General features: G+C 69.0%; 52 protein-coding genes and 1 pseudogene (2 of these 53 running past the window's edge). 33 read left to right on the top strand and 20 right to left on the bottom strand.

The window, feature by feature from the left end:
* The 11 genes from aspS to EVJ50_RS10840 form a co-directional block, all read left to right on the top strand.
* Window positions 1-1,326: the 3' portion of an aspartate--tRNA ligase gene (gene aspS, locus EVJ50_RS10890; RefSeq protein ID WP_150883973.1), read on the top strand. The gene continues 495 nt to the left of window position 1, outside the view; 1,326 of the gene's 1,821 nt are visible here — the last part of the coding sequence; the start codon falls outside the window, past its left edge; it ends in the stop codon at window positions 1,324-1,326.
* Between the two features lie 88 nt (window positions 1,327-1,414).
* Entirely contained in the window at window positions 1,415-1,900 is a 486-nt protein-coding gene (locus tag EVJ50_RS10885; RefSeq protein ID WP_150883971.1) for a Dps family protein, read from the top strand.
* 77 nt (window positions 1,901-1,977) lie between these two features.
* Window positions 1,978-3,657, top strand: coding sequence for a CTP synthase (locus tag EVJ50_RS10880; RefSeq protein WP_150883969.1), 1,680 nt, complete (start codon window positions 1,978-1,980; stop codon window positions 3,655-3,657).
* The gene (locus tag EVJ50_RS10875; RefSeq protein ID WP_150883967.1) at window positions 3,654-4,310 is read left to right on the top strand and encodes a 7-carboxy-7-deazaguanine synthase QueE; all 657 of its coding nucleotides are present in this window, start codon (window positions 3,654-3,656) and stop codon (window positions 4,308-4,310) included. The genes EVJ50_RS10880 and EVJ50_RS10875 overlap by 4 nt, the downstream gene beginning before the upstream one ends.
* A complete protein-coding gene (locus EVJ50_RS10870) occupies window positions 4,310-5,959 on the top strand; it encodes a diguanylate cyclase (RefSeq protein ID WP_150883965.1) in 1,650 nt (549 codons plus the stop codon). The genes EVJ50_RS10875 and EVJ50_RS10870 overlap by 1 nt, the downstream gene beginning before the upstream one ends.
* The gene (queC, locus tag EVJ50_RS10865; RefSeq protein ID WP_150883963.1) at window positions 5,956-6,681 is read left to right on the top strand and encodes a 7-cyano-7-deazaguanine synthase QueC; all 726 of its coding nucleotides are present in this window, start codon (window positions 5,956-5,958) and stop codon (window positions 6,679-6,681) included. Before EVJ50_RS10870 ends, queC begins: the two co-directional genes overlap by 4 nt.
* Window positions 6,678-7,997 carry an anthranilate synthase component I family protein gene (locus tag EVJ50_RS10860; protein WP_225322904.1) on the top strand — a complete coding sequence of 440 codons (1,320 nt, stop codon included), beginning with the start codon at window positions 6,678-6,680 and terminating at the stop codon, window positions 7,995-7,997. The genes queC and EVJ50_RS10860 overlap by 4 nt, the downstream gene beginning before the upstream one ends.
* Entirely contained in the window at window positions 7,994-8,887 is an 894-nt protein-coding gene (locus EVJ50_RS10855; RefSeq protein ID WP_225322903.1) for an aminotransferase class IV, read from the top strand. The genes EVJ50_RS10860 and EVJ50_RS10855 overlap by 4 nt, the downstream gene beginning before the upstream one ends.
* 81 nt (window positions 8,888-8,968) lie before the next feature.
* A complete protein-coding gene (locus tag EVJ50_RS10850; protein ID WP_150883961.1) occupies window positions 8,969-9,376 on the top strand; it encodes a hypothetical protein in 408 nt (135 codons plus the stop codon).
* A 230-nt stretch (window positions 9,377-9,606) separates the two neighbouring features.
* Window positions 9,607-10,812, top strand: a complete 1,206-nt coding sequence (gene fmdA, locus EVJ50_RS10845) for a formamidase (protein WP_150883960.1) — start codon at window positions 9,607-9,609, stop codon at window positions 10,810-10,812.
* 88 nt (window positions 10,813-10,900) lie between these two features.
* Entirely contained in the window at window positions 10,901-11,179 is a 279-nt protein-coding gene (locus EVJ50_RS10840) for an FmdB family zinc ribbon protein (RefSeq protein WP_150883959.1), read from the top strand.
* 20 nt (window positions 11,180-11,199) lie between these two features.
* On the opposite strand, the gene urtE is transcribed toward EVJ50_RS10840, so the two are convergent.
* The 8 genes from urtE to ureE form a co-directional block, all read right to left on the bottom strand.
* Window positions 11,200-11,940, bottom strand: coding sequence for an urea ABC transporter ATP-binding subunit UrtE (gene urtE, locus EVJ50_RS10835; RefSeq protein ID WP_150883958.1), 741 nt, complete (start codon window positions 11,938-11,940; stop codon window positions 11,200-11,202).
* A 32-nt stretch (window positions 11,941-11,972) separates the two neighbouring features.
* Window positions 11,973-12,722, bottom strand: a complete 750-nt coding sequence (gene urtD / locus EVJ50_RS10830) for an urea ABC transporter ATP-binding protein UrtD (protein ID WP_150883957.1) — start codon at window positions 12,720-12,722, stop codon at window positions 11,973-11,975.
* A gap of 51 nt (window positions 12,723-12,773) precedes the next feature.
* Entirely contained in the window at window positions 12,774-13,913 is a 1,140-nt protein-coding gene (urtC, locus tag EVJ50_RS10825; RefSeq protein ID WP_150883956.1) for an urea ABC transporter permease subunit UrtC, read from the bottom strand.
* Window positions 13,914-13,934: 21 nt separating this feature from the next.
* A complete protein-coding gene (gene urtB / locus EVJ50_RS10820) occupies window positions 13,935-15,092 on the bottom strand; it encodes an urea ABC transporter permease subunit UrtB (RefSeq protein WP_150883955.1) in 1,158 nt (385 codons plus the stop codon).
* A 71-nt stretch (window positions 15,093-15,163) separates the two neighbouring features.
* A complete protein-coding gene (gene urtA, locus EVJ50_RS10815) occupies window positions 15,164-16,468 on the bottom strand; it encodes an urea ABC transporter substrate-binding protein (protein WP_150883954.1) in 1,305 nt (434 codons plus the stop codon).
* A 102-nt stretch (window positions 16,469-16,570) separates the two neighbouring features.
* On the bottom strand, window positions 16,571-17,185 hold the full coding sequence (ureG, locus tag EVJ50_RS10810) for an urease accessory protein UreG (RefSeq protein WP_150883953.1): 615 nt from the start codon (window positions 17,183-17,185) through the stop codon (window positions 16,571-16,573).
* Between the two features lie 65 nt (window positions 17,186-17,250).
* Window positions 17,251-17,943, bottom strand: coding sequence for an urease accessory protein UreF (locus tag EVJ50_RS10805; RefSeq protein WP_150883952.1), 693 nt, complete (start codon window positions 17,941-17,943; stop codon window positions 17,251-17,253).
* A complete protein-coding gene (ureE, locus tag EVJ50_RS10800; RefSeq protein WP_150883951.1) occupies window positions 17,940-18,479 on the bottom strand; it encodes an urease accessory protein UreE in 540 nt (179 codons plus the stop codon). The genes EVJ50_RS10805 and ureE overlap by 4 nt, the downstream gene beginning before the upstream one ends.
* Window positions 18,480-18,508: 29 nt before the next feature.
* Between ureE and EVJ50_RS10795 the strand changes: the two genes are divergently transcribed.
* From EVJ50_RS10795 to ureC, 4 genes are all read left to right on the top strand, one after another.
* Window positions 18,509-19,558, top strand: coding sequence for an urease accessory protein UreD (locus EVJ50_RS10795; protein WP_150883950.1), 1,050 nt, complete (start codon window positions 18,509-18,511; stop codon window positions 19,556-19,558).
* A 49-nt stretch (window positions 19,559-19,607) separates the two neighbouring features.
* Window positions 19,608-19,910, top strand: coding sequence for an urease subunit gamma (locus tag EVJ50_RS10790; RefSeq protein WP_150883949.1), 303 nt, complete (start codon window positions 19,608-19,610; stop codon window positions 19,908-19,910).
* On the top strand, window positions 19,907-20,215 hold the full coding sequence (locus EVJ50_RS10785) for an urease subunit beta (RefSeq protein WP_150883948.1): 309 nt from the start codon (window positions 19,907-19,909) through the stop codon (window positions 20,213-20,215). Before EVJ50_RS10790 ends, EVJ50_RS10785 begins: the two co-directional genes overlap by 4 nt.
* A gap of 62 nt (window positions 20,216-20,277) precedes the next feature.
* The gene (ureC, locus tag EVJ50_RS10780; protein WP_150883947.1) at window positions 20,278-22,002 is read left to right on the top strand and encodes an urease subunit alpha; all 1,725 of its coding nucleotides are present in this window, start codon (window positions 20,278-20,280) and stop codon (window positions 22,000-22,002) included.
* A 5-nt stretch (window positions 22,003-22,007) separates the two neighbouring features.
* On the opposite strand, the gene EVJ50_RS10775 is transcribed toward ureC, so the two are convergent.
* A complete protein-coding gene (locus EVJ50_RS10775) occupies window positions 22,008-22,523 on the bottom strand; it encodes a PilZ domain-containing protein (RefSeq protein ID WP_150883946.1) in 516 nt (171 codons plus the stop codon).
* A gap of 171 nt (window positions 22,524-22,694) precedes the next feature.
* On the opposite strand from EVJ50_RS10775, the gene EVJ50_RS10770 reads away from it, so the two are divergent.
* The 6 genes from EVJ50_RS10770 to EVJ50_RS10745 all read left to right on the top strand — a co-directional run bounded on the left by EVJ50_RS10770 (window position 22,695) and on the right by EVJ50_RS10745 (window position 32,816).
* Window positions 22,695-24,128, top strand: coding sequence for a circularly permuted type 2 ATP-grasp protein (locus EVJ50_RS10770; protein WP_150883945.1), 1,434 nt, complete (start codon window positions 22,695-22,697; stop codon window positions 24,126-24,128).
* Window positions 24,128-25,111 (top strand): alpha-E domain-containing protein, encoded by a 984-nt coding sequence (locus EVJ50_RS10765; RefSeq protein WP_150883944.1) that lies wholly within the window; start codon window positions 24,128-24,130, stop codon window positions 25,109-25,111. Before EVJ50_RS10770 ends, EVJ50_RS10765 begins: the two co-directional genes overlap by 1 nt.
* Window positions 25,096-25,986 (top strand): transglutaminase family protein, encoded by an 891-nt coding sequence (locus tag EVJ50_RS10760; RefSeq protein ID WP_150883943.1) that lies wholly within the window; start codon window positions 25,096-25,098, stop codon window positions 25,984-25,986. The genes EVJ50_RS10765 and EVJ50_RS10760 overlap by 16 nt, the downstream gene beginning before the upstream one ends.
* A complete protein-coding gene (locus EVJ50_RS10755; protein WP_150883942.1) occupies window positions 25,983-28,073 on the top strand; it encodes a transglutaminase family protein in 2,091 nt (696 codons plus the stop codon). Before EVJ50_RS10760 ends, EVJ50_RS10755 begins: the two co-directional genes overlap by 4 nt.
* 233 nt (window positions 28,074-28,306) lie before the next feature.
* On the top strand, window positions 28,307-30,766 hold the full coding sequence (locus EVJ50_RS10750; protein WP_150883941.1) for a glycogen/starch/alpha-glucan phosphorylase: 2,460 nt from the start codon (window positions 28,307-28,309) through the stop codon (window positions 30,764-30,766).
* Between the two features lie 130 nt (window positions 30,767-30,896).
* Window positions 30,897-32,816, top strand: coding sequence for a GGDEF domain-containing phosphodiesterase (locus tag EVJ50_RS10745; RefSeq protein WP_191964746.1), 1,920 nt, complete (start codon window positions 30,897-30,899; stop codon window positions 32,814-32,816).
* Window positions 32,817-32,874: 58 nt separating this feature from the next.
* On the opposite strand, the pseudogene cobA reads toward EVJ50_RS10745, so the two are convergent.
* Both cobA and EVJ50_RS10735 read right to left on the bottom strand, forming a co-directional pair.
* A pseudogene (cobA, locus tag EVJ50_RS10740) lies at window positions 32,875-33,671 on the bottom strand (uroporphyrinogen-III C-methyltransferase).
* Window positions 33,668-34,396, bottom strand: coding sequence for a CbiX/SirB N-terminal domain-containing protein (locus EVJ50_RS10735; RefSeq protein WP_225322902.1), 729 nt, complete (start codon window positions 34,394-34,396; stop codon window positions 33,668-33,670). Before EVJ50_RS10735 ends, cobA begins: the two are co-directional and overlap by 4 nt.
* Window positions 34,397-34,903: 507 nt before the next feature.
* Here EVJ50_RS10735 and EVJ50_RS10725 point away from each other — a divergent pair.
* The 3 genes from EVJ50_RS10725 to EVJ50_RS10715 all read left to right on the top strand — a co-directional run bounded on the left by EVJ50_RS10725 (window position 34,904) and on the right by EVJ50_RS10715 (window position 38,380).
* Window positions 34,904-36,457, top strand: coding sequence for a ferredoxin--nitrite reductase (locus EVJ50_RS10725; protein ID WP_150883938.1), 1,554 nt, complete (start codon window positions 34,904-34,906; stop codon window positions 36,455-36,457).
* A 75-nt stretch (window positions 36,458-36,532) separates the two neighbouring features.
* Complete coding sequence (locus EVJ50_RS10720) at window positions 36,533-37,414, top strand: formate/nitrite transporter family protein (RefSeq protein WP_150883937.1); 882 nt, start codon at window positions 36,533-36,535, stop codon at window positions 37,412-37,414.
* A 111-nt stretch (window positions 37,415-37,525) separates the two neighbouring features.
* Entirely contained in the window at window positions 37,526-38,380 is an 855-nt protein-coding gene (locus EVJ50_RS10715; protein ID WP_150883936.1) for a hypothetical protein, read from the top strand.
* A gap of 36 nt (window positions 38,381-38,416) precedes the next feature.
* On the opposite strand, the gene cynS is transcribed toward EVJ50_RS10715, so the two are convergent.
* A complete protein-coding gene (gene cynS, locus EVJ50_RS10710) occupies window positions 38,417-38,869 on the bottom strand; it encodes a cyanase (protein ID WP_150883935.1) in 453 nt (150 codons plus the stop codon).
* A 135-nt stretch (window positions 38,870-39,004) separates the two neighbouring features.
* Between cynS and EVJ50_RS10705 the strand changes: the two genes are divergently transcribed.
* Both EVJ50_RS10705 and EVJ50_RS10700 read left to right on the top strand, forming a co-directional pair.
* Window positions 39,005-40,141 (top strand): anthranilate phosphoribosyltransferase family protein, encoded by a 1,137-nt coding sequence (locus EVJ50_RS10705; RefSeq protein ID WP_150883934.1) that lies wholly within the window; start codon window positions 39,005-39,007, stop codon window positions 40,139-40,141.
* Window positions 40,141-40,623 (top strand): nitrate reductase associated protein, encoded by a 483-nt coding sequence (locus tag EVJ50_RS10700; RefSeq protein WP_150883933.1) that lies wholly within the window; start codon window positions 40,141-40,143, stop codon window positions 40,621-40,623. The genes EVJ50_RS10705 and EVJ50_RS10700 overlap by 1 nt, the downstream gene beginning before the upstream one ends.
* On the opposite strand, the gene EVJ50_RS10695 is transcribed toward EVJ50_RS10700, so the two are convergent.
* Window positions 40,577-42,742: a molybdopterin oxidoreductase family protein gene (locus tag EVJ50_RS10695; RefSeq protein WP_150883932.1), complete on the bottom strand. Its 2,166-nt coding sequence runs from the start codon at window positions 42,740-42,742 to the stop codon at window positions 40,577-40,579. The two genes, EVJ50_RS10700 and EVJ50_RS10695, sit on opposite strands and share 47 nt — an antisense overlap.
* 9 nt (window positions 42,743-42,751) lie before the next feature.
* On the bottom strand, window positions 42,752-44,311 hold the full coding sequence (locus EVJ50_RS10690; RefSeq protein ID WP_150883931.1) for a NarK family nitrate/nitrite MFS transporter: 1,560 nt from the start codon (window positions 44,309-44,311) through the stop codon (window positions 42,752-42,754).
* A 166-nt stretch (window positions 44,312-44,477) separates the two neighbouring features.
* Here EVJ50_RS10690 and EVJ50_RS10685 point away from each other — a divergent pair, with 166 nt between their 5' ends.
* Together EVJ50_RS10685 and EVJ50_RS10680 are read left to right on the top strand one after the other, a co-directional pair.
* Window positions 44,478-45,059: a molybdenum cofactor guanylyltransferase gene (locus EVJ50_RS10685; RefSeq protein WP_150883930.1), complete on the top strand. Its 582-nt coding sequence runs from the start codon at window positions 44,478-44,480 to the stop codon at window positions 45,057-45,059.
* Window positions 45,040-46,089 carry a GTP 3',8-cyclase MoaA gene (locus EVJ50_RS10680; protein ID WP_150883929.1) on the top strand — a complete coding sequence of 350 codons (1,050 nt, stop codon included), beginning with the start codon at window positions 45,040-45,042 and terminating at the stop codon, window positions 46,087-46,089. Before EVJ50_RS10685 ends, EVJ50_RS10680 begins: the two co-directional genes overlap by 20 nt.
* On the opposite strand, the gene moaB is transcribed toward EVJ50_RS10680, so the two are convergent.
* A complete protein-coding gene (moaB, locus tag EVJ50_RS10675) occupies window positions 46,074-46,631 on the bottom strand; it encodes a molybdenum cofactor biosynthesis protein B (protein ID WP_150883928.1) in 558 nt (185 codons plus the stop codon). The genes EVJ50_RS10680 and moaB overlap by 16 nt on opposite strands.
* 76 nt (window positions 46,632-46,707) lie before the next feature.
* Here moaB and EVJ50_RS10670 point away from each other — a divergent pair, with 76 nt between their 5' ends.
* On the top strand, window positions 46,708-46,944 hold the full coding sequence (locus tag EVJ50_RS10670; protein WP_150883927.1) for a MoaD/ThiS family protein: 237 nt from the start codon (window positions 46,708-46,710) through the stop codon (window positions 46,942-46,944).
* Window positions 46,944-47,375 (top strand): molybdenum cofactor biosynthesis protein MoaE, encoded by a 432-nt coding sequence (locus EVJ50_RS10665; protein ID WP_150883926.1) that lies wholly within the window; start codon window positions 46,944-46,946, stop codon window positions 47,373-47,375. Before EVJ50_RS10670 ends, EVJ50_RS10665 begins: the two co-directional genes overlap by 1 nt.
* 17 nt (window positions 47,376-47,392) lie before the next feature.
* On the opposite strand, the gene EVJ50_RS10660 is transcribed toward EVJ50_RS10665, so the two are convergent.
* From EVJ50_RS10660 to moaC, 3 genes are read right to left on the bottom strand one after another with little or no spacing between them, the layout of a single operon-like run.
* Window positions 47,393-47,842 (bottom strand): GNAT family N-acetyltransferase, encoded by a 450-nt coding sequence (locus EVJ50_RS10660; RefSeq protein WP_225322901.1) that lies wholly within the window; start codon window positions 47,840-47,842, stop codon window positions 47,393-47,395.
* Window positions 47,843-47,884: 42 nt separating this feature from the next.
* Complete coding sequence (gene glp, locus EVJ50_RS10655; RefSeq protein WP_150883925.1) at window positions 47,885-49,123, bottom strand: gephyrin-like molybdotransferase Glp; 1,239 nt, start codon at window positions 49,121-49,123, stop codon at window positions 47,885-47,887.
* A complete protein-coding gene (gene moaC / locus EVJ50_RS10650; protein WP_150883924.1) occupies window positions 49,116-49,703 on the bottom strand; it encodes a cyclic pyranopterin monophosphate synthase MoaC in 588 nt (195 codons plus the stop codon). Before moaC ends, glp begins: the two co-directional genes overlap by 8 nt.
* Before the next feature lie 88 nt (window positions 49,704-49,791).
* Here moaC and ppk1 point away from each other — a divergent pair, with 88 nt between their 5' ends.
* The 3 genes from ppk1 to EVJ50_RS10635 all read left to right on the top strand — a co-directional run bounded on the left by ppk1 (window position 49,792) and on the right by EVJ50_RS10635 (window position 53,851).
* Window positions 49,792-51,933: a polyphosphate kinase 1 gene (gene ppk1, locus EVJ50_RS10645; RefSeq protein ID WP_150883923.1), complete on the top strand. Its 2,142-nt coding sequence runs from the start codon at window positions 49,792-49,794 to the stop codon at window positions 51,931-51,933.
* Between the two features lie 182 nt (window positions 51,934-52,115).
* Window positions 52,116-53,153, top strand: a complete 1,038-nt coding sequence (locus EVJ50_RS10640) for an RpoD/SigA family RNA polymerase sigma factor (RefSeq protein ID WP_150883922.1) — start codon at window positions 52,116-52,118, stop codon at window positions 53,151-53,153.
* A gap of 92 nt (window positions 53,154-53,245) precedes the next feature.
* Window positions 53,246-53,851 (top strand): diacylglycerol/polyprenol kinase family protein, encoded by a 606-nt coding sequence (locus tag EVJ50_RS10635; RefSeq protein ID WP_225322900.1) that lies wholly within the window; start codon window positions 53,246-53,248, stop codon window positions 53,849-53,851.
* Window positions 53,852-53,891: 40 nt separating this feature from the next.
* Here the strand turns inward: EVJ50_RS10635 and EVJ50_RS10630 are convergent, their stop codons facing one another.
* Entirely contained in the window at window positions 53,892-54,215 is a 324-nt protein-coding gene (locus EVJ50_RS10630; RefSeq protein WP_150883920.1) for a hypothetical protein, read from the bottom strand.
* A 169-nt stretch (window positions 54,216-54,384) separates the two neighbouring features.
* Window positions 54,385-55,399 carry the 3' portion of a 3-deoxy-7-phosphoheptulonate synthase gene (locus tag EVJ50_RS10625; RefSeq protein WP_150884985.1) on the bottom strand. Its footprint extends 59 nt past the window's final position, so 1,015 of the gene's 1,074 nt are visible here — the last part of the coding sequence; its start codon lies beyond the right edge, outside the window — the gene reads right to left on this strand; its stop codon occupies window positions 54,385-54,387.

Raw genomic sequence — 55,399 nt, 5'->3', positions numbered from 1 at the left:
GTGGAGACCCCGGTGCTCACCCGCTCCACGCCGGAGGGAGCCCGCGACTACATCGTTCCCTCGCGCGTCTGCGGTGGTGAGTGGTTCGCCCTGCCCCAGTCCCCCCAGCTGTTCAAGCAGCTGCTGATGGTGGGCGGGGTGGAGCGCTACTACCAGGTGGCCCGCTGCTTCCGCGACGAGGACCTGCGGGCCGACCGGCAGCCGGAGTTCACCCAGCTGGACATGGAGATGAGCTTCATGGACCAGGAGGAGATCCTCGCCCTGAACGAGGGCCTGATCCGTGCCGTGTGGAGGGCCGTGAAGGGGGTTGAGCTGCCCGATCCCTTCCCGAGGCTGACCTGGCAGGAGGCGATGGACCGCTACGGCACCGACCGGCCCGACACCCGCTACGGCATGGAGCTCACCGACGTGAGCGATCTCGTGCGCGACATCGGCTTCAAGGTGTTCAGCGGCGCCGTGGCCGCCGGTGGCGCGGTGAAGTGCATCGCCGTGCCCGGCGGCAACGACGCCATCAGCAACGTGCGGATCAAGCCCGGCGGCGATGTGTTCGCCGAGGCCCAGGCCGCCGGCGCCGGTGGCCTGGCCTTCATCCGCGTGCGCGAAGGCGGTGAGATCGACACGATCGGCGCCATCCGCGACTCCCTCACCGGCGAGCGCCGCGCCGAGCTGCTGGAGCGCAGCGGCGCCGAGCCCGGCACCCTGCTGCTGTTCGGGGCGGGCGACACCGCCACGGTGAACAAGGCGCTCGACCGGGTGCGTCAGTTCCTGGCGCGCCAGCTGGGGCTGGTCCCGGCCGACCGGGACAACGACCTCTGGCACTTCCTCTGGGTGGTGGACTTCCCGATGTTCGAGCTCAACAGCGACGAGAACCGCCTCGAGGCCCTGCACCACCCCTTCTGCGCCCCCAACCCGGAGGATCTCGGCAGCGACCCGCAGCGCTGGTCCGAGACCCTTCCCACCGCCCGGGCCCAGGCCTACGACCTGGTGCTCAACGGCCTCGAGCTGGGCGGCGGCTCGCTGCGCATCCACGACAGCGCCCTGCAGCAGCAGGTGCTGGAGACCGTGGGCCTCTCGGCGGAGGAGGCCCGCAGCCAGTTCGGCTTCCTGATCGACGCCCTGGCCACCGGCGCCCCGCCCCACGGAGGCCTGGCCTTCGGGCTCGACCGTCTGGTCATGCTGCTGGCGGGAGAGGAGTCGATCCGCGACACGATCGCCTTCCCCAAGACCCAGCAGGCCCGCTGCCTGATGACCCAGGCGCCCGCCGCCGTCAGCGACGGCCAGCTCGAGGAGCTGCATGTGGCCAGCACCTGGACGCCGCCGGAATGACCCTCAGCCGCCGCCGGCCGGGCAGCTGACCGTGGCCGCCGGCGGCCCTAGACCGGAGGGGAGCATGCCTCGCCGGGCAGGACCCTTCATGAGCATCAGCGCCCCCGCCATCAACATCGGCATCCCCGAAGCCCAGCGGCAGGAGATCGCCGACGGCCTCAGCCGTCTGCTGGCGGATACCTACGTACTCTACGGCAACACCCACGGTTTCCACTGGAACGTGACCGGGCCGATGTTCAACACGCTGCACCTGATGTTCATGGAGCAGTACACCGAGCTCTGGAACGCCCTCGATGTGATCGCCGAGCGGATCCGCGCCCTCGGCTGCCCGGCGCCCTTCGGCGGTCGCATCCTCTCCGCTCTGGCCAGCGTGGAGGAGGCCGACACCCACCCGGCGGCCCTGGCCATGGTGCGGCAGCTGGTGGAGGGGCATGAGGCGGTGGCCCGCACCGCCCGGCAGGTGTTCGCGGTGGCCGAGGCTGCCAACGATCAGCCCACGGCCGACCTGCTCACCCAGCGGCTGCAGATCCACGAGAAGACGGCCTGGATGCTGCGCAGCCTGCTGGAGGGCTGAGCCGGCCATGCCGAAGCTGTTCCTACAGTCGAGCCGGGTGCGATGAGCAACGCGCCGGCCGCCGTGAGCAACGCGCCATGAGCAAATTCGTCTTCGTCACCGGCGGGGTGGTCTCCAGCATCGGCAAGGGGATCGTGGCGGCCAGCCTGGGACGGCTGCTCAAGTCGCGCGGGTACAGCGTTTCGATCCTCAAGCTGGACCCGTACCTGAACGTGGACCCCGGCACCATGAGCCCCTTCCAGCACGGGGAGGTGTTCGTCACCGAGGACGGCGCCGAGACCGACCTGGACCTGGGCCACTACGAGCGCTTCACCGACACGGCCATGTCGCGCCTCAACAGCGTGACCACCGGCTCGGTGTATCAGGCGGTGATCAACAAGGAGCGACGCGGCGACTACAACGGCGGCACCGTGCAGGTGATCCCCCACATCACCGCCGAGATCCGCGAGCGCATCCACCGGGTCGCCGCCAACAGCAACGCCGACGTGGTGATCACCGAGATCGGCGGCACGGTGGGCGACATCGAATCCCTGCCCTTCCTCGAGGCGATCCGGGAATTCCGCGACGACGTGGCCCGCCGCGATCTGGCCTACATCCACGTCACGCTGCTGCCCTACATCGGCACCTCGGGCGAGATCAAGACCAAACCGACCCAGCACTCGGTGAAGGAGCTGCGCTCGATCGGCATCCAGCCGGATCTGCTGGTCTGCCGCAGCGACCGCGACATCAGCGATGAGCTGCGCCGCAAGATCGGCGGCTTCTGCGGCGTGTCCACCCGGGCTGTGATCCCGGCCCTCGATGCCGACAGCATCTACGCCGTGCCCCTCACCCTCGAGGAGCGGGGCCTCTGCCGGGAGGTGCTGCAGGTGATCGACCTGCCCGATCACGAGAGCGAGATGGGGGCCTGGGCCCAGCTGGTGCACAAGCTGCGCCATCCCGGCCCGCCGGTGACCGTGGCCCTGGTGGGCAAGTACGTGCAGCTCAACGACGCTTACCTCTCGGTGGTGGAGGCCCTGCGCCATGCCTGCCTGGCGCAGGACGCCTCCCTCGACCTGCACTGGGTCTGTGCCGAGCAGATCGAGAGCGACGGCCCCGAGGCTCTGCTGCAGGGCATGGATGCGGTGGTGGTGCCCGGCGGCTTCGGCAACCGGGGTGTGGACGGCAAGGTGGAGGCGATCCGCTGGGCGCGGGAGCAGCGGGTGCCCTTTCTCGGGCTCTGCCTCGGCATGCAGTGCGCCGTGATCGAGTGGGCCCGCAACGTGGCCGGCCTGGTGGGGGCCAGCAGCGCCGAGCTCGAGCCGGGCACACCCCATCCGGTGATCCACCTGCTGCCGGAGCAGCAGGACGTGGTGGACCTGGGCGGCACCATGCGCCTGGGGGTCTACCCCTGCCGGATCGGGGCCGGCACCCTGGCCGAGCGGCTCTACGGGCGCGAGGTGATCTACGAGCGGCACCGGCACCGCTACGAGTTCAACAACGCCTACCGCAACCTGTTCCTGCAGTCGGGCTACGCCATCAGCGGCACCTCACCGGATGGCCGCCTGGCGGAACTGGTGGAGCTGCGCGATCACCCCTACTTCACGGCCTGCCAGTTCCATCCGGAGTTCCTCTCCCGCCCCGGCAGCCCCCACCCCCTGTTCCTGGGCCTGATCGCCGCGGCCCAGCAGCGCCACAGCGCTCTGGCGGCGGGAACGGACCCCGCGGCACAGGCCGCGGCGGCGCACGCGACGGCCGACCTCGCCCCCTCCACCCCATGAGAACCGGCCTTCCCCTGACGGGGGCGGCCTGCCTCCCGGTGGTGGAGACCTTCCACTCGATTCAGGGCGAGGGGCTGCACGGCGGCCGCAGCGCCTTCTTCATCCGCCTGGCGGGCTGCCGCGTCGGCTGCCCCTGGTGCGACACCAAGCACTCCTGGCCCCAGGAGGCCCACGACCGCCGGCCGCTGCCGGAGCTGGGGCGGGACGCCCGGAAGGCCGCACGCGACGGCGCGGCCTTCGTGGTGATCACCGGCGGCGAACCGCTGCACCACGATCTCGGGCCCCTCTGCCGTGAGCTGGAGCAGGCCACCCATCTGCCGCTGCACCTGGAGACCAGCGGCGTGGATCCCCTCAGCGGCCGCTTCGCCTGGATCACCCTCTCCCCCAAGCGGCACCGCCCGCCCCTGGACGGCCTGCTGGCGGCCTGCCAGGAGCTCAAGGTGGTGGTGCACGATCCGGAGGATCTGAGCTTCGCCGAGGCCATGGCGGCGCGGGCGCTGGCCCTCAGGGCCGCTGAAGCTGATCCGCCGGCCCTGCTGCTGCAGCCGGGCTGGCAGAGCGAGGCCGGCACCGCCCTGGCCCTGGGCCATGTGCGCAGCCATCCGGCCTGGCGCCTGAGCCTGCAGCAGCACAAGAGCCTGGGGGTGCGCTGATGGGGCAGGGGCGCTGGCGGCGGTTTCTGGCCCTCGACCTGCTGCTGGGGGGCGTGTTCGCGGGGCTGGCCGTGGCCACCCATGTGCTGGAGCAGAACCACATCCGCACCACCACCATCGCCCGGCTCGATGGCGAAGCCACCGAACTGGCCTCAGCGATCGAGCGCTCGGTGCGGGATGCGGTGCTGAGCAAGGGAGGGTTGATCTCCATGCTCGCCCACCATCCCTTGATGTCCTTCAGCGCCTTCCAGGAGCTGGCCGGGCAGGCGTCCCTCAATCCAGGGATGATCTTCATTGAGTGGCAGCCGCTGGTGCCCGCCGCCGAGCGGGCCGCCTTCGAGCAGCGGGTGCGCCGGCAGGGCGGCGTCCTGAGCGACTTCCGCCTCTGGGAGGAGAGCGAGGCCGGGCCGATCCCCGCCCGCCCACGCGATCCGCACGTGCCGGTGCTCTACGTGATCGCCAACTTCGAGGGCGACACCACCCTCGGGCTCGATCTGGCCTTCTCACCCGAACGGATGGAGTCGAAGTGGCAGGCCCGGGATACGGGTCAGCCGGTGGCCTCCGGCCTGTTCCCCGTGATCCGCTGGCCCGATGACCCCACTTCTCCGATCGGCTTCGCCATCACCGCGCCTGCCTTCGACGATGGCATCGTGCCGACGGGGCTGGAGCAGCGGCGCCAGAACCTGGAGGGTTTCCTCGCTCTGGTGTTCGATCTCGCGGTGCTGTTGGAGGCGGAGCTTCTCGCGATGCGCGCCAAGGGCCTGAACGTGCGCATCAGCGAGGAGGGCTGCCCCGATGCCCCCTGCCTCGACGAGCGCGTCGGCGAGCCGGTGGGCGAGCCGGCCCTGGCGCGAGCGATGGTCTACGGCACGCCCTGGAGCGTGGAGCTCTCCGCCACCGAGGCGTTCCTGAGCGCCACGATGAATCGCTTCGCCCGCCACCTGGCCTGGATGGTGGCGGGGGTGGGGGCGGTGGTGATGGTGTTCACGGTGCTGCAGCAGCGCTCCATGCTCCAACTGAGCGCGGCCCGCCAGGCCCTCAGCCGCACCAACCGCGAGCTGGAGGCCTCCGAGGAGCAGCTGCGGGAGCTCTCGCGCCACGACCCCCTCACCAACCTGTTCAACCGGCGCGCCTTCATGGAGCGGCTGAACACGGAGCTCACCCGCAGCCGCCGCTACGGCCTGCCCCTCGCTCTGCTCATGGTCGATCTCGACCACTTCAAGCGCGTCAACGACAGCTGGGGCCACCTCACCGGCGATGCCGTTCTGGTGCGGCTCTCCCGTCTGCTTCGGGAGACCATGCGCGGCAGCGATGTGGTGGCCCGCCTCGGTGGGGAGGAGTTCGTGATCCTGCTCAATCACACCGACACCGCCGAAGCCCTGGCGATCGCGCAGCGCCTGCTTGAGGACGCCCGCGGCCTGGTGCACCGTCCCGCCTGCCAGCCGGTGCCGGTGGGCGGAGGCCCGGCCGGCGGCGAGGAGGAGTTCCGGGTCACCCTCAGCATCGGCATCGTCATGGCCCTCCCGGATGCCGACGCACTGGCTCTGATCGATCTGGCCGACCGGGCCCTCTATGCCGCCAAGGACGGCGGACGCGACCGGGTGGTGCTGCACCGCGAGGGCTCTGAGCCACCAGGATCCCCGGCATGACCGCAGCTGCCACTTCCGCCCCGGGTCCGGCCGGCACCGCCGTGGCCCTTCTCTCGGGCGGCCTGGATTCCGCCACCGCCGCCGCCCTGGCCCTGGAGGACGGGCAACGGGTGATCGGCCTCTCCTTCGACTACGGCCAGCGCCACCGGCGCGAACTGGAGGCCGCCGCCGTGGTGGCCGGGAGCCTCGGGCTGGCCGAGCACCACACCATCCGGGTGGATCTGGCCCGCTGGGGCGGCTCCTCCCTCACCGATGCCGCCATGGCCCTGCCCCAGCAGGGCGTGGAGGCCGGGCGCATCCCCAGCACCTACGTGCCGGGCCGCAACACCGTGTTCATCGCCATCGCCCTGAGCCTGGCGGAGGCGCGCGGCGCCGGCCGCCTCGTGCTGGGGGTGAACGCCATCGACTACTCAGGCTATCCCGACTGCCGTCCCGACTACCTGGAAGCCTTCCAGCACCTGGCGAACCTCAGCAGCAAGGCCGGCCGGGAGGGACACGCGCCGCGCCTCTGGGCGCCCCTGGTGCAGTGGAGCAAGACCCGCATCGTGCAGGAGGCCCTGCGCCTGAATGTGCCGATCGCCAGCACCTGGAGCTGCTACAGCGGCGGCAGCGAACCCTGCGGTCTCTGCGACAGCTGCCGCATCCGCGATGCGGCCCTGATCGAGGCCGGACGCCCGGATCTGGCCAGCCCGCGGGCCCGGCGGGCCCTCGAGGCCGGGTGAGCGGCGACCTGAGCCGCGAGGCCCTGCCCTGGCGCCCGCCGGAGGAGCTGGTGCCACAGCTGGCGCAGGCCTTCGGCCGCGACGGGCTCAGCTGGCTCGATGGCGACGGCAGCCCCCTGGGCCGCCGGGCCGTGGTGGGCCTCCGGCCCGAGGAGACTCTGCTGTGCGAGGGCCTGCCCGGCAGCCCCGGCGCCCGCAATCCCTTCGCCCTGCTGGCCGAGCTGGTCGGCAGTGGCGAGCGCTGGCTGGCCTGGCTGGCCTACGAGGCCGGCGCCTGGGTGGAGCCGGCCGAGCACTGGCAGAGCCCCCGGCTGCCGGTGCTGCGGGCCTGCCGGCATGACGCACTGCTCCACTTCGACCTGGCCGAACGCACGCTGCAGCTGGAAGGCCGGCCGCAGGCCCTGCGCCGCTGGCGGGAGCCGGTCCGGGAGCTGCTGGAGACCCGGCCGGTCCCGCCGCCCGCCGAGCCGGCCATCCCGCAGGAGGCCTGGCAGTGGCTCACCCCGCCCGAGCGCTTCCGGGAGCAGGTGGGCCAGCTGCGACAACTGATCGCCGCCGGGGATCTGTTCCAGGCCAATCTCACCGCCTGCCGGCGCGCCGAACGGGCGCGGCCTCCCGACCCGCTGGCCCTCTATCTGCGGCTGCGGCGGCGCTGCCCCGCCCCCTTCTCCGGCCTGATGGTGAGCGGCGAGCACGCCGTGCTCTCCACCTCGATGGAGCGGTTTCTGCAGGTGAGCGCCACGGGGCAGGTGGAGACCCGGCCGATCAAGGGCACGCGGCCCCGGGCCGCCGACCCGATCGCCGATGCCGATGCGGCCGCCGAGCTGGTCTGCAGCCCGAAGGACCGGGCCGAGAACGTGATGATCGTGGATCTGATGCGGCACGACCTCGGCCGGCTCTGCCGGCCCGGCAGCATCCGCGTCCCCCAGCTGGTGGGGCTGGAGAGCTACGCCCGCGTGCATCACCTCACCTCGGTGGTGCGGGGCGAGCTCGCCGCTGGCCACGCCGCCGCCGCGCTGCTGCGGGCCTGCTGGCCGCCCGGTTCCATCAGCGGGGCTCCGAAGATCCGGGCCTGCCAGCGGCTCAACGAGCTGGAGCCGATCGCCCGGGGCCCCTACTGCGGCAGCTTCCTGCTCTGCAACGGCGACGGCAGCCTCGACAGCAACGTGCTGATCCGCAGCGTGATGGTGCAGGGCCGCCACCTGCAGGCCCATGCCGGCTGCGGCATCGTGGCCGACTCCGATCCGTCCGCCGAAGCCCGCGAGCTGGAGTGGAAACTCCAGCCCCTGCTGGACGCGCTGGCCGCTGACGCGTGAGCGCTGCACCGCCGGCCCCCATCGCCTGCCTCCTGCAGGAGGACGGCTCCGAGCTCTGGGGACCACCGCACCAGCTGACCCTGCCGCTGGATGAGCGGGGCCTGCTCCTGGCGGACGGCGTGTTCGAAACGGTGCTCGTGCTGGAGGCAAGGCCCCAGCTGCTGGAGGCCCACCTGCGGCGCTGGCGGGCCGGTGCCACCTTTCTGAGGCTGCCCCAGCCCCCGGGAGCCTCCGTCATCGGGGCGCTGCTGGCGGAGGCGGTGCGCCGCAGCGGCATCCGCAACGGTGCCCTGCGGCTGAACTGGAGCCGGGGCGGCGGCGGCCGCGGGCTGCTGCCGGCCGAGGCCGGATCGGGGCGGTCCCGCTTCTGGCTGCAGCTCAGCCCCGCGCGTCCCAGCCACGATCCGGTGCGGCTGGTGCTCAGCCGGCTGCACTGCCGCAACGGCCACAGCCCACTGAGCCGTCACAAGTGCTTCGCCTACACGGGCAGCGTGCTGGCTCGCCTCGAAGCGCGCAACGCCGGAGCGGACGACGCCCTGCTGGCCAGCAGCCGTGGTGGCATCGCCTGTGCCACGGCGGCGAACGTGCTGGTGGCGGATCCCGGGCGGCGGGGCAGCGAGGCCGGCTGGCTGACGCCGCCCCTCAGCAGCGGCTGCCTGCCGGGTGTGATGCGGGGCCGGGCCCTGCAGCTGGGTCTGGCCCGGGAAGCGGCGCTCACGGCCGCGCAGGTGCTGCGGGGACCCACCCTGCTGCTCAACAGCCTGGGCTGCCGGCCGCTGGGGTGCAGCCCGGCGCTGGCTCACCGGCTGTTCGGGCTCCTGCTGCGGGACGAGGGAGCCGCTTTGCCAGGATCCGCCGAAGACGCCGGGGACAGCCGGGATGGGGAATGACACACGGTTGCCGCGCCTCGGCGCCAGCCTCACGGGCCTGGCGGTGCTGCTGGTCGCCTGCGGCGGTGCCCCCCCACGGAGGTGGCCCTGCACGAGGCCGAACCGGGCGATCTGCTGGTGAGCGTCGCTGGCGAGCGGGTCTATCTCGCCGGGAGCTTCGAGCCGGGGGTGCCCAACGGCCTCTACGACGGTGAGGTGCGGGTGGTGGGACCCGAGGGCGACGAGCGCCACGCGGAGGTGAACGCCGTCTGCAGCATGCCCGACCTGCCGGGCTGGCCGGCCTACGACAACATCTACGGCCGCTGGCTGGAGACGCCCGGCAGCGCGGGAGAGGAGGGGGGCGACACCCACTGGCAGACGTTGCTGCCCTTCGAGGGCGAACCCAGCGAGAGCGGACCGGAGCCCAGCCCCGCCTGGGCCCAGCGGCTGGCGCGCAACCTCTGCCGCAAGGGAAGCTTCAGCGACACACCGCCCCAGGACCCCATCTGAGGGGCCGCCTCACCCGGCCGCCCCACAGCATCCACGGGAGGGCATGACTCTCATCAATCGGCGCAATCAGGGCAGCGTTGGCATAAAGAATGAGAACCATTATCGCCTCAATCGCTGCATCTGAGGCGCGGGAGAGTTCCGATGGGCTGATCTGCAATCGCTTTCGTAGTGATCGTCACCCTTCCGGTGCAGGCGCAGGGGTTTGATCGGGAATGCATGTCTGATCGCTGATGCCGAAGACCCTTTTCAAGGTGGATCTCACCAAGCCCATGGATCAGCAGGAGCTGCCGGGGCACAACCGCTGGCATCCCGACATCCCCGCCGTCGCATCGGTCAATCCGGGCGAGGTGTTCCGGATCGAATGCAAGGACTGGACCGACGGTCAGATCAAGAACAACGACAGCCCCCAGGACGTCGCGGACGTGAACCTGGAAGTGGTGCACGTGCTGAGCGGCCCCATCTGGGTCAACGGCGCCCAGCCCGGCGACATCCTCGTGGTGGACATTCTCGAGGTGGGCGCCCTCCAAGGTGACGAATGGGGCTTCAACGGCATCTTCGCCAGGGAGAACGGCGGCGGCTTCCTCACCGACCACTTCCCCAAGGCGGGCAAATCGATCTGGGATCTGGAGGGCATCTACACCAGCTCCCGCCACATCCCCGGCGTGCGCTTCGCCGGCATCACCCACCCGGGCCTGATCGGCTGCGCCCCCTCCCACGAACTGCTCAAGGAGTGGAACCGGCGTGAGACCGAACTCGTCAACACCGCCCCCGACCGCCGCACCTACGGTGCCGGCCTCTCCGGCAGTGAGCCGGTTCTGGCGGCTCTGCCCAACCCCAACAGCGCCATCCTCGGCACCACCGCCGCATCGGACTTCGAGCGCATCGCCAACGAGGCGGCCCGCACCGTGCCCCCACGGGAGCATGGCGGCAACTGCGACATCAAGAACCTGACCAAGGGAACGCGCATCTACTTCCCTGTCTACGTGGAGGGCGGCAAGCTCTCGATGGGCGACATCCACTTCTCCCAGGGAGACGGCGAGATCTCCTTCTGCGGAGCGATCGAGATGTCCGGCTACCTCGATCTGCATGTGGATGTGATCAAGGGTGGCATGGCCAAGTACAGCATGGTCAACCCGATGTTCAAGACCAGCCCGGTGGAGCCCCACTACAGCGATTACCTGGTGTTCGAGGGGATTTCGGTCGACGAATCCAGTGGCAAGCAGTACTACATGGATGTGCACATCGCCTACAGGCGTGCCTGCCTCAATGCCATCGAGTACCTGAAAAAGTTCGGCTACACCGGCGAGCAGGCCTACATGCTGCTCAGCTGTGCGCCGGTGGAGGGTCGGGTCAGCGGCATCGTCGACATCCCCAACGCCTGCTGCACGCTGGCGATCCCCACCAGCATCTTCGAGAAGGACATCCTCCCCTGCTGACGACCCCCGGTCGCCCCTGCGGGCCCGGCAGCGCTCCTGCAGCGCCGCCGGGCCCTTCGCTCTGCCACGCAACAGCCCATTCCAGCCAATGCCCGTCTACGAATTCCGATGCACCAGCGGCGACTGCCCCACCTACGAGGTGTGGCGTGAGATCGACCGCCGCGACGTCGACACCGACTGCCCGGTCTGCTCCGCCCCGGGCCAGCGGATCTTTCAACCGCCCATGACCCTCTCCAGCGGACTGCGCCTGAAGCAGGAACGGCGCGAACCGGAGCTGGTGAGCCGCAAAAATCTGGAACCGCGGGCCGAGAAGCCGCGGCTCAAGGAGAGCACGGCCCGACCCTGGATGGTCACACGGGGCTGCTGAGCCCCGTGCGGGGGAGAGGGTCAGACGGTGAGGAACTCCTCGATCACCGCGTCCGACAGCTGTGAGGTGGGGCCGCTCGAGACGATGCCGCCCCGCTGCATGGCGTAATAGAAATCCGACTGGCGCACGAAGTGGAGGTGCTGCTCCACCAGCAGAATGCTGATGCCGGTCTCCTTGATGATGCGCTGCACCGCGCGCTCGATGTCGAGAATGATCGACGGCTGAATGCCTTCGGTGGGCTCATCCAGAAGCAGCAGCTTGGGCTTGCCCAGCAGTGCCCGGGCAATCGCCAGTTGCTGCTGCTGACCACCGCTGAGATCACCGCCGCGACGGTTCAGGAACTGCTCGAGGATCGGAAACAGCTCATAGACGATCGGGTCGATGCGGCGGTTGCGCCCCATGCCACCGGGCAGGGCCTCCATGCCCAGCATCAGGTTCTCCCGCACGGTGAGCCGGGGAATGATGTCGCGCCCCTGGGACACGTAGCCGATGCCATGGCGCGCCCGCTGGTGAGGCGGCTGACGCAGCAGCTCCTGGCCCTGGTACTCGATCACGCCGGAGCGCTGGGAGAGGAGCCCGATGATCGTCTTCAGAAAGGTGGTCTTGCCCACCCCGTTGCGACCGATCAGGCAGATCATCTCGCCTTCGGGAATGTGCAGATCCACATCGCGCAGGATGTGGCTCTCGCCGTAATACACATTCAGGCCACTCGCCCTGAGGATGGTCTTGGTGGCGGTGGGGTGGACGGTCGTCTGGGTCATGGCGGGGAGCAGGCAGATGGATCAGCGGGGGGTCAGTCGTCGTCGGATTGGCCGAGATACACCTCGATTACGCGCGGATCGGCCTTCACGTCATCCAGGCTGCCTTCGGTGAGCAGTTTGCCCTGGTGCAGCACGGTCACAGGAGCCGCGAGGGAGCGAATGAACTCCATGTCGTGCTCGATCACGACAACGGTGTGCTCTCCGGCCAGCGACTTGATCAGCTCAGCCGTGCGATCGGTTTCCTCATCGGTGAGGCCGGCCACGGGCTCATCAAGCAGGATGATGTCCGGCGACTGGGCCACCAGCATCGAGATCGCCAGCCACTGCTTCTGGCCGTGCGAGAGGGAGCCGGCTTCCACCTTCGCGTAGGGCGCCAGGCCCACATACTCCATGATCCGGTGCACCTCATCCTTCACCGCAGGCTCCAGGGTTTCGGCAAACAGGTGATAGGCCGTCTTGCGGGGTGACGCCGCCAGTTCCAGGTTGCGGATCACGGTGAGGTTCTCGAACACGCGCGGGGTCTGGAACTTCCGGCCCACACCCATGCGTGAGATACGCTGCTCAGACTTGCCGCTGAGGCTGCCGCCCCGCAGCAGCACCGAACCCTTGGTGGGCTTGACCTTGCCGGTGATCACATCGAGGAAGGTGGTCTTGCCGGCGCCGTTCGGGCCGATGATCGAACGCAGCTCTCCTGGCTGCAGGCTGATCGAGAGGTCGGTGAGGGCGAAGAAGCCGTCGAAGTCGACGCTCACGTCCTTCAGTTCAAGGATGGGAGTGGCCATGGCGGGTGGTGACGCGGAAGTGGATGAAAGGATCAGCTCCGGGAAGAGGGGCTAGACCTTCTTCTCGATGGTTTCGGCTTCCATCTGGATCGATTCGTCGAGATCGATGCGCGGGTAGGTGTCGGTCTTGGGCGCGATGCCGAAGGCGGCGAGCATGGAAGTGAAGCCGCCCTTGGTGAACCAGCCATAAATGCCATCCGGCATCAACACCACCACGAAGATGAACAGGCCGCCCTGAACGAACAGCCAGACCTCGGGCAGCGCCTCACTCACAAGGCTGCGGAGGTAGTTGACCACCACGGCGCCGATGATCGGTCCGATCAGGGTGCCGCGGCCTCCCACGGCAACCCAGATGACCATCTCGATCGACATCGAGATCGACATGAACTGCGGCGAGACGATGCCGGATTGCACCGTATAGAGCGCGCCGGAGATACCGGCGAGGGCACCGGCCACCACGAACACCACCACCTTGAAGGGAACGGGGTTGAAGCCTGCGAAGCGAAGCCGCTGCTCGTCATCACGAATGGCGATCAGCGCATCACCGAAGCGGCGTGTGGTGAGGGCTTTGCAGATCAGATAGGCAATGGGGAGCAGAATCAGGGTCAGGCGGTAGAAGATCAGCTGCGAACCATCGGAACCCACCAGCTGGCCGAAGAGTTCGGTGGTGCTGGTCTTGAGGCCGTTGGTGCCATTGACAAGCTTCTGCTGGCCGTTGAAGAAGTGAAAGAACACCATCAACGACGCCTGGGTGATGATCGAGAAATAGACGCCCTTGATGCGGTTGCGAAAGATGAGATAGCCCACCAGCCCCGCCACCACAGCCGGAATCACCCAGATGGCCACAAGGGTGACCGGGAACGACCAGAACGGCTGCCAGAAGAAGGGCAGCTGGTCGACGCCGTAGTTCTCAAAGAACTTGGGCAGGCCGTTGGAGCCGGTGGTGAAGTCGTTCTGGGTGACCAGCAGCAGGTGCATGGCGATGGCATAGCCACCCAGGGTGAAGAAGATGCCCTGGCCCAGGCTCAGCAGACCGGTGTAGCCCCAGATGAGGTCGATTCCAAGAGCAACGATGGCGAGCGAGAAGTAGCGACCGAAGAGATTGAGCCGGAACTCACTCAGGATCGATGGGAGCACGAAGAAGGCGAAGGCCAGAAGGATCCAGGGGATCAGCTTGCGGAAGAGGGTCATGGCAGGGCAGCGATGGCAGGATCAGGCCTCAACGGAGCGTCCCTTCTGCGGGAACATGCCGCTGGGACGGAACTGGAGGAAGGCGATGATGAAGATGAAGATCAGCACCAGCGACATGCTGGTGGTCGCGAAGAACTCCACCACGGCCCTGGCGGCGCCGGGCATGTCCGGGAAGGCGATGAGCAGCGAACCGGAACCGATGATCGATTGAATGATCCCCAGCAGCATCGAGGCAATCACGGTTCCCACCAGATTGCCCACACCACCGAGCACGATCACCATGAAGCAGGACACGATGTAGGACGCGCCGAGGTTGGGACCAACGGACCCGAGCAGCGCGATCGCACAGCCGGCCACTCCGGCCAGGCCGGAGCCGAGTCCGAAGGTGATGCTGTCGACGCTGTCGGTGGGAATGCCGAGGCAGTTGCTCATCTCCCGGTTCTGGGTCACCGAGCGGATGCGCAGCCCCCAGACACTCTTGCTCAGGAACCAGGCGACAGCGGCCAGCAGCACCGCCGAGAGAATGATGATGAAAATCCGGATGCCCGGCAGCTCGATGCCACCGATGTTGCCCCAGCTTCCCGACAGCCACTTGGGCGCCGTCACATCAATGTTGCGAGGACCGAACCAGGGGGAGGAGAGAAAACGGACGCCGGACACACCGTTGATCAGGGCCAGGCCGGCCGCGGAAGCCGCGATCCAGATCACGCCGCGCAGGTAGGGGAAAAAGGCCTTGCGCTTGATGCCGGCGGGAATGAAGCGCGGCACCAGCAGACCCACGACCACCGTGAGGGCCACACCCAGCGTCATCGCCAGTGAGACACTGCGAACCAGCTGAATCAGGATCAGGCTCACACCCCAGGTGGCCAGCAGGGTTTCCAGGGGGCGACCGTACAGCTGGCGGATCAGGGTCTTCTCCAGAACCACCCCCACCACCGCGGTGACGAGAAAAGCAGCAACCAGCGCCACGGGGTAATACAGCTGGAACAGGCCTTCTCCAAGGGGGCGGAAGAGGTTCTGAACAACAAAGGTCACATAGGCGCCGATCATCATCAGCTCGCCATGGGCGAGGTTGATGACGCCCATCAGGCCGAAGACGATGGCGAGACCTGTGGCCGCAAGCAATAGCACCGAGCCGATGCTGACGCCATCAAGAAGTTGTGAAAGTACGAGGTCCATCGGCGGCGGAGGGTAAAAAAAAGGGTGGATCCGAGATCCACCCGTCGTCCATCAAGTCCCTGAGCCAGGGATCACATCTTGAACTTGCCCGCGTCAGGACGATCCTGAGTCCAGTCGCAGGTGTAGCCCTTGGTCTCGGGCACGAACTGGTTCCAGGTGATCGGGGGAACCGGCTCGCCGCTGTCCCAGAGAATCTCGAACTGACCGTTCTCCTGAACCTTGCCGATCCGGACGGTCTGGGAGATGTGGTGGTTGGGGTACATCTCGATCGGGCCCTGGGGCGCATCGAGCTGAATGCCGATCATCGCCGTACGAACGGCATCGAGATCCTCGAAGGTACCGGCCTTCTCAACAGCGGCCTTCCAGAGGTAGACCATGTTGTAGGCCGACTCCATCGGGTCGTTGGTGACCCGGTCCTCGCCATACATGGAGAGGAAGGCTTCGTTGAAGTTGTTGGCGGCCTCGGTGCCGAGCGACATGAAGTAGTTCCAGGCCGCGTAGGTGCCGGTCACATACTCAGGACCGATCTGGCGGATCTCCTCCTCGGCGATGGAGAAGGACATGATCGGATACTTGTCCGGATCGATGCCGGCGGCCTTGAACTGCTTGAACAGAGCGACGTTGGAGTCGCCGTTCAGAGTGTTGATGATGATGCCGCCATCAGGGAATTCCTCCTTGATCTTGGCGATGATCGGAGCCACCTCCGTGTTGCCCAGAGGGATGTAGTCCTCACCAACGGTTTCACCACCCAGGCTCTTGACCTGTTCCTTGATGATGGTATTGGCGGTACGGGGGTAGACGTAGTCGGAACCGACCAGATACACCTTCTTGCCGTAGGTGTCGCCGTAGGTCTCAAACAGCCAGTCAACAGCCGGTTCAGCCTGCTGGTTGGGAACAGCGCCGGTATAGAAGATGTTGCGGGAGCACTCCTGCCCTTCGTACTGAATCGGGTAGAAGAGCATGTGGTTCTTCGCTTCATAGACCGGAAGCATGGCCTTGCGGCTGGCCGAGGTCCAGCCACCGAAGACGACGGCCACGCCATCGGCATCGATCAGCTTCTGGGATTTTTCAGCGAAGGTGGGCCAGTCGGAGGCGCCGTCTTCGGAGGTGGCGACAATCTTGTAGCTCTTGCCGTCCACTTCGACGCCACCGGCGTCGTTGATCTCCTTGATCGCCATCTCCTCCACCTCCTTGAGGGTGGTCTCGGAGATGGCCATCGTTCCACTCAGGGAGTGGAGGATGCCCACTTTCACTTCGCCGTCGAAGTCACCACCGGCGGTGTCACCACCACCGCCACCGCCGCAGGCCGTGATGGTGACGCCCAGGGCTGTTGCTGCGAAGCCGGCAGCAACACGCTTGGCAAGGGAAATGTTCATAAAAAGGTCACACGTTGGATGTGTACGCCAACCTGGCGGCGACTGGAACGTAAAGAAGGGGGTAACCCCAACCTGTAACCGTTGAGACAGATCCTCGAACCCTCACCGCGAGGCGGGGGCATTCGGTAGCTGTTGCAACAGGAACGCCAGCACGGTCTCGACACCCTCACCGCTGCGCAGGTTGGTGAAGCACCAGGGCCGCTCGCCCCGCATCCGCCGCGTGTCCCGCTCCATGACGCCCAGGTCGGCCCCCACCCGCTCCGCCAGATCGGTCTTGTTGATCACCAGCAGGTCGGAGCGGGTGATGCCCGGGCCGCCCTTGCGGGGGATCTTGTCGCCGGCGGCCACGTCGATCACATAGATGCAGCAGTCGACCAGCTCCGGGCTGAAGCTCGCCGCCAGGTTGTCGCCGCCGCTCTCCACCAGCACCAGGGCCAGATCCGGGAAGCAGCCCTCCAGCTCCTCCACGGCCGCCCGGTTGATCGAGCAGTCCTCCCGGATGGCGGTGTGGGGGCAGCCGCCGGTCTCGACCCCCCGGATCCGCTCCGGCGCCAGGGCGCCGGCCCGCGTCAGGAACTGGGCGTCCTCCTGCGTGTAGATGTCGTTGGTGACCACCGCCATCTCGAGCCGGTCCCGCAGCCGGCGGCAGAGGGTCTCCACCAGGGCCGTCTTGCCCGATCCCACCGGTCCGGCCACGCCCACCCGAAGCTGACTCATGCTCGCCGCCTCCCGGAGAGGCCAGATCCGCTCAGGCGCATTGTGATGAGCGGCGCCGGCTTCCGTCAGCTGCGGAACAGGCGGGAATAGAGCTCTCCGTGCTGCAGCTGACTGATGGAAGCCCCCACCCCGCCGGTCCAGAGCGACCCGGGGTCCTCCTGCAGGCTGCGTGAGGCCTGCTCGAGGATGCGTCCATCCAGGGCCTGCAGCACCGCCTGGGCCTCCGTCGGCCCGAGGGGCACCAGGCGCACCGCCGCGCTGAGCTGGCTGGCGCACCAGCTGTGCAGGTAGCCGATCACCAGATCGGGGGCGGGGATGTCCCAGGCCGTGCCGGCCCAGGCCCAGGCCGCCGTCCAGCCCGGGCCGCTCGACGCCGCGGCGGTCCAGTCGCCGGGGGCGGCACAGCCCAGCCCCTCGAGCACCTGCAGCAGCGAACGGCCCATCTGCCGCTGCTGGGCCCGCACCGGAGCCGCCTCACGCATGGCCAGCAGGCGGCCATCGCGATCGCGCAGCCGCTCCCCGGCCGCCGCATCGCCCTCACTCCAGCTCTGCCAGTCACTGAGGAAGGGGGGCAGGCTCGCTGCTTCGATCCGCACACAGCCCCGCTCCAGCTCCGCGGCGAGCCAGCCCTCCACGGTCGCTGCATCGATGACGCGGTTCTGCTGCACCAGGCTCTCGAGACCCTCGGAGTAGCTGAAGGCCCCCACCGGCAGAGCCGGGCTCACCAGCTGCATCAGCCGCAGCAGCGCCGGGCTCATGGCTGCGGCTCCGGCGGCACCGGGGCATGACTGTGGCTGTGGGGATGTCTGTAGCTGTGCAATCCAGCGCTGCCGTAGGCGCCGGGTTCCGGCGCGAAGGGGCCCTGGCTGCGTTCCACCTGCACGCCCAGCCCCTGCAGCATCGCCTCGAGCACGCCATCGGCCAGCAGGGTCAGCTGGGTGTCGGTCACCTCCAGCGCCACGTGGCGATTGCCCAGGTGGTAAGCCGCCCGCATCAACGCAAGGGGAGCACCCCGCACCCGCAGCAGCGGCTCGATCGCCGCCTGCACCTGCACCCAGAGGAGGCCGTCGCCGGTGCCGAGCCATTCGCCGGGCCGCAGCGGCACGGTTCGCTCCAGCTGCAGCAGCACCTCGGTGCCCTCCACACACCGCCGCCGGCCCCGCAGGCGGGTGCGCTCATCGGCGGCCAGAGCCAGTCGAAGGTCCGTCCGACCGGACGGCGGCGGATCGGGGCGGGCACAGCGCCGGGTGAGCACAGGCACCGCGGCGGACGAGCCGGGAGAGGGATGCGGCATGGGAGGGCAGCGGCGCGGGCAGCCGGGCGATGGCGCGGGTCGTCGTGCTGACAGCCAGCTGGCAGCATGCGGATCCCGGCACCCTGCATCCTGCCGGCCGACCCCGAGCTGCGGTGCCCGCTCCCGACTTCTGCAGCCGGCCCGATGGGGCAGCGCCGGATGTGCCCGCGGCGGATGGCTGGCAGGCCGCGGCGGAGCTGCGCTTCAGCCGCCGGAGAGCAGCGTCGGCGCCCACCCTGCATCAGGCGCGCTGCACGGCGCCACTGAAGGTGATGCGGGCGCGGCAGGAACCGGACGGGCGCTGCACCCTGCCCCTGCTTCACACCGCAGGCGGCCTGGTGGGGGGCGATCAGCTGGGCGTGGACATCACGCTGGAGGCGGGCAGCCGCGCCCTGATCACCAGCACCGCGGCCCAGAAGGTCTACGGCAGCATCGGCCTGCGGCTGGGCACGCCCGATGGGCGCTGGGCCCGGCAGCGGGTGCGCTGCCGGCTGGAGCCCGGCAGCGACCTGGAATGGCTGCCCCAGGAGCTGGTGCTCTACCGCAACAGCCTGTTCGAGCAGCGGCTCGAGCTGGACCTGGCCGAGGGGGCCTCCTTCCTGGCCTGCGACGTGGTGCGCCTGGGCCGCACGGCGGCGGGGGAGGGGCTGGGAGAGGGCCAGTGGCGCTCCGCCCTCGAGGCGCAGCGGCGCAGCGAGTCCGGCCGGCGCTGGGAGCTGGTGGACCGGCTGGCGCTCGATGCGGAGGCCGCGGCCGGACTGCACGGCCTCGACGGTCAGAGCGTGGTGGGCACCCTGGTGTGGCTGGCACCGCAGCCACTGAGCGGCGGCGATCTCGCCGGCCTGCTGGAGCGGAGCCGACGGGATCGCGGCGACCTGGTGGGGGAGATGGCCTGCGGCGCCCTGGACCAGGGCCTGATCGCCCGCTACCGGGGACCCTCCTGCCGCGATGCCCGCTTCTGGTTCACCCGTCTGTGGCGGGGCATCCGTGCCGTCCGTGGGCTGAGCGAGCCGGAGGTGCCGCGGGAGTGGCCGTTTCAGGAGGCGCCTCTGGAGCCGGCGGAGGCTGACGGCGGCTGAGGCAACTGCAAGAGTGGAGCGATCCGCCTGCGGGCCAGCCCTCGCTGCCATGCACCTCAACCCACAGGAGAAGGACAAGCTGCTGATCGTCACCGCGGCGCTCCTGGCGGAGCGCCGGCTGGCGCGGGGCCTGAAGCTCAACCACCCCGAATCGGTGGCCTGGCTCAGCTTTCAGGTGCTCGAAGGCGCCCGCGACGGCCGCAGCGTCGCCGACCTGATGGCCGAGGGCAGCACCTGGCTGAGCCGCGATCAGGTCATGGAGGGGGTGCCGGAGCTGGTGCACGAGGTGCAGATCGAAGCCACCTTCCCCGATGGCACCAAGCTCGTGACCCTGCACGATCCGATCCGATGATCCCCGGAGAACTGCTGCCGGAACCCGGCACGCTCGATCTCAATCGCGGCCGCCCGACCCTGCTGCTGGAGGTGGCCAACCGCGGCGACCGGCCGGTGCAGGTGGGCTCCCACTTCCACTTTCACGAGGCCAACGACGCCCTGGCCTTCGACCGGGATGCCGCCCTGGGCATGCGGCTCGACATCCCGGCCGGCACCGCGGTGCGCTTCGAGCCCGGCGACAGCCGCGAGGTGCGGCTGATCCCCCTGGCCGGCCGGCGCCACGTGGTGGGCTTCAACGGCCTGGTCAACGGTCCGCTCGACTGAACCGCCGGCCCCCGCCGCACCGCCTCACCCCTCGTTCACGTCCTCTCACCCGACGCGCAGCCATGGCCTACCGGATGGATCGCCGGGCCTATGCCGAAACCTACGGGCCCACCACCGGTGATCGGCTCCGACTGGCCGACACGGACCTGATCCTGGAGGTGGAGCGCGATGCCACCACCTACGGCGAGGAGGTGAAGTTCGGCGGCGGCAAGGTGATCCGCGACGGCATGGGCCAGAGCCAGGCCAGCCGCGCCCAGGGGGCGGTGGACACCGTGATCACCAATGCCCTGATCCTCGACTGGTGGGGCATCGTCAAGGCCGATGTTGGCCTGCGGGACGGCCGCATCTGCGCCATCGGCAAGGCCGGCAACCCGGATGTTCAGCCCGGCGTCGACATCGTGATCGGCCCCGGCACCGAGGCCATCGCCGGCGAGGGGCACGTCCTCACCGCCGGTGCGATCGACACCCACATCCACTTCATCTGTCCCCAGCAGGTGGAGACGGCCCTGGCCTCCGGCGTCACCACCCTGCTGGGGGGCGGGACGGGTCCGGCCACCGGCACCAACGCCACCACATGCACCCCCGGGGCCTTCCACCTGGCCCGCATGCTCCAGGCCGCCGAGGGGCTGCCGGTGAACCTGGGCTTCTACGGCAAGGGCAACGCCAGCACCGCCGAGGCGATCGAGGAGCAGGTGCGGGCCGGGGCCTGCGGCCTCAAGCTGCACGAGGACTGGGGCACCACCCCGGCGGCGATCGACTGCTGCCTGAGCGTGGCCGACCGCTTCGACGTGCAGGTCTGCATCCACACCGACACCCTCAACGAGGCCGGCTTCGTGGAGGACACGATCCGGGCCATCGGGGACCGGACCATCCACACCTTCCACACCGAGGGGGCCGGCGGCGGCCACGCGCCGGACATCATCCGCATCTGCGGGGAAGCCAACGTGCTGCCCAGCTCGACCAACCCCACCCGGCCCTACACCCGCAACACGCTCGAGGAGCACCTCGACATGCTGATGGTGTGCCACCACCTTGATCCCTCGATCCCGGAGGACGTGGCCTTCGCCGAATCGCGCATCCGGCGCGAGACGATCGCCGCCGAGGACATCCTGCACGACCTGGGCGCCTTCAGCATCATCGCCAGCGACTCCCAGGCGATGGGCCGGGTCGGTGAGGTGATCACCCGCACCTTCCAGACGGCCCACAAGATGAAGGTGCAGCGCGGCCCGCTCAGCGAGGACAGCGCCGATCCGAGCGGTGTGCGCAACGACAACGCCCGCCTCAAGCGGTACATCGCCAAGGTCACGATCAACCCGGCCATCGCCCACGGCATCGACAGCCAGGTGGGCTCGGTGGAGGTGGGCAAGCTCGCCGACCTGGTGCTCTGGAAGCCGGGCTTCTTCGCCGTCAAACCCGAGCTGGTGATCAAGGGCGGATCGATCGTCTGGGCCCAGATGGGCGACCCCAACGCCTCGATTCCCACCCCCGGCCCCGTGCACGGCCGGCCGATGTTCGCCGCCTTCGGCGGCGCCACCGCCCCCTCCTGCCTCACCTTCCTCTCCCAGGCGGCCATGGATGCGGACCTGCCCCGCCAGCTGGGCCTGCGCACCCCGTGCGTGCCCGTGATCCGCACCCGTGGCATCGGCAAACGGGCGATGCGCAACAACGACGCCCTGCCGGCGATCGCGGTCAACCCCCAGACCTATGAGGTGACCGCCGACGGCGAGCTGCTCACCTGCGAGCCGGCCGAGGTGCTGCCGATGGCCCAGCGCTACAACCTCTTCTGAGCCGGCTACTCGAGCGGGTCGCGCACCCCCGAGCGACGGCAGGGCAGCAGGGAGGGAATGCGGTCGAGGGGCTCCTGAAACAGCAGCCCGACGGTGTGGACAAAATCGGAGTGCACAAACCAGCGCAGATGGGAGCGCAGTGCACCCAGACCGAAGTCGGGATGGGCGCGCACGTCAATCTCCACCGTCTGGCCTACGGGATAGGACTCCCCGTCCATCACCAGCAGGCAGCAGCCCGTGGTACTGAGATCGAGGATGTCGGCCACGATCCAGGCCCCCGGCTGGTCCTCCGGGCCGTTGAGCGCGCGAATGGCGATCGGGCGACAGGCGCCCACGGCGAAGCGCTCGGCATCGCGCCGATTGGCTGCGGCATCGTCCTCGCTGAGGGGCACCAGTTCCACCGGGGTGAGCTCCGTGCCCACCGCAAGCCCGGACGGGTTGTCGCAGCCGGCGAGGTCATCGCTGGCCGCCCCCGGCTGCTCATCGGGGGTGGAGGGCATCACAGCCTTGCTGCCGGACATCGGACCGTGGCGGAATCGCCTCTGCCCGCACCATAGAGGTGTTGGCCGGATGCACCTCACGCCGCCGGTGCTGAGCCGTCAACAATGGTGTCGCCATGCCGGCATTCCGTAGCCATGGTCACGGGGTGAGGCGCCGCCCGCCCGGCAGCCTCCTCCTCATTCACGGGCGACATGTTCAACGACTACACCCCCAGCAGGGGCTACGACGAATACTTCGCCAGCGTTGACGAGCCCCGGCAGACCCTCACCCCGCTGCTCTCCTCGCTCACGGCGATCGGCCTGGAGCGTTTGGTCGACAACCACGCCGCCGCGAGCCGGCTGCTGCGGCGCCTGGGAGCCACCTTCCGCCTCAACAACTCCGGCGAACGGGGCGGCGAGCGGATTCTTCCCTTCGATCCCCTGCCCCGGCTGATCGGGCGGACAGACTGGCATCGGTTGGAGAAGGGTCTGCTGCAGCGGCTGGAGGCCATCGACCGGTTTCTGGCCGACGTGTACGGACCGCAGCGGATCCTCAACGACGGCGTGATCCCCCGCCAGGAGGTGGAGACCTCCCAGGGCTGGCGGCCCGCGATGCAGGGCTTCAAGCCACCGCTGGGGGTCTGGTGCCACATCTCGGGCCTCGACCTGGTGCGGGACGGGGAGGGCACCTGGCGGGTTCTGGAGGACAACCTGCGCTGCCCCTCGGGCGTGGCCTATTTCCTCGAGAACCGGCGGGTGATGAAGAGGATCTTCCCCAGCCTGTTCGAGGGCCGCAGGGTGCAGCCCATCGACGATTACCCCTCCCATCTGCTGCAGACCCTGCAGGAGCTGTGCGACTGGAGCGACGCACCGCGCGTGGCCGTGCTGACACCGGGGGTGTTCAACAGCGCCTACTTCGAGCACAGCTATCTGGCCCAGCAGATGGGCGTGCCCCTCGTGGAGGGGCGGGATCTGTTCTGCGAGAACGACCGGGTCTGGATGCGCAGCACCGATGGCCCGGTGGCGGTGGATGTGCTCTACCGCCGCATCGATGACGATTTCCTCGACCCGAAGGTGTTCCGATCCGATTCGATGCTTGGTATTCCCGGCCTGATGGAGGTCTATGCCCGCGGCCGGGTGGCGATCGCCAACGCCCCGGGCACCGGCATCGCGGACGACAAGCTCATCTATGCCTTCGTTCCGAAGATGATCCGCTACTACCTCGACGAGGAGCCGATTCTGGAGAACGTGCCCACCTATCTCTGCGACGACGAGAAGGACCGCCTGCACGTGCTGGCCCATCTCCCCGAACTGGTGGTGAAATCCGTGGCCGAGGCCGGTGGATACGGCATGCTCATCGGGCCCCACGCCACGGAGGCCGAGATCGCCCTGTTCGCCGATCGCATCAAGGCCAACCCACGCAATTACATCGCCCAGCCCACGCTGGAACTCTCCACGGTTCCCTCCCTGTGTGAAGGGGAGATCTATCCCTGCCACGTGGATCTGCGCCCCTATGTGCTGCGGGGCCGCAGCGGCTGGGTCAGCCCCGGCGGCCTGACCCGGGTGGCCCTGCGGCGGGGCTCACTGGTGGTGAATTCCTCCCAGGGCGGCGGCTGCAAGGACACCTGGGTGGTGGAGGACCACTGATGCTCAGCCGGGTCGCCGATTCGCTCTACTGGATCAACCGCTACGTGGAGCGCGCCGAGAACCTCTCCCGCTTCGTGGAGGTGAGTGAGGCGCTGGCGCTGGACTGTCCCCCGGGTTCGGCTGAACCCTGGCTGCCCCTGGTGGAGGCCAGCGGCAACCGGGAGGACTTCGACCGGCTCTACCCCGAGGGACGGGCCGAGGATGTGGTGCGCTTCATCGTCGAGGACCGGCGCAACGGCAACAGCATCGTCAGCTGCCTGGCGGCGGCGCGGGAGAACGCCCGCCAGATCCGTGATGTGATCACCACGGAGATGTGGGAGCACATTAATGACCTGCACTGGAGCCTCGAGGACAGCACCAGCCTGCGCAACTCCCACGAACTGGAGTGGCTGCAGGAGATCCGACGCGGCTGCCAGCTCTTCTTCGGCATCACCGATGCCACCCTGAGCCGTGATCTCTCCTGGCGCTTCAGCCAGCTGGGTCGGCTGATCGAACGGGCCGACCAGACCTCGCGCATCCTCGATGTGAAGTACTACCTGCTGCTGCCCTCGGTGGAGGAGGTGGGCGGGGTGCTCGATGAACTGCAGTGGATCGCCCTGCTGCGCTCGGCAGGCGCGTATCACATGTTCCGCAAGGCCGAACAGCAGGCGATCACCCCCCGGGCGGTGGCCCGCTTCCTGCTGCTGGATCCGATCTTCCCCCGGGCGGTGCGCTACTGCCTCGAGGGCATCAGCGAAACCCTGCGGGCCATCCAGCGCCGACCGGTGCCCGGTCCGCCGGACGATCTCGAGTGCCTGCGCGGCCAGACCCTGGCCAAGTGGAGCTACGTGCGCATCGACGAACTGATCCACCAGGGGCTGCACGAGGCCATCGATCAGCTGCAGTCGGATCTCAACCGGCTGCACGGCCTGATCCACGAGCGCTACTTCATCACCAGTTCGCCGGGCTCCACCACCACCGACCCGGCATGCATGCTCAAGTAAGCCATACCCTCCGCTACCGCTACAGCGCCCCGGTTCAGCTGGGCCGGCATCGCCTCTGCCTGCAGCCGCGCGGTCATGGCTTTCAGCGCCTGCTGAGCTTCGATCTGCGCCTCTGGCCGGAGCCGAGCCAGTCCCACAGCCTGGTGGCGGCCAGCGGCGATGAGATCCTGCGGGCCCGCTTCTGCGGCAGCACCGATCTGCTGGAGATCCGCGCCCTGAGCCACGTGCTGACCAGCACACCGCCGCCGCTCGCGGACTGCCTGAGCGACAACGAGCCGGAACTGCCCTACCCGGTGGGCCACCTGAACGGAGACCTGATGGGCGCCCTGGAGGGGTGGCTGCCCAATGGCCAGCACGAACCGGCCGCCGTGGAACTGGCGCAGGAGGCCCTGATGGGCAGCAGCAACCGGTCGCTGCTGTTCCTCGAGCAGCTGGTCGGCATGATTCAGGACCGGGTCAAGTACACCGAGCGCCACCTGGGCCCGGCCTGGCCCGCCGGCCGAACCCTGCGCGAGCGGGTGGGCTCCTGCCGGGATCTGGCGCTGCTGATGATCGCCTCCTGCCGCTGCGTGGGGCTGCCCGCCCGCTTCGTGAGCGGCTACCACCTGCTGGAGCCGGCACCGGAGCGCTATGACCTGCATGCCTGGGCCGAGGTGTACGTGCCCGGGGCCGGCTGGCGCGGCTTCGACCCCAGCGGCCGCGGCCCGGTGGACGACCGCTACATCACGCTGGCGACCTCCTCCAAGCCCCACCTCACGGCCGCCGTGTCCGGCAGCTTCTCCGGGCCGCCCGCTGTGGAGAGCAGCCTGAACTGGTCGATCGAGGCCACAGCCAGCGTCATGCACCCACCCGAAAGCCAGGCGACCCCCCGATGACAGGCTCCACTCCACCGGCTCTGCACCCCGAACCGGGCGACTGGGCCGATGGCTGGATGGACGCGGTGGCCGCCAGGGCCGAGGCGCGCCTGGCCGCCGCCGGCGTGGAGCTCACCCTGGGCGGTGAGCCCACCTACATCCCCCTGAAGCCGGAGGGCCCCGAATGGAGTGTGGCCGCCGACGGCCCCACCAAGCTCACCATGGCGCGCGCCCTGGCGGACGCCATCGAGGAGCGGGCCTGGCAGGGTGCCACCCAGCTGCTCTGTCCCGGCAAGGTCTACGAAGGCGAAACCAACCCGCGCTGGGCCCTGCGGTTGCTGCGGCAGGCCGATGGCTCGGCCCTCACCCGCTGGCCGGAGGTGGTGCCCGGCGCGGCGGCACCCGGCACCGAAGAGGGTCCGCGGCTGCTGGAGGCTCTCGCCGCCGCCCTCGGCTGCCGGCTGCAGCCGCTGCGGTTCCGCGATCCGCTGGAGCCGGCGCGCAGCGCCTGGGCCATTCTGCTCACCCATCCGCACCCCGAACCCGGCGGCTGGTCCGCCGCTCCCTGGGACCTGCCGGAGCCGGACCGGCTGCTGCTGCCAGCTCCGGGACCGGCCGGACTGCGCCTACCCCTGCAACGCGTGCCCGAGGGGGTGCCCCGGCAGGTGCTCACCCTGGAGATCGGCCCCGACGGCTGGCAGTTCTTCCTGCCGCCCCTGGCGATGGCCCCCTGGCTGGACCTGCTGGACGCCATCGCCGGACTGGCCGGCGGCTGGAGCCGGCCGCGGCTGGGCGGGGTGATGCCCTTCGATGTGGGCGGGCGCTGGCAGGTGCTGGGGCTCACCGCCGATCCCGGCGTGCTGGAGGTCAACCTGCCGGTCTGCGCCCGCTGGCGGGACTACGCCGGCTGGCTGCAGCTGCTGGAGGAGGCGGGCGCAGCGGTGGGGCTGCGGTCCTGGCGGGCCGGCCAGCCCTGGGCCTCGGGCACCGGTGGCGGCAATCACCTGCTCTGGGGTGGACCGAGCCTGGAGCGCAACCCGTTCTTCCGGCGGCCGCACTGGCTGGCGGCGATCCTGCGCTTCTGGCAGCGGCATCCGGCCCTCTCCTACGGATTCGGGAGCGCGAGTGTGGGACCGTCCTCCCAGTGCCCGCGCGCCGATGAGGGCAGCGCCCGCTGGGAGGACCTGGAACTGGCCCAGCAGGCACTCCTGACCCTGCCGGAGGGGGATCAGCGGGTGATGATCGGTGAGACCCTGCGCCATCTGCAGGCCGATCGCTCTGGCAACACCCACCGCAGCGAGATCAGCCTCGACAAGTTCTGGAACCCCGCCTGGACCGCCGGCTGCCAGGGGCTGATCGAGTTCCGGGCGATCGAGACCACCCCCCAGGCCCGCTGGAGCGCGGCCATCGCCCTGCTCTGGACCGCCCTGGCGGCCCACCTTCTGGACAGCGAGCGGGCGCCGGCCCTGGAGGCCTGGGGCGAGGCCCTGCACGACCGGATGCTGCTGCCCAGCGTGCTGCGTCAGGACCTCGGCGATGTGCTGGAGCGGCTGCGGGCCGATGGACTGGCCCTGGAGCCGGGACCCTTCGATGAGCTGTGGGACTGGCGCTGTCCGGTGCTGCTGAACTGGCGCAATGAGGCTCTGGGGGCGGAGCTGGAGATCCGCGCCGCCCTCGAACCCTGGCCCCTGATCTGCGACACGCCGGTGGAGGGCGGCCTCACCAGCCGGTTCGTGGACAGCTCGATCCGCCGGATCGAGATCCGGGCGAACGCCGCCGGCCGGCAGCATCTGCAGCTGCAGCTCAACGGGCATCCGATCCCCCTCGATCAGCCGCCTCTGGCCGTCCGCTACCGGGCCGAACGGCTCTACCCCTGCCTGCATCCCCTGCTGCCGGTGCATCTGCCGCTCGACCTGGAGCTGCGCTGGCCCATGGCCGGAGGGGAGGCCACTCGGGGACGGCGCTACCGGATGGAGCGGCCCAACGGGCCCTTCCTGGATCAGGGCGCCCTCGAGGATCCGGCCCCTGCGCTCCGCAAGCCCCTGCGTCCGCGCCCCGGCAGCTGCTGCATCGACCTGCGCCGGGCCGCCGGCGTCAGCAGCTCCTGACAGCCGGGCGCCTCCGGGCCCAGGGAGCGAGGGGCACGTCCACAGGCCCGCAACGCCAGTGCTGGCCGGGCCGGTGGCGGGCAGAGCGGCGTGTGGCAATCCCTTGCCAATCCTTAAAAGCCTTCTCTTGGTAACAAGGCGCTCCACCGGGGCCGCCCCCACCAACGATGAAGGAGAGGCAGGACCCTTCAGTGCGCCTGCCCTCATCCCGCGTCCGCCGACCCAGCCAGGCCATGACCTACGAGAGCCCGTCCGACGCCGGTGGAAGCGACGCTTCCCATCCCGCCTCGGCCACCGGCAGAAGCCTGGCCGACGCCATGCGCCGGCATCTCTTCTACAGCCAGGCCAAGTCGCCCTCGCTGGCCACCCCGCACGACCTGTACCGCAGCCTGGCGTTGGCGGTGCGGGACCACCTCCTGCAGACCTGGACCGACACGGCCGAGGCCTACACCCGATCGGCGGTGCGCACCGTCTCCTACCTCTCGGCGGAATTCCTGCTCGGCCCGCATCTGGAGAACAACCTCGTGATGCTGGGCCTGCGCGAGGCCGCGGTGGACGCCTGCCGTGAGCTCGACACCAGCCTGGAGGAGCTGCTGCAGGAGGAGCCGGAACCGGGCCTGGGCAACGGCGGCCTCGGCCGCCTGGCCGCCTGCTTCCAGGAATCGATGGCCAGCCTACAGCTGCCGGCCATCGGCTACGGCATCCGCTACGAATTCGGCATCTTCCGCCAGAGCATCGAGGGCGGCTTCCAGGTGGAGACCACCGACGCCTGGCTGGCCAAGGGCAATCCCTGGGAGGTGGTGCGGCCGGAATGGTCCTATCCGGTGCAGATCGGCGGCCAGACGGTGATCGGCGTCGCCTACGACACGCCGATCCTCGGCTACGGCATCCACACCGCGAACACCCTGCGGCTGTGGTCGGCCCAGGCACCGGAAGCCTTCGATTTCGCCAGCTTCAACGCCGGCGACTATCCCCGTGCCGTGCTGCAGAAGATGCGCTCGGAGACCATCTCCAAGGTGCTCTACCCCAACGATGAGATGGTGCAGGGCAAGCGCCTGCGCCTGAGCCAGCAGATCTTCTTCGTGTCCTGCTCCCTGCAGGACATGTTCCGCATCCTCAAGGGCCAGGGTCTCTCGCCGCGGGAGTTCCACCGCAAGTTCACCGTCCAGCTCAACGACACCCACCCGGCCATCGCCGTGGCCGAGCTGATGCGGCTGCTGATCGATGAGCACGGACTCGACTGGGACACGGCCTGGTCGGTGACCACGGCCACGATCAACTTCACCAACCACACCCTGCTGCCGGAGGCACTCGAGACCTGGGATCTCGACCTGTTCGAGGACCTGCTGCCCCGGCATCTGCAGATCATCTACGACATCAACGCCCGCTTCCTGCGCATGGTGCGCATCCGCTTCCCGGGCGACACCGAACTGCTGGAGCGCGTCTCCCTGATCCAGGAGCATCCCTCGCGCAAAGTGCGCATGGCCCATCTGGCCGTGGTCGGCTCCCAGCACGTGAACGGCGTGGCCGAGCTGCACAGCTCCCTGCTGCGCTCCCACCTGTTCGCCGATTTCCACCGGCTCTGGCCGGAGCGCTTCACCAACGTCACCAACGGCGTCACACCACGGCGCTGGATGCTGGTCTCCAACCCGCCCCTGAGCCGGCTGCTGGACCGCCGCATCGGCAGCGGCTGGCGCCGGGATCTCGAACAGCTGATCCGGCTGGAGGATCAGCTCGGCGATGAGAGTCTGCTGCAGGAATGGCGCGAATGCCGGGAGCAGGCGAAGCAGAAGCTTTCACGCCGCATCCATGCCGATCAGGGCCTGCTAGTGGATCCCTCCACCCTGTTCGATGTGCAGGTGAAGCGGATCCACGAATACAAGCGCCAGCATCTGGCGGCCCTGCACATCGTGGAGCGCTACCTGCGCATCCGCAGCGGCGAGGATCTGCCGGCCCGCACCTTCCTCTTCGCCGGCAAGGCCGCCCCCGGTTACGCCATGGCGAAGCTGATCGTGCGGCTGATCAACGGCATCGCCGAGATCGTCAATCTCGATCCACGCATGGAGGGCCGCCTGCGGGTGGTGTTCCTGCCCAATTTCAATGTGAACCTGGCCCAGGTGATCTACCCGGCGGTGGATCTCTCCGAGCAGATCTCCACCGCCGGCAAGGAGGCCTCCGGCACCGGCAACATGAAGATGGCGCTCAACGGGGCGCTCACCATCGGCACCCTCGACGGCGCCAATGTGGAGATCCGCGACCGGGTGGGTGAGGACAACTTCTTCCTCTTCGGCCACACCACCGACCAGGTGCTGGCCCTCGACCGCAACGGCTACTCACCGATGGCCGTCCTGCACGAGGACGGCATGGCCAGGGCCGCCATCGACCTGATCGACTCGGGCCACTTCAGCGAGGGCAACCGCGATCTGTTCCGGCCCCTGCTCGATGACCTCTGCAACCGCGACCCCTTCAAGGTGATCGCCGATCTGGCGGCCTACCGCGAGGCCCAGCAGCGCGTCGACGACGCCTGGCACGACCGGGACCGCTGGACGCGGATGTCGATCCTCAATGCCGCCCGCTGCGGCTTCTTCAGCAGCGACCGCTCGATCAGCGAGTACGCCTCCCGCATCTGGAAGGTGTCCGCCGCTCCGGTGGATGCCTGTCAGGTGCCGGAGCTGGGCAGCGGCCATCCGTGAGCGGCCAGCGGCCCCACGGCCGCAGCGGCCGGACTGGTCAGGCCGGGAGGATCTATCTACGCTTGACAGACGCCCCCCGGCCCGGTTCGCTCCGCCGGTGCCCACCCCTGTCCCTCGCGGCCCCCACTCCATGACGGTCGATCCGGGCCGGAGCGACCTTCCCCGGCGTCCCGGTGTGATGGACCCGGCCGCCAACGGAGCGGCCAGACGCCGATCGCCGCAGCCCGAGGCCGGCCTCTCGCTTGATCAGCTGGATGCGGACCAGCGCCGTGCCCTCGACAACCTCTGCGAGATGGCGCGCGAGATCGGCGGCGTGGCCGCCGCCCTGCTCTGGAGCGCGGACAGCCACAGTCAGCCGATGCTGCTGGCCAGCGCCGGACCGATCGATCGGGTCGAGAGCGCCATCGCCAGGCTGGGCACTCCCGGCTCGACACGGCCGGACAGTTTTCCCCTCACCGAGCCCGGTGCGAGCGAACCCTCCGCCCACCTGACCCTGCTGCCGGACAAGGCGGCTGCGGAAGGCCCGATCCGACTGTCTCCCGAGCAGGACACCCTGCTGCGGCGCCTGCTGCTGCAACTGGAACGGGAGCTGGGCCAGGCCAAACCAGCCCGCCGCGAAGCCGTCCCGGGGACCGGTGAGGACCCCGGCCCGGTGGTGGCCCAGTCGGTGCCGGGGCGCTGGTACGAGCGCCAGCAACTGATCGATCTGCTGGAGCAGCTGCTGCTGCAGCGTGGTGGTGTGAGCTTCACCCTGCTGCGGCTGGAACTGCGCGAGCTGCCCGAGATCACCCTGGCCCTGGGCCAGGCCATGAGCGAGCAGGTGATCAAGCTGGCCGCCGAGCGACTGCTCAACTCCCTGCCCGGATCGGCCCGGGCCTGCCAGTACGGCGAGTCGGAGCTGCTGGTGCTCCTGCCCGGCCGCTCCGAGCGAGAGCCGCTGACACAACTGGGGAGCCAGCTCACGGCCCTCTTCGATGAGGCCATGCAGTTCGAGGGGCGGCTGATCGGCACCACCGCCGCCATCGGCATCGCCCCCTGCACCGGCGATTACGACAGCAGCGACACCCTGCTGGCCGATGCGGCCATCGCCCTGCAGGAAGCCCGCAGAAGCAACACCCGGGGCAGCCACTTCCGCTTTGTCGACCGGGGCGAGGTCCTGCGCAAGAAGGGGGAATACGACCTGGAGACGAGCCTGCGCAAGACCCTGCAGCACAGCGGCTTTCTGCCCTTCTTCCAGCCGATCATCAACCTGCGCACCGGCCGGGTGGTGGGCTTCGAATGCCTCGTGCGCTGGCGCGACGAGAACAACCAACTGCGCACCCCCGGTGCGTTCCTGGCCACCGCCGGCCGCATCGGCCTCACCGGCGAAATGGATCTGCAGGTGATCGAGAAGGCGATCCAGGCCACCCACCATTTCGCCTGCGGCAGCGTCAAGGAGCGGCTGCTACTGAGTGTCAACCTCTCCGGCGATCTGCTCACCACGCCGAGGCTGCGGCAGCGCCTGCTCGATCTGCTCAACACCACACCCCTGCACCCGCACTGGATCCTGCAGGTGGAGCTGATCGAGGACAACTTCAAGCAACTCGAGGAGGACTTCGAGGAGTTCATGCACCACCTCAAGCAACTGGGGGTGAAGATCGCCATCGATGACTTCGGCACCGGCTATTCCTCCCTCAGCCGTCTGCATCACTTCCCCTTCAGCACGATCAAGATCGACGGCAGCTTCGTGCAGCGGATCAACGAGGAGGAGCGGCCCAGCAACCGCCTGCTCGATGCGATGTTCGCCATCGGCTCCACCATGCGTCTGCATGCCACTGCCGAGGGTGTGGAAACCGAGAGTCAGCGCACCTGGCTGATCCGGCACGGATTCCGCACCGGCCAGGGCTACCTGTTCGCACGGCCGATCCCGATCACCGAGGCCGTGGCCTTCACCCGGGCCAATCACAAACGGCAGCGTTCCTTCCGGATGGAGCGTGATGGCCGCGTCTTCTCCCTGCTGGTGGCCCTTCGGCGCCGGCTGACGAGCCTGCGGAAGCGCTTCTTCGACTGACAAACGCGTGGGCGACTGAGCAGAGCCGAGGGGGGCCGGCCTGTCTGGTGCGGAGGCCTCAGAGCGGCAGCGGGATCGGAATCGGCATGGTCACCGCCGCCGGCTGCGGCGCGCAGTGTTCCACCCGCCGGGCCACCACCTCGCCGATCACCACGATCGCCGGCGACTGAAAGTGCTGCCGGCGGGCCTCCTCCGCCAGGGCGCCGAGAGCCGCGATCAGGTGACGCTGGCCCGCCACCGTGCCCTGCTGGATCACGGCGGCCGGAGTGGCAGGTGCCAGGCCACCGGCCATCAGCTCCTCGCAGATGCGGGCCAGGTTGTGGAGGCCCATGTAGATCACCAGGCCGTCGCTGGCCCGGGCCAGTCCGCGCCAGTCGACTCCGGGCCGGGCCTTGTCGACCTCCTCGTGTCCGGTCACGAAGGTGATCGATGAGCCGGCATGGCGATGGGTGACCGGGATGCCGATGTAGGCCGGAGCGGCGATGCCGGCGGTGACGCCGGGCACCACCTCCACCGCGATGCCATGGGCCTGGAGGTGGGCCGCCTCCTCCCCACCACGACCGAAGAGGAAGGGATCCCCCCCTTGAGCCGCACCACGCAGCGGTGGCGTCCGGCCAGATCCACCAGCACCGAATTGGTGGAGGGCTGGGGAACGGAATGGTGACCGCGCCGCTTGCCCACGAAATGGCGCTCGCAGTGGGCCGGCGTGAGCTGGAGCAGGGCCTCGGGCACCAGCGCGTCGTGCACCAGGGCATCGCAGCGGCTGAGCAGTTGATGGGCCCTGAGGGTGAGCAGATCCGGATCCCCTGGACCGGCGCCCACGAGATACACGGTGCCGGTGCCGCGTCCGTTCAGGGGAGGGCGCTCAGCAGACGGAGAAGCAGGGTCCGGCAACGGGGGTCGTCGAGAAGGGGCGGGAAGACGTGCTCGAAATCCGTGGTGCAGCCTGTCGGCGGATGGGGCCTGAGCCGGTGCTGCAGCGAGTCGCTCATGCGGTTGGCCGCCAGGGCCAGGGGCAGGGCTGCCGAGCGATGGGCCGGAGTGTAGTGGCGAAGCTGATCCGCCGGCAGCAGCTCCGCCCCCAGCCGGCGCTGCAGGGTGGTGAGGTGTCGCCGGGCCAGCCCGGGCCGCAGCGGATGGTGCACCAGCACCGTGCGGCGGCCGTTGGCCCGTTCCCGCTCCACCCACTCGCGCATCATCCGAAGCAGCTCCGGCCAGGCGCCGAGGAAGGGGAGCCGGCGCACGCCGTGGCCATCGCGCTGCAGGCGGCGGGCGATGGCGGGGATGTCGCTGCGCACATGGCTGCCGGGCAGCAGCAGCAGGGGAGCCAGCCAGAGGCAGGGGTGACGGGCGCCGTCCTCCACGACATCGGCCGTGAGGGCCTGCACGCGCACCGGGGCCCGGCGCCGGCCGGCCAGATCGGAGGCGAAGCGCTCGATGCCCTCCGGCACATGACCGCCTTCCCTGCCGTGCACCACCAGCAGCAGCGGATGGCCCGGCGCGAGCCGGGGACCATCCTGTAACAACAGCCACGGATGCCCGGGCGGACGGCCTGATGAACTCAGCAGCCGCTCGTCCATTCGCGGGGTCGCGTCCGCTGTCGTTCCCACCAGGTGCATGCCACGTTCTCCTCGCCAGCTTCCACGGTCCAGTCGCAGGCCCCGCTCAGAGGGAACGGGCCGGGCCGGCGTCAGGGCCGGCCAGCGGCGACCGGAGGCCGCCGAGCTCCGTCAGACCACGGATCTGCAGCGTGATTTCTCGGCCATGACGGTCGTGTGGCAGATGTTACGGACCGGCGCCGTCCGCTGGATCGGCGAGATCGGCAGAGGCCACTGAGCGATAGCCAAAGCCGCTGCGTAGCGACGGCTACTCCGGCTGATCCGGAAACAAGAGTTAATACCTCCGTCATCGACGCGCTTTCTTTGAACCGCGATGACCCCGTACGACCCATGGCGCGCTGACGGTTTCGCCGCGCTCGGGAATGGCTCCAGGGCTCTTGCCCCTCCTGCATGGCTTGCCATGCCGCTGCAGTGATCACGTCCCGGCGCCTCCAGGTGAGGCGTTTCATCCCCGCATCCAGCGCCTTCATGACCACCACCGCCGGCAATCGACCTCTGGCTCCCTACCTCGAGGGCAAGACCCTCAACAAGGTGGAGCAGAACAAGGCCGCCCGCGACGGACTCGATCTGGCCGGCGACCTCGAGCGCTTCGCCCAGGCGGGCTGGCAGGCCATCGATGAGACCGATTTGCAGCTGCGCCTCAAGTGGTTCGGCCTGTTCTGGCGACCGGTCACACCCGGCCAGTTCATGCTGCGCCTGCGGGTGCCCAACGGGATCATCAGCTCCGAGCAGCTGCGGGCCGTGGCCTCGATCGTGGCCCGCTATGGCAGCGACGGCAGCTGCGACATCACCACGCGCCAGAACCTGCAGCTGAGGGGTGTGCTTCTCGAGGACTTCCCCGAAATCCTGGAGCGCCTGAAAGAGGTGGGCCTCACCTCGATTCAGTCCGGCTTCGACAATCCCCGCAACGTCACCGGCAACCCGCTGGCCGGCATCGATCCGCACGAGATCGTCGACACCCGGCCCTACACCCAGGAGCTGCAGGACTTCCTGGTGGGCAGCGGCAAGGGCAACCGCAGCTTCTCGAATCTGCCGCGCAAGTGGAACACCGCCGTGGCCGGTTCCAAAGACAACTTCCTTCTGCACAACGACATCGTCTTCCACCCCGTGGAACGCGACGGCGTGATGGGATTCGGCGTCTGGGTGGGCGGCATCCTCTCCTCCCAGATGAACGCCTACGCCCTGCCTCTCAATGCCTGGGTGCCCCCTCACGAGATCTGCCGGCTCACCGATGCGGTGATCGGCCTCTGGCGCGACCACGGCGAGCGCAAGAACCGCCCCAAAGGTCGCTTCCGCTTCTACCTCGATGGTCTGGGGATCGAGGCCTTCCGCGCCCAGGTGGTCGAGCGATTCGGGCCGCTGGCGGAGGACCCGGGCTCGGTGTTCGATGCCACGCCCAGGCAGCATCTGGGTCTGCATCCCCAGAAGCAGGAGGGCCTGCTCTACGCCGGCCTGCACGTGCCGGTGGGTCGCCTCAAGGCCGTGGACCTGCAGGATCTCGCCGCCCTGAGCGAGTCCTTCGGCGATGGTGAGGTGCGCCTCACGGAGGATCAGAACGTGATCCTCTCCGGCATCCCGGCAAGCCGGAGCGATGCGCTGGCCGCCGAGCCGCTGCTGCAGCGCTTCCCCATGCATCCGGGCAGCGTCTCGGCCGGAACCGTGTCCTGCACCGGCAAGACCTACTGCGGCTTCGCCCTCACGAACACCAAGGACACGGCCATGGGCATCGCCCGGGAGCTGGACCGGGAGCTGGAGTTGCCCGAGGAGGTGCGCATCCACTGGACCGGCTGCCCCAACAGCTGCGGCCAGGCCTACATGGGGGCCATCGGCCTCACCGGCACCAAGGCCAAATCGGCAGACGGTGAGCTGGGCGAGGGATACGACATCACCATCGGCGGCTCCCAGGGGGCCGATCCCCAGATCGGGACGTCGTCCCGCAAGAAGGTTCCGGCCAATGAGGTCAAACAGGTGGTGCGCGACCTGCTGATCGAGCACTACGGCGCCCGGCCACGAGCCATGTGAGCCGCCGCCGCCCGAGCGGCGGGCCGCCGCCGCTCGCTCATCCCTTCACCCCCCGAGTCACCCAACCCTTCCCTGATGGATTACGTCCTTCCCAATGAGCTCGTCGACGGCATGATTGCCGCCGGCGGCAAGAAAGCCACAGTCAGCATCAAGAACCTGCTGATTCGCGGTTTCTACTCCGGATCCGCCCTGGGGCTGGCCCTCTGCCTGGCCCTGACGATCATGCATCAGACCGGGATCAACTGGATCGGGTCTCTCATCTTCCCCTTCGGCTTCGCCAGCATCGTGCTGTTCGGCATGGAGCTGGTCACCGGGAACTTCTCCCTGCTGCCGATGGCGGTGTGGGCCGGCAAGACGACCTGGAGCAAGACGATCCGCAACTGGATCTGGGTCTGGATCGGCAACTGGCTCGGCACCTTTACCGTGGGTGTGCTGTTCGCCATCAGTCTCACCAGCGGCGGCACGGCCGATCTTGCCAATGGTTCAGGCGACTGGGTGGCCGTGGCCAACAAGATCATCGCGCTGAACAAGGCCAATGTGATCACCAAGTATGAAAATCTCGGTGCCCTGGGCTTCTTCCTCGCCTTCCTGCGCGGCCTGATCGCCAACTGGCTGGTGTGTCTGGGTGTGACCCTGGCCCTGGTCAGCAAGAGCGTGCCCGGCAAGATCCTTGCCTGCTGGCTTCCGATCACCGCCTTCCAGGCGCTGGGCATGGAGCACATCGTGGTGAACATGTTCCTGCACACCACCGGCCCCATGCTGGGTTCAGGAGTGAACTACGGCAGCACGATCTTCTGGAACTTCCTGCCGGTCACCGCTGGTAACATCGTCGGAGGCATGGTGTTCATCGGCATGCTCTTCTACGGCACCCACAAGACCCCGGCCGACAACGTGCTGCCCGCCGTGCATGACGAGAAGCTCGAGCGCGAGCTGGCCGCCGAACTCGGCGCCCGCTGATCGCCTCTCCCTTCCGGGGGCAGCGGTGGCCAGCCGCCGCTGCCCGTCACTCACAGCCCCGTCCTGCCCCCGAGGCCGGTCGGGGCTGTTCTGTTGATTCATCCTCCCGCCATGCCCCTGCCCCTGTCCGACCCCATGCATGCGGAACCCTCCGAGGAGCGGGATGCGGCCCTCTGGGAGCGGCTGGGCCGGGGCAGGCGCGATCCCCTGAGCCGAAGCGAACTGACGGCGGCCTACGGCCAGACGGCCAGCCCGTCCCTGCGGCAGGTGCTGGCCGAACGTCTGGGCTGCCAGGGTCCGGACGCCTGGCCCCTGCTGCAGGAACTTGTCGAGCGCTTCGGCCCGGAGCCGGCCCTGGTTCGGGCCATGGGCATGACCCGCCACCCCGGCGCCCGGGATCAGCTGCTGCAGTGGTGGCAGGCGAACGAATCAGCACCGGGGGCGGCGGAGCTGCTGGCCTCCCTGCGCTGCTGGGGCGCACAGGTGGACCCGGAGCTGATCGCAGCGGGGCTGCAGCGGGCCGAGCGCACCGCGCGGCTCGCCGCCCTGGAGCTGCTGCAGTTTCAGGTGCACCACCACTCCAGCGACGCGCTGCTGGATCTCTGCGCCCCGGTGCTCGCCGATCCCCGCCCTGAGGTGGTGGTGGCGGGCCTGCGACTGCTGCAGCGACGCAGCGACGCGGCGGTGGTGGAGACCATCGCCCAGATTGCAGCCGATGAGCCGGTGCCGCCGGTGCTGGAGGCCGCTCTCGAGGCCCTCGGCTGCATCGGCAGCGAAGCGAGCGCCCTGGCCCTGATCGGGTTGATCGGGCGGGTGAATGATCAGGCGGGGCAACGGGCCCTGGACCGGCAGATCCAGAGCCAGTTCCGCCACCGCGAGCGGATGCGTGAGGCGCTCGCTGAGGCCCGGGCCGCGGGCGTGCTCGACCCTGCCCGGGCCGAGCGATTGTTGAGCCGCCCGGGCTGACGCGGTGATCGCGCCAGCCCGGGCGAGCGGCTCAGCTCACCACTTCTTGTAGGGCAGGAACTTGCCGCACATGGTGATCTTGACCCGATCGCCGGAGGGGTTGGCTTCCTTGTCGACTTCGAGGGTGAAATCGATGGCGCTCATGATGCCGTCACCGAACTTCTCCTGGATCACATCCTTCATCGGCATTCCATAGACCTGCATGATCTCGTAGAAGCGGTAGATCAGCGGATCGGTGGGAATCACCGGCTCCAGGGAGCCCTTGGTGGGGAACTCCTGCAGCTCCTCCGCCACGGCCGCATCCAGGCCCAGCAGCCCTGTGAGGGTGGCAGCCTCCTCGGCCGACGCGGTGGCCTGGCGGTAGAAGAGCGATGCCACCCACACGTCGTTGCGGCCCATCGCCTCGCCGATCTGGGTGAAGGTGAGCCCCTTGGCCTTCTTGGCCGCCAGGAGGGCGGCGGTGGTTCCCGTCGGGGCAGGAGTCGGCATGACAAAACATGAAGCGTGCGGGCGCGAGTGTTGACCAGTCCGGCGTCCCGCACGGCATCAACCGTTACAAAGGTCTGTGCTCTGGCTCAGGATGCTGCAACGAGGGGCGTGCAGTTGCAGCGAGGCAATCGGGTCATGGTCAGCTCAGCAACGGCGATCGCGGATCGAGGCGGCGCTTCCCCCGTCACACCGGAACGGGAGGGACGGGAACGCTTCAAGGCGCTGATCCGCAAGATCGGCAGCGGCGAGCACACCAGCAAGGGCCTCAGCCGCGAGGAGGCCGCCGAGGCGATGGAGCTGATGCTCACCGCGGCGGCCAGTCCGGCCCAGATCGGGGCCTTCCTGATCGCCCACCGCATCCGCCGCCCGGAACCCCAGGAGCTCGCCGGCATGCTCGACACCTACCGGCGCTTCGGGCCCGTCCTGACAGGACCGACAGCCGAGGATCAGGCCACCGGCTGGGCGGGGCCGCCGATCTGTTTCGGCATGCCCTTCGACGGCCGCAGCCGCACGGCAGCCATCTATCCCCTCACCACCCTGGTGCTGCTCAGCGCCGGCCGGCCGGTGGTGCTGCAGGGGGCCGGGCGCATGCCCGTGAAATACGGGGTCACGGCGGCCGAGCTGTTCGCGGCCCTCGGGCTGGAGCTGACCGGTCTGCCGCTGGAGCGGGTGCAGGAGGGCTTCAACCGCAACGGCCTGGCGCTGCTGCATCAGCCGGATCACTTCCCGCTGGCCGAGGAGCTGATCCCCTACCGGGAGGATCTGGGCAAACGCCCGCCCGTGGCCAGCCTGGAGCTGCTCTGGAGCGCCCATCAGGGCCCCCACCTGCTGGTGAGCGGCTTTGTGCATCCCCCCACCGAGGCCCGGGCCTGGCAGGCCCTGGCGCTGGCCGGCGAACGCGATCTGGTCACGGTGAAGGGCCTGGAGGGCAGCACCGACCTGCCCACCAGCCGGGCCTGCGTCACGGCCACGGTGCGGGACGGCCGCAGCGAGCGCCGCATCCTCCACCCGCGCGACCACGGCTGCTTCGCCCCCGAACCCGGCTGGACTGACGCGGAGACCTGGACGGCCATGGCCCAGGCCGCCCTCCAGGGAGAGGGCCCACTGGCCCTGCCATTGCTCTGGAACGCGGCCTGCTATCTCGCCTTCAGCAACCCCCTGCAGCCTCTGGAGCAGGCCCTGGAGCAGGCGCGGGCCCTGATCGGTGGGGGCGCCCCGCTCGCCACCCTGGGGGCCCTGCGCTCCTGGCGGCAGAGCCTGGTCGAGAGCTGATGGATCAGGCCAGCCACTGCTTCGCCTTCGAGCTCGACTTCGTCTCCGGCTGGCGCTGCATCCCCCTCTGCCTGCGGCGCAAGCTGGATCTGGCCGGGGTGAAGCTCAAGCTGGGCCACTGGATCGAGCTGCCCCGGGAGGAGCGCCAGAGGCTGGTGGACTGGGACGACTCCCCTGCGTCGCTGCAGGAGCTGCGGGCCTTCCTCAGAGAGCGCACCGCCTGTCTGGCCGATGGGCAGGCCAGGGATCTCCCCCCGGCGAAGGCCGAGCCCTGGCAGCAGGAGCAGACCGTGCCGGACTGGGTGCGGAGCTCCGCCTCGACCTGCGGCGAAGTCATCGGCGATCAGGACTGGCAGCAGTTGACGGAGCTGCAGCGCTTCGCGCTCTGCAAGCTGGCCCGCCCGGGCCACGACCACCACAATCTCGGACCTGCCCTCAGGGAGTTTCTGCCGCCGGCAGCACCTGAACCGCCGCCGCCTTGAGCTCGGGCTGACCGGAGCGGGGGCAGGCCTGCTCGTGCATCAGGGCATTGGCCTCGCACGGTGTCTCCTGGCTGGCCCCCCAGTGCATCGGCAGGAACACCAGCCCGGGACGGATGCGCTCATCGAGCGAGGCGACGGCGGTGAGCGATCCGCGGCGGGAACGGATGCAGGCCAGCGCACCGTCGGCGAGGCCCACCTTCCGGGCATCCTCCGGATGGATCTCCAGCAGCGGCTGCGGATGCATCCCCTGCAGGCGTGGCACCTGGCGGGTGCGGGTCATGGTGTGCCAGTGGCCCAGATAGCGGCCGACGGTGAGCACCAGGGGATAGTCGTCATCCGGAGGCTCCGCCAGCCCCATGGGCTGCTCGGCGATGAGCCGGGCCCGGCCCGTCGGGGTGGGAAACACGGCGTCGCCGTAGAGGCGGCTGGAGCCGCTGGAGGGTTCGGCGCCGCGGGGATGGGGCCACTGCTGCGGGCCCTGCTCGCGCAGCAGCCCATGGCTCAGCCCCGACACATCACAGAGCCGTCCGGCGGTGAGGGCGGCGAACTCGTCGTACACCTCCGCGGCGGAGCCGTAGCTGAACTGCTCCTCGTATCCCAGCCGCCGACCCACCTCGGCGAACACCTGCCAGTCGGGGCGGGCGGCGCCGGGGGCCGGCCGGAAGGCCGGGCAGAGGGTGACCCGGCGCTCGGAGTTGGTCATCACCCCCTCCTTCTCGCTCCACTGGGCCGCCGGCAGCACCAGGTGGGCGAAGGCCGCCGTCTCGGTGCCGGCATAGGCATCGCTCACGATCACCAGAGGGCAGCGGCGCATCGCCTGCCGCACCCGCTCGAGATTCGGCATGCTCACCAGCGGATTGGTGGCGGCCACCCACCAGACATCGAGCCGGCCCTCGGCCATGGCCTCCACCTGCTGCCAGGCGCTCAGGCCCGGGCTGGAGGCGATCTGGCCTTCAGGCAGCCCCCAGGCCTGCTCCAGCTGGCGCCGGTGCTCGGCGTCCCCGACGCTCCGGTAGCCGGGCAGCAGGTGGCTGAGGCCGCCGGCTTCCCGGCCTCCCATCGCGTTGGGCTGGCCGGTGAGGGAGAACGGACCGCAGCCCGGACCGCAGATCTGGCCGGTCAGCAGGTGCAGATTGATCAGTCCGGCCACCGTGGCGGTGCCCTCCACGGACTGGTTCACCCCCATCGACCAGAGGCTGAGCACCGCCTTGGAGCGGGCCCAGATCCGCGCCGCCTCGCGCAGATCCTTCTCCCGGATGCCGCAGAGCCGGGCGACGCGCCGGGGGGTCCACTCCTGCACCAGGCGGGCGTAGCTGAAGAAGCCCTCGGTGGCGTTCTCCAGGAACTCGTAGTCGACCGAGGACTGGCGCAGCAGCAGATGGGCCAGGCCGTGCAGCAGCACCAGATCGGTACCGGGGCGGATCGCCAGGTGCAGATCGGCGGCGCGGGCGGTTTCGGTGCGGCGCGGATCCACCACCACCAGCTTCGGACCGGACGCCGTCAGCAGGCCGCGCCGCCGCTTGATCAGGCGCTGGAACAGCACCGGATGGCACTCGGCGGTGTTCGTGCCGACCAGGAAGGCCGCATCGCAGAGGTCGAGATCCTCGTAACAGCAGGGAGGTCCGTCGGAGCCGAGGCTGCGGGCGTAGCCGGCCACGGCCGAACTCATGCACAAGCGGGAGTTGGCATCGAAATTGTTGGTGCCCAGCGCTCCCTTGAACAGCTTCTGGGCCAGGTAGTAGTCCTCGGTGTGGAACTGACCGGAGCCGTAGGCGGCGATGGCCTCGGGCCCCTTGCTGGCGAGGGTCCGCTGCAGCTGGTCCACGATCCGATCGATCGCCTGCTCCCAGCTCACGGGCTGGAACGGCTCATCGAGGCTGGATCGGTAGAGCGGCTGCCGCAGCCGCTCCCCATCCAGGGTCTGGGTGACCGTGGCCCCCTTCACACACACCTGACCCGCCGTGGAGGGGTGGGCCCGGTCCCCGCGGGCGCCCCAGATCGGTGTTCCGTCCTCGGCCCGCCGCGTCGCCCGCCCCTTGGCGGCGGGCGGAAGCAGCTCGAGGCCACAGCCCACTCCGCAGTAGGGGCACTGGGAGCGGGGCGCGGGGGCGTCAGGCATGGCGGGTCGTCAGACGGCGCTGAGGGCGGGGGTCTCCTCTTCCCCTTCGTGCAGATCGGCGAACGAGCCCTTCGGTTCGCGCAGAAGGAAGTAGCAGAGGAAGCCCACGATCAGTCCGGCGATGCCGAGGATCTGGAAGAAGGTGGAGTTCGAGGCCGCCACCACAGCAGGGGTGGGCTCGGCACCACCACCGATCCACATCGGCAGCAGCGAGTAGATCGTCAGATAGGCCACAGCGCCGACGTTGCCGTAGGCCCCGACCAGACCGGCGATCTGACCCGTGACACGCCGCTTCACCAGGGGCACCAGGGCATAGGTGGAGCCTTCACCGGCCTGCACAAAGAAGGAGCAGAACATGGTGAGCAGAACGGCCAAAATCACACCGGGACTGCCGACGAAGGTTCCCGGCTTGATCAGACTCATCAGCAGATAGCCGATGCCGAGGCCGATGGTGAGAAAGCCCATCGTGTTCTTGCGCGAGCCGAGGCGGTCCGAGAGGAGGCCACCACTCGGACGGGCCGCCAGATTCATGAAGGCGTAGGAGGCCGCCAGGATGCCGGCGGTCGACTTGGGCAGGGAGAAGGTCGATTCAAAGAAGCTCGGCAACATCGACACCACCGCGAGCTCGGAGCCGAAGTTCACGATGTAGGTGAGCTCCAGAATGGCCACCTGACGGAAGCTGTAGCGATCCTCCTTGGGATAGGTCTTGCGACCGAGCAGAAGATCCTTGTTGGTGCGGATCACACCCCATGACTGGGCCCCGTACCAGATGAGAATGGCAAGAATCGCCAGGGGGAAGGTGGTGCTGTTCAGGAAGCCCACCTTCTGAAGACGCCAGGCGAGCACGGCCAGAATGGCGGCGAAGGGAACGTTCATTCCCATCAGCCCCCAGAAATCGCGGATGGAAGTGACTTCCAGACCGGCGGTCTTGTGGGGGCGCTGGTAGGTCTTGCCCTCCGGGGTATCGCTGACGCTGAAGAAGTAGATGACGCCGTAGATGGCGGCGATGATGCCGGTCAGGGCAATGGCTGCACGCCAGTTGAGGATCACGCCGTCCACACTGGCGCCACCGGCGAAGCTCAGCCAGCCGGCAACGATCACCAGGGTCAGGGCGGAGAAAGCGGAGCCGAAGTTGCCCCAGCCGCCGTAGATGCCTTCGGCCAGGCCGATCTCCTTGGGCGGGAACCATTCAGCCACCATGCGGATGCCGATCACGAATCCCGCGCCCACGATCGAGAGCAGCAGGCGAGCCACCACCAGCTGCCCAAAGGTCTGGGCGGTGGCGAACATCAGACAGGGAATGGCCGCATAGACAAGAATGGACGAGTAAGTGATGCGGGGCCCGAACTTGTCCAGCAGCATGCCGATGATCACCCTGGCGGGGACCGTCAGCGCCACGTTGCAGATGGCGATCGTGCGGATCTGGCCCAGATCAAGGCCCATGTCGGCCCGAACGGTGGTGGCCAGTGGAGCCAGGTTGAACCAGACCACAAAGGTCAGGAAAAAGGCGAACCAGGTGAGATGGAGGGTTCGATATCTCCCCTGGAAAGACCAGATCTCTCCAAGCATGTTGATTAAAGTGTGGTGAGAATCCTGGCTTCTAAAGAATGCGCTCAGGCACTAACAAACGGCGCAAGATGCTCACCGCCTCAGCATCTCACCAGCGCGGGGCCCCCCGCCGCGGTGACCTTTGTTACAAAATGCGTCCGGGTCAGCAGTCCACCACCGCTTCTCCATGCGCCCGTGTCTGCTGAGCGGTGGCGCCAGCCGGCGCATGGGAACCGACAAGGCTCTGCTGCGGCGGGCCTGCGGCGGCACCCTGCTGGAGCGCCAGCTGCAGTTGCTGCTCTGCCTGGGAAGCCCCGTCAGCCTGATCAGCCGGCATCCCAGCCATCACGACCTCGCCAGCCGCTTCGGCAGCCGGGTGCATCGGATTCCGGAGCCGCCACCCTGGGAAGGCCCTCTGCTGGCCCTGAGCCGACTGATGGAGGCCCATCCGGATGAGGATCTGCTGGTGATTGCGGTGGACATGCCGGGGCTCAGCGCCCCCAGCCTCCGGCCGTGGCTGGAGGCGACCGGTGAGGCCATCCAGATCGCCGAGGCCGCCGGCCGCTGGCATCCGCTGCCCGGCCGCTACCCCGCAGCCTTGCGGCCGTCGCTGCGCCGGGCCGTGCTGGAGGGAGAGCGGAGCCTGCTGGGCTGGATCCGCCGCTGCCCGGTTCAGCTCCATTCGCTGCCGGAGCCGGCGCTGCACAACCTGAACACGCCGGCCGATCTGACTGACGCGAGGACAGGGCATGGCTGGTCGCGCTTCTGACGCCCCGCTCAGCGATCGCCTCGGCCGGCCGGCCGGCGTGCTGCGGCTCTCCCTCACGGCGCGCTGCAATCTCAATTGCCCCTACTGCTGCCCGGACAACCGCGAGCCGGAGGGGCTGCTGTCGGATCCCGAGCGGGTCCGCCTGGTGGCGGTGGCGGCCGGTCTGGGCTTCTCGACGCTGCGGCTCACCGGTGGGGAACCCCTGCTGCACCCCGGCCTGCCGCAACTGGTGCGGGATCTCAGCGCCCTGCGAGCGGTCGGGCTCAGGGAGATCGCCATGACCAGCAACGGCCAGCGGCTCACCCGCCGGCTGGCCCGTGAGCTGCGCGAGGCCGGGCTCGATCGGCTCACCCTCAGCCTCGATGGCACCACGGCCGCCTCGGTGGCCCGGATGGTGGCCCCGCAGGCGAGCCCGGCCCAGGGGGAGCACTGCCTCCGGGCCGTGCTCGCCGCGCTGGCGACGGCCAGGCAGGCCGGGTTCGAGCCCGGGGCCGGGCGCCTCAAGCTCAACGCCGTGATCGTGCGCGGCCGCAATGAGGATCAGGTTGTGCCCCTGGCCGGACTCGCGCGGGAGCTGGGGGTGGAGCTGCGGCTGATCGAGGCGATGGATGTGGGCTCCCGCAACGGCTGGCGGCCGGATCAGGTGATGCCGGCCGCTGAAATGGTGCAGCGCATCGGCGCCGCCTGGCCGCTGGAGCCCCTGGGGCGTCCGCAGCACGGCACAGCATCCCGCTGGCGCTACCGGGACGGCGGCGGCCTGCTGGCCGTTGTGGCCTCGATCAGCCAGCCCTTCTGCGGCGACTGCAACCGGCTGCGGATCACCGCCAACGGCATGGCCCACACCTGCCTGTTCGCCAGCCAGGGAACGGACCTGCGCCAGCCCCTGCGGCAGGGGCCGGAGGCCCTGAGCCGGGCCATCGCCGCCCTCTGGGGCGCTCGGAGCGACCGCTACAGCGAGGAGCGGTCCGAACGGCTCCGGGATCCGGCAACGGCAACGGCCCATGCCGAGATGGCCTACCTGGGAGGCTGAGCCCTCGGGCCGACCGACGGGGCTGAGCCCGCAGGCCGGCTGGGGGATTCCGTGAGCCGCGGCAGCAGCTGCACCAGGTTGCAGGGCGTGGTGGTGGCGTCCAGCTGTGCCCGGATCAGCCGGTCCCAGGCGGTGGTGACCGCGTCGAGGGAGCCGGGCAGCACGAAGATCACCGTGCCGTTGGCCACACCGGCCAGGGCGCGGCTCTGCAGCGAACTGGTGCCGATGCTCTCGAACGAGAGCACGCGAAACAGCTCACCGAAACCGTCGATCACCTTGTCGAGCAGGGGTGCCACGGCCTCCGGGGTGCCGTCACGGCCCGTGAGGCCGGTGCCGCCGCTGCTGATCACGGCCTGAACGGTGGGATCCGCGATCCAGCCGCTCAGCACGGCCCGGATGCGGTACCGGTCATCCGGCACCAGCTGCCGGTCGATCAGGTGATGACCCGCCGCGCGGATCCGCTCGCTGAGGCCGTCGCCCGATGGGTCATCCGCCAGGGTGCGCCGGTCAGAGACGGTGAGCAGAGCCACGGACAGGGTCACGGCAGCGGCCATGCGGAGGCCAACCATCCTGGCCGGGGGCCGGGCCGCGGCCAGGGAGCGGCGTTAGCGTTCGACCATGCTGACGGTCAGGCTGCTGGCCTCCCTGAGGGAGGAGGCCGGATGGACAACGCGGGACGTGGCGATCGCCCGCGGCGAAACCGACACCCCCACCGGCCTCTGGCTCAGCCTCGGTCTCGGGACCGGCCCGGCGGCCCACATCCGCGTTGCCGTGAACCACGCGCTGGTGGGCTGGGATCAACCGCTGCAGCCCGGCGATGAGGTGGCCTTCCTTCCCCCGATGACGGGAGGCTGATGCACATCCACACCGGGGTGCAGGCCGCACCGATCTCCGTGGCGGCGCTGCTGGAGGGCTGGACGGCGCCACCGGCAGCGGCCGAGGCCCAGTTCATCGGCCGGATGCGGCCCACGGCCGGCGATGGGCAGGCCCTGGAGGCGATGGATCTGGAGCACTACCCCGGCATGACCGAAGCCCAGCTGCAGCGGCTGGCCGCCGAGCTGGCCGGCAGCCACCGGGTGGCCTCCGTTCTGCTGCAGCACCGGGTCGGCCGGGTCCGGCCCGGCGAGGTGCTGGTGCTGGTGGCGGTGCGGGCCGACCGCCGCGGCCCGGCCCAGCGCTGCTGCCAGGCGCTGCTGGAGCGGGTCAAGAGCGAGGCGGCCCTGTGGAAGCGGGAGTGGTCGGGAGGCCGCGGGCGCTGGCTGGACCGCAACACCCCCCTGACCTGATCCCGGGCCGATCGCGCTCAATCCAGCGCCAGCGCCATCCGGAAGCGGTCGAAGCTCACCCCGGCGATCTCGATCCGCTCAGGGGCCACCACCTGCCAGCCGCGGCGCTCCAGCAGGGGCCGGCTGATCAGGCTGGCCTCGGTGCGCAGGCTCCGGCAGCCGCGCCGCCGGGCCTCCGCCTCCAGCCGGTCGAGCAAGGCCGCGGCCCGGCCCTGACGCGCCGATCGCCCCCGGCAGTAGAGCAGCGCCAGCCGATCCGAGGGGTGCAGCACGGCGAAGGCCTCGATGCCCCTCTCCCCTTCGCTGACCAGGCCGATGCCGCGGCGCAGGGTCTCATCGAGCGGCCCGGGCAGCAGTGCCACGGACCGCCAGGCCATCACCTGCGCCTCGCTGTACAGCCCCGGGGCCGTGCTGTCGATCGCATCGACATACACCGCGCGCAGCTCCGCTTCGTCGCGGGGCGCCATCGGACGCAGAGGCAGGGAAGGACGATCCACAGGAATGGCGCCTCAGAGCAGGGGCAGGGCCAGGAGCTGGGCCCAGACCCGCTCTCCGGCCTCCAGACGGGTGGCCTCCGCGGGAATCTCCAGCAGCAGGTCCGCTCCCTGCAGAGAGCCGAGCCGCGAGGAGGCCTGCGAGCCCAGCAGGCGCGCCACAGGGTGGCCGTCACCGTCGCGATCGAGGGCGGCCCGCATCAGCTCCGGCCGCCCGGCCCGGCGCTCGATCGGGGCCGCCAGCGGCAGTCGCCAGCGCCGGCAGGGGGACTCCGTCACGCCCTCGAGCCGTTCCAGGGCAGGCCAGAGCAGCTGCAGCGCGGTGACCGCGGCAGACACCGGATTCCCCGGCAGCCCGAAGAACGGGGTGCCCTTGAGCTGACCGAAGGCGAAGGGCCGGCCCGGTTTGAGATCGAGCTTCCAGAAGGTCACCGATCCCAGCTCGGCCAGCAGCGGACGGATCCAGTCGCTGTCACCGGCGGACACCCCACCGGTGCTCACCACCACATCGGCGTGCTCGGCCATGTCGGTCATGGCCCGACGCAGGGGATCGCGGCGGTCGGCCACCACGGCTCGCGATACCACGGTGTAACCGAGACGCTGCAGCAGGGCCTCCAGCAGGGTGCCGTTGCTCTCCCAGATGCTGCCGGGCCCGCGCGGCCGCCCCGGGGGCACCAGCTCATCGCCGCTGATCAGCAGCGCCAGCGTGGGGCGGCGGTGCACCGCGATCCGATCCACGCCGCACGCCGCCAGCCGGGCCAGGTGCGCCGCACCCAGGCGCTCACCGGCCTCCAGCAGGCGGTCCCCGGGTCGTGCCTCCTCATCGGCCGCCCGGATCCAGGCCGGCCCGCTCGAGGCATCCGGCACCAGCAGCCGGCTTCGGTCGCCCTCGAGCCGGGCCAGTTCCTGGGGCACCACCCGCTCACAGCCATCGGGCACCGGCGCGCCGGTGAGAATCCGCACCGCTTCACCGGGCTGCAGGCGATCGGGGTACGGGGCGCCGGGTTCCGAGCGGCCCACCAACTCCCAGGCCGCTCCGGCGGCCGGGGCCGTGCCGGCCAGAGCGAAGCCGTCCATGACCGAGGCCCGGAACCCGGGCACGGCCTCGGCCGCAACCACGGGCCGGGCGCTCACCCGCCCCAGACAGGCGATCAAGGGCAGGGTCTCCTCCGGCAGCGAGACACTGAGGCCGTCCAGCAGCCGCGCGCGGGCCTCCTCCAGCGGCAGCCCCTGGCGGGGGAAGGGATCAGTCATGCCGCTGCTCCGCCGGCAGCGCATCGGGGTGGCGCCAGGGACCGTGGCGTCCACCCTCCTTGCTCAGCACCCGCACCGGACCGATGGTCATGGCCGGATCGAGGGCTTTGGCCATGTCATAGAGGGTGAGCAGGCCGATCTGAACAGCCGTGAGGGCCTCCATCTCCACACCCGTGGGCCCCTCGGTGGAGACCTCGGCGCTCAGGCGCAGGGCCGCCGCCGGCCCGGCCTCCACTCCCGGGGGAGCGGCCGGCTCCACGGCCACCTGAATGGATGTGAGGGCAAGTGGATGGCAGAGAGGAATCAGCTCCCAGGTGCGCTTGGCGGCCTGAATCGCCGCAACCCGGGCCACCGCCAGCACGTCGCCCTTGGGAGCACGGCCGGCCAGCAGTCGATCGCACACCTGGGGTTGCATCCGGATCCATCCCTCCGCCACGGCCCGTCGGCGGCGGGCCGGCCGGCCGCCCACATCGACCATGTGCACCTGACCCGCACTGTTGAGATGCGTCAGGGCCTCCTGCGCGGGCCTCGCCGGGTCGGTGCTCACCGGGTCGGTGGGAGTCAGGGCCGAATCCTCCATTGCTTCGCAGCCTGGCAAGCGCGCAGGCGACATGGGTTCCCGCGTCCCGATTGCTACGTTTCCGAGACCCATGCAAGAGGGTGTCTCCATGAGTGCTGGCGGCCTGGAGCCCTCCCTGTACATCAACCGTGAACTGAGCTGGATCGCCTTCAACGAGCGCGTCCTGGCTCAGGCGCTCGACGAGCGCACGCCGCTGCTGGAGCAGGCCAAGTTCAGCGCGATCTTCAGCAACAACCTGGATGAGTTCTTCATGGTCCGGGTGGCCTCGCTCAAGTCGCAGGTGGAGGCCGGCATCACCAAGCGCAGCGTCGATGGGCTGAGCCCGCGCGAGCAGCTGGAGGCGATTCAGGAGCGGCTGCGCCCGGTGCTGCAGCGCCAGCAGGACCACTACCGCCAGCGCCTGAAGGTGCAGCTGGCCGAGCGCGGTGTGCACCTGCTCGATCATCACCATCTCAACGACGCCCAGCGCCTCTGGGTGCACGAGCACTTCCAGACCGCGATCTTCCCGGTGCTCACACCGCTGGCGGTGGATCCGGCCCACCCCTTCCCCTTCGTCAGCAACCTGAGCCTCAACGTGGCCGCCTCGATCCGCGACCCGGAGACCGGCCAGCAGCAGTTCGCGCGGCTCAAGGTGCCCCAGAAGACCCTGGGCCGGTTCGTGAGCATCCCGATCGAACTCAGCGACACCCCGGACGGGGCCACCTACACGGCGGTGCCCCTCGAGCAGGTGGTGGCCTTCAACCTGGAGAGCCTCTTTCCGGGCATGACCATCGAGGGCCATTACTTCTTCCGCGTCACCCGCGATGCCGATCTGGAGCTGCGGGATCTGGAGGCGGACGATCTGATGCTGGCCCTGCAGGAGGGGCTGCGCAAACGCCGCATCGGCGGTGAGGTGGTGCGTCTCGAGGTGGCCGACGAGATGCCCGAAGAGGTGGTGCAGGTTCTGATGGACGGCATGGCCGTGGAAGCGGCGGACCTCTATCGGGTGGATGGACCGCTGGGGCTGGACGATCTGTTCGCCCTGACGGGCCTTCCCCTGGCCGATGCCAGCGACGACCCCCACTCAGGGCGCACCCATCCGCGCCTGGCCCGGGCGCAGCGGAGCATGCTCGAGGACGGCTCGATCAAGACCGAGGAGTTCGAGAGCATCTTCTCGGTGATCCGCCGCGGCGATGTGCTGCTGCATCACCCCTACGACCTGTTCGCCACCTCGGTGGAGGAGTTCATCAACCAGGCCGCCGACGACGACTCGGTGCTGGCGATCAAGATGACCCTGTACCGCACCTCGCGCGATTCACCGATCATTGCGGCCCTGATCCGTGCAGCGGAGAACGGCAAGCAGGTGATGGCCCTGGTGGAGCTCAAGGCCCGCTTCGACGAGGACAACAACATTCAGTGGGCCCGCCATCTCGAACGCTCCGGCGTGCATGTGGTCTACGGCGTGATCGGCCTGAAGACCCACACCAAGGTGGTTCTCGTGGTGCGCCGGGAGCGGGGCCATCTGCGCAGCTATGTGCACATCGGCACCGGCAACTACAACTCCAAGACATCCCGCCTCTACACCGACCTCGGCCTGCTGTCGGCACGGCCGGAGCTGGGGCAGGATCTGGTGGAACTGTTCAACTACCTCACCGGCTTCTCCCGGCAGCAGAACTTCCGCCGGCTGCTGGTGGCGCCGGTGACGCTGCGCAAAGGCATGGAGGCGTTGATCCAGCGCGAGATCCGCCACGCCCGCGAGGGTCGCGGCGGACACATCCGGGCCAAGATGAATTCGCTCGTGGACCCGAAGATCGTGTCCCTGCTCTACGAGGCCAGCCAGGCGGGCGTGCGGATCGAACTGGTGATCCGGGGCATGTGCTGCCTCAGACCCGGCCTGGAGAACATCAGCGAAACCATCTCCGTGGTGAGCATCATCGGCCGCTTTCTCGAGCATTCGCGCCTGTTCTGGTTCGCCAATGCCGGCGATCCCGAGCTGTTCATGGGCAGTGCCGACTGGATGCCGCGCAACCTCGATCGCCGCGTGGAAGCGGTGGTTCCCATCGATGAGCCGCAGCTGCGGGAGGAGCTGGAACAGCTGCTGGAGCTGTACCTGACCGATGACACGGGCGCCTGGGACATGGCCAGCGACGGCAGTTTCAGCCTGCGCCGCCCGGCCAAGGGGACGGGGCAACGCTCCCAGCTCCAGCTGATCGACCGCTGGCACGGCGGCTTTGTTCAGACGCCCAGCTGAATCCGGCCGCAGCCGGGGCCGCGGAGCAGGAATTTCTGTTTGCCGTGAACAGTTTTCCACTGTGCTGGTTGAAAATCCTGCAACACAGCCCTTGAACTTCGTTTTCTCTTCGGCTTTGTGCCTGGCGCACCCGGTTCACGGTGCTACATTCCGCGCACAATCAAGATCTGGAGGCCAGGGTGATGGGGATCCCTCTGGATTCCACTTCCGGAGCTGGCACACGCCGCCCGTCAGTGGAACCGCAACTACCGCCGAAACTCCCCGCCTCTCGGCGGAAGCCACGCACATCACCTCTACAGGGTTCCGCATCCAGCTCTGCGGCACGTGGGAGTAGCCGAAACGGCTCCGATTCCATCGGCTGGTATCTCAGCAACATTGGCCGTGTGCCCCTGCTCACTCCGGCCGAGGAGATCGAGCTGGCACACCATGTGCAGGCGATGAAGCGCCTCCAGGATCTTCCCGAAGCCGAACTCACACCGCGCCAGCGTCATCAGATCCGCATGGGCGGTCGCGCCCGCGACCGGATGATGGCGGCCAATCTGAGGCTCGTTGTCAGCGTGGCCAAGAAGTATCAGAACCAGGGTCTGGAACTTCTCGATCTGGTTCAGGAAGGAGCCATCGGACTGGAACGGGCGGTTGAGAAATTCGACCCGGCAATGGGATACAAGTTCTCCACCTACGCCTACTGGTGGATCCGCCAGGGGATGACGCGCGCCATCGACAACAGCGCTCGCACCATCCGTCTTCCCATCCATGTGAGCGAGAAGCTCTCCAAGATGCGCCGTGTCACGCGCGAGCTCTCCCATGAGCTCGGCCGCCAGCCCAACCGGATGGAGCTGGCCGAGGCCATGGGCATCGCCACCCTGGAGCTGGAGGACCTGATCTCCCAGAGCGCTCCCTGCGCCTCACTCGACGCCCACGCCCGCGGCGAGGAGGACCGCAGCACCCTGGGTGAGCTGATCCCCGATCCCAGCAGCGGTGAGCCCATGGAGGGGATGGACCGCAGTCTGCAGAAGGAGCACCTGGGCACCTGGCTCTCCCAGCTCAATGAGCGCGAGCAGAAGATCCTCAGGCTCCGCTTCGGCCTGGACGGCGCCGAGCCCCTGACCCTGGCTGAGATCGGCCGCCAGATCAACGTGTCCCGCGAGCGGGTGCGCCAGCTGGAAGCCAAGGCGATCCTCAAGCTCCGCACCATGACCAGCTACCAGCAGGCCGCCTGACGATCACCCCCGGTTCAACGGAGCCTCTGTCCCTGCCGGCCAGCACCGACCTGCTGGCCCTCATCCCCTGCTTCGCCTGGCTGCTGGCTCTGGTGGGCCTGGCCCTGTGGGTGCGGGGGCGCTGGCCCGCTCAGCGGGAATGGCCCCGCAAGATCGTGCACATCGGCACGGGGCCGGTGGTGCTCATCGCCTGGGCGGTGCAGGTGGACCGCTGGATCGCCCTGCCCGTGGCGGCCAGCGTCACCCTGCTGGCCGCCCTCAATCACCGCATCCGGGTGCTGCCGGCCGTTGAGGATGTGGACCGCCACAGCTACGGCACCGTGGCCTACGGACTGGCGATCACGCTGCTCGCCTGGTGGTTCTGGCCGGCTCAGGCCGCGGCCATGGCGGTTGGGGTGATGGTGATGGCCCTGGGCGATGGGCTTGCCGGACTCGTGGGGCCGGCCGTGCGGTCCCCCAGCTGGAGCGTGATGGGTCAGCGCAAATCCCTGGCCGGAACGCTGGCGATGGCGCTGGTCAGCCTGCTGACGCTGCTGCTGGCACGCATGATCACGGGAACCGGCCCCGAGCTGTGGACCCTGCCTGCCCTCGCACTGGTGGCCACAGGGCTGGAGCAGGTGGCGGTGGCCGGCATCGACAACCTCAGCGTGCCCCTGAGCGTCTCCTGGCTCTGGGTTCAGCTGGGAGGAGCCGGCTGAACCCATCCGGAGACACTGAATCCGCCTGGATGACCCCGGCTCAGACCTCGAGCAGGCGTTCACAGCGGCGCTGCCAGTCCTGATTGGTGCCGATGGCGGCCACCAGCAGCTGCTGGGAAGGCTGCTGGCCGAGGCGCTGCTGCCAGAGACGGATCTGTTCAGCGCGACGCAGCCAGTGGTCCATCACCGCCTTCTCGATGAGATCGGAGTCCCAGTGGCGGCGGCTGGCGATCGCCAGGGCCCAGTCCATCAAATCATCGAGATGGAAGCGGCGAAAGCCGCCGTAGCAGGGCCCCTGCTGCTGTTCCAGATAGAACAGCCGCAGCGGATCGGAGAAGCCGCAGAGCTGCAGAAGATAGGTCATGCCTGATCTCCCGGAGGAAAGTCGGCTCAAAGTAGCTTCAGCAACCGGACCGGAAGTTCAGTGTAAACACTTCACAATCTTTCCAGATCACTCGGGGTTGTTATCACTCTCACCTCGAGAGTGCCAGTCGAACGCAAGCCGTGGCCGGCCTGCGATGGCTCGTGGGCCCTCAGGTCAGCACGGCCTGCCGGGAGCGGGACCCGCGCACCGCAGCGCTGAGCTGATCCAGCAGCGCCTCAGTCGTCTCGAAATCGATGCAGGCATCGGTGATGCTCTGGCCATAGCTGAGGCTCACCGGATCGGAGCCCAGACCCTGGCTGCCAGCCACCAGGTGGCTCTCGAGCATCACGCCGAGCACGGCATCGGAACCGTCAGCCACCTGAGCGGCCACGCTGGCCAGCACCTCGCCCTGACGCCGGTAGTCCTTGTTGGAGTTGCCATGGCTGCAGTCCACCATCAGTCGCGGCGTCAGGCCGGCCGCCTCCAGCTGACGGGCCGCCGCCGTCACCGCTTCGGGGCTGTAGTTGGGGCCCTGCTTGCCGCCCCGCAGCACCAGGTGCCCATCGGGATTGCCGGTGGTGGTGACGATGGAGGCATGGCCCTCGTGGTTGATGCCGAGGAAGTGATGGGGCCGGGAGGCCGCCTGCATGGCGTTGATGGCGATGGCGGCGCTGCCATCGGTGCCGTTCTTGTAGCCGATCGGCATCGAGAGGCCGGAGGCCATCTCGCGGTGGGTCTGGCTCTCGGTGGTGCGGGCGCCGATCGCCGTCCAGCTGATCAGATCGGCGATGTACTGGGGCACCACGGGGTCGAGCAGCTCGGTGGCCGCCGGCAGGCCGCAGCCGGCCAGATGCAGCAGCAGCCCGCGGGCCCGCCGCAGCCCGGTGTTGATGTCGTAACTGCCGTCGAGGTGGGGGTCGTTGATCAGACCCTTCCAGCCCACGGTGGTGCGGGGCTTCTCGAAATACACCCGCATCACCACCTCCAGATCCTCGGCGTGGCGCTGGCGCACCGGCAGAAGGCGATCCGCGTACTCGCGCGCCGCATCCACGTCATGCACCGAGCAGGGCCCGACGATCACCAGCAGGCGCCGGTCCTCGCCCCGCAGGATCGCCTGAATGCGCCGGCGGGCCGCCTGGATCGACTCAGCCGTGTGCGGCGCCAGCGGCAGCTCCTGATGCAGC

Origin of the sequence: Synechococcus sp. RSCCF101, assembly GCF_008807075.1 — a bacterium.
Lineage (GTDB): Bacteria > Cyanobacteriota > Cyanobacteriia > PCC-6307 > Cyanobiaceae > RSCCF101.
Note: the sequence above shows the minus strand (reverse complement) of the source record. Positions and strands in the feature narration are given on the sequence as shown.

Excerpts from the sequence above, each read along its gene's own strand:
- EVJ50_RS10770 (WP_150883945.1), top strand. The coding sequence starts at position 22,695 with ATGTTCAACGACTACACCCCCAGCAGGGGCTACGACGAATACTTCGCC.
- EVJ50_RS10660 (WP_225322901.1), bottom strand. The coding sequence starts at position 47,842 with ATGGCGCCCCGCGACGAAGCGGAGCTGCGCGCGGTGTATGTCGATGCG.
- queC (WP_150883963.1), top strand. The coding sequence starts at position 5,956 with ATGACCGCAGCTGCCACTTCCGCCCCGGGTCCGGCCGGCACCGCCGTG.
- EVJ50_RS10705 (WP_150883934.1), top strand. The coding sequence starts at position 39,005 with ATGGTCAGCTCAGCAACGGCGATCGCGGATCGAGGCGGCGCTTCCCCC.
- EVJ50_RS10715 (WP_150883936.1), top strand. The coding sequence starts at position 37,526 with ATGCCCCTGCCCCTGTCCGACCCCATGCATGCGGAACCCTCCGAGGAG.
- EVJ50_RS10880 (WP_150883969.1), top strand. The coding sequence starts at position 1,978 with ATGAGCAAATTCGTCTTCGTCACCGGCGGGGTGGTCTCCAGCATCGGC.
- urtB (WP_150883955.1), bottom strand. The coding sequence starts at position 15,092 with ATGGACCTCGTACTTTCACAACTTCTTGATGGCGTCAGCATCGGCTCG.
- EVJ50_RS10755 (WP_150883942.1), top strand. The coding sequence starts at position 25,983 with ATGACAGGCTCCACTCCACCGGCTCTGCACCCCGAACCGGGCGACTGG.
- EVJ50_RS10775 (WP_150883946.1), bottom strand. The coding sequence starts at position 22,523 with ATGTCCGGCAGCAAGGCTGTGATGCCCTCCACCCCCGATGAGCAGCCG.
- EVJ50_RS10765 (WP_150883944.1), top strand. The coding sequence starts at position 24,128 with ATGCTCAGCCGGGTCGCCGATTCGCTCTACTGGATCAACCGCTACGTG.
- EVJ50_RS10665 (WP_150883926.1), top strand. The coding sequence starts at position 46,944 with ATGCACATCCACACCGGGGTGCAGGCCGCACCGATCTCCGTGGCGGCG.
- moaC (WP_150883924.1), bottom strand. The coding sequence starts at position 49,703 with ATGGAGGATTCGGCCCTGACTCCCACCGACCCGGTGAGCACCGACCCG.
- urtC (WP_150883956.1), bottom strand. The coding sequence starts at position 13,913 with ATGACCCTCTTCCGCAAGCTGATCCCCTGGATCCTTCTGGCCTTCGCC.
- ureE (WP_150883951.1), bottom strand. The coding sequence starts at position 18,479 with ATGCCGCATCCCTCTCCCGGCTCGTCCGCCGCGGTGCCTGTGCTCACC.
- EVJ50_RS10745 (WP_191964746.1), top strand. The coding sequence starts at position 30,897 with ATGACGGTCGATCCGGGCCGGAGCGACCTTCCCCGGCGTCCCGGTGTG.
- EVJ50_RS10885 (WP_150883971.1), top strand. The coding sequence starts at position 1,415 with ATGAGCATCAGCGCCCCCGCCATCAACATCGGCATCCCCGAAGCCCAG.
- EVJ50_RS10720 (WP_150883937.1), top strand. The coding sequence starts at position 36,533 with ATGGATTACGTCCTTCCCAATGAGCTCGTCGACGGCATGATTGCCGCC.
- urtA (WP_150883954.1), bottom strand. The coding sequence starts at position 16,468 with ATGAACATTTCCCTTGCCAAGCGTGTTGCTGCCGGCTTCGCAGCAACA.
- EVJ50_RS10735 (WP_225322902.1), bottom strand. The coding sequence starts at position 34,396 with ATGGACGAGCGGCTGCTGAGTTCATCAGGCCGTCCGCCCGGGCATCCG.
- EVJ50_RS10630 (WP_150883920.1), bottom strand. The coding sequence starts at position 54,215 with ATGACCTATCTTCTGCAGCTCTGCGGCTTCTCCGATCCGCTGCGGCTG.
- EVJ50_RS10725 (WP_150883938.1), top strand. The coding sequence starts at position 34,904 with ATGACCACCACCGCCGGCAATCGACCTCTGGCTCCCTACCTCGAGGGC.
- EVJ50_RS10680 (WP_150883929.1), top strand. The coding sequence starts at position 45,040 with ATGGCTGGTCGCGCTTCTGACGCCCCGCTCAGCGATCGCCTCGGCCGG.
- EVJ50_RS10790 (WP_150883949.1), top strand. The coding sequence starts at position 19,608 with ATGCACCTCAACCCACAGGAGAAGGACAAGCTGCTGATCGTCACCGCG.
- cynS (WP_150883935.1), bottom strand. The coding sequence starts at position 38,869 with ATGCCGACTCCTGCCCCGACGGGAACCACCGCCGCCCTCCTGGCGGCC.
- urtD (WP_150883957.1), bottom strand. The coding sequence starts at position 12,722 with ATGGCCACTCCCATCCTTGAACTGAAGGACGTGAGCGTCGACTTCGAC.
- glp (WP_150883925.1), bottom strand. The coding sequence starts at position 49,123 with ATGACTGATCCCTTCCCCCGCCAGGGGCTGCCGCTGGAGGAGGCCCGC.
- ureC (WP_150883947.1), top strand. The coding sequence starts at position 20,278 with ATGGCCTACCGGATGGATCGCCGGGCCTATGCCGAAACCTACGGGCCC.
- ppk1 (WP_150883923.1), top strand. The coding sequence starts at position 49,792 with ATGAGTGCTGGCGGCCTGGAGCCCTCCCTGTACATCAACCGTGAACTG.
- EVJ50_RS10805 (WP_150883952.1), bottom strand. The coding sequence starts at position 17,943 with ATGAGCCCGGCGCTGCTGCGGCTGATGCAGCTGGTGAGCCCGGCTCTG.
- EVJ50_RS10840 (WP_150883959.1), top strand. The coding sequence starts at position 10,901 with ATGCCCGTCTACGAATTCCGATGCACCAGCGGCGACTGCCCCACCTAC.
- EVJ50_RS10750 (WP_150883941.1), top strand. The coding sequence starts at position 28,307 with ATGACCTACGAGAGCCCGTCCGACGCCGGTGGAAGCGACGCTTCCCAT.
- EVJ50_RS10795 (WP_150883950.1), top strand. The coding sequence starts at position 18,509 with ATGGCGCGGGTCGTCGTGCTGACAGCCAGCTGGCAGCATGCGGATCCC.
- ureG (WP_150883953.1), bottom strand. The coding sequence starts at position 17,185 with ATGAGTCAGCTTCGGGTGGGCGTGGCCGGACCGGTGGGATCGGGCAAG.
- EVJ50_RS10760 (WP_150883943.1), top strand. The coding sequence starts at position 25,096 with ATGCATGCTCAAGTAAGCCATACCCTCCGCTACCGCTACAGCGCCCCG.
- EVJ50_RS10870 (WP_150883965.1), top strand. The coding sequence starts at position 4,310 with ATGGGGCAGGGGCGCTGGCGGCGGTTTCTGGCCCTCGACCTGCTGCTG.
- urtE (WP_150883958.1), bottom strand. The coding sequence starts at position 11,940 with ATGACCCAGACGACCGTCCACCCCACCGCCACCAAGACCATCCTCAGG.
- EVJ50_RS10875 (WP_150883967.1), top strand. The coding sequence starts at position 3,654 with ATGAGAACCGGCCTTCCCCTGACGGGGGCGGCCTGCCTCCCGGTGGTG.
- EVJ50_RS10690 (WP_150883931.1), bottom strand. The coding sequence starts at position 44,311 with ATGCTTGGAGAGATCTGGTCTTTCCAGGGGAGATATCGAACCCTCCAT.
- EVJ50_RS10785 (WP_150883948.1), top strand. The coding sequence starts at position 19,907 with ATGATCCCCGGAGAACTGCTGCCGGAACCCGGCACGCTCGATCTCAAT.
- EVJ50_RS10685 (WP_150883930.1), top strand. The coding sequence starts at position 44,478 with ATGCGCCCGTGTCTGCTGAGCGGTGGCGCCAGCCGGCGCATGGGAACC.
- fmdA (WP_150883960.1), top strand. The coding sequence starts at position 9,607 with ATGCCGAAGACCCTTTTCAAGGTGGATCTCACCAAGCCCATGGATCAG.
- EVJ50_RS10670 (WP_150883927.1), top strand. The coding sequence starts at position 46,708 with ATGCTGACGGTCAGGCTGCTGGCCTCCCTGAGGGAGGAGGCCGGATGG.
- EVJ50_RS10700 (WP_150883933.1), top strand. The coding sequence starts at position 40,141 with ATGGATCAGGCCAGCCACTGCTTCGCCTTCGAGCTCGACTTCGTCTCC.
- EVJ50_RS10640 (WP_150883922.1), top strand. The coding sequence starts at position 52,116 with ATGGGGATCCCTCTGGATTCCACTTCCGGAGCTGGCACACGCCGCCCG.
- EVJ50_RS10695 (WP_150883932.1), bottom strand. The coding sequence starts at position 42,742 with ATGCCTGACGCCCCCGCGCCCCGCTCCCAGTGCCCCTACTGCGGAGTG.